The following is a 54,927-nucleotide window of genomic DNA, read 5'->3' as shown; positions in this document are numbered from 1 at the left end:
CCTGGGCTTCACCGACGCCGACTTCGCGGGCGGCGGCAGCGACCGGCTGGCCGACGCCATCGTGGCCTGGGGCGACGAAGGGCAGGTCGCCGCGCGGCTGCGGGCCCACCTCGACGCGGGGGCCGACCACGTGGCCGTCCAGCCGCTGTCGCCGGGCGCCCCCGACCTCGACGACGCCCTGAGCCGGCTCCAGCGCCTGGCCCCGGCGCTCGGCCTCTGATCCGGGCGGTCCCGGCGGGTCGGTTTGACTTAGAGCGCACTTCAATTCGTAACGTCGGTCCCATGACAACGCCTCAGCACAGGATCGGTTCGGGTTTCGGCGCGAGAAGCACCGCGGACGAGGTGCTCAAGGGCATCGACCTCACCGGCAGGGTCGCGCTCGTCACCGGCGGCTACTCCGGCCTCGGCCTGCAGACCACCCGCGCGCTCAGCGAGGCCGGAGCCCAGGTCGTCGTCCCGGCCCGGCGTCGCGGCGCGGCCGAGGAGGCCCTGGCCGGCCTCGACCGCGTCGAGGTGGGCGAGCTCGACCTGGGCGACCTCGACAGCGTGCGGCGCTTCGCCGAGGAGTTCCTGGCCTCCGGCCGCGACCTGCACCTCGTGATCAACAACGCCGGCATCATGGCCTGTCCCGAGACGCGGGTCGGGCCGGGCTGGGAGGCCCAGTTCGCCACCAACCACCTCGGCCACTACGCGCTGGTCAACCGCCTGTGGCCGGCCGTCGAGCGCGGCGGCGGCCGGGTCGTGGCCGTCTCCTCAGCCGGCCACCGGCGCTCCGGCATGCGCTGGGACGACGTGATGTTCGAACGCGGCTACGACAAGTGGCAGGCCTACGGCCAGGCGAAGACCGCCAACGTGCTGTTCGCCGTGCACCTCGACGCCCTGGCCGAGGACGCGGGCGTGCGGGCGTTCGCGGTGCACCCCGGCGGCATCCTGACCCCGCTCCAGCGCCACCTGACCAAGCAGGAGATGGTCGAGGCGGGCTGGATCGACGAGCAGGGCAACCAGCTCAACACCAGCTTCAAGACCCCTGAGCAGGGCGCCGCCACCCAGGTGTGGGCGGCCACCTCCCCGCAGCTCGACGGCATGGGCGGCGTCTACTGCGAGGACTGCGACATCGCCGAGCCCGCCGACGGCTCCGGCGGCGGCGTGCACCCCCATGCCACCGACCCCGAGCAGGCCGCCCGCCTGTGGCGGCTGTCGGCCGAGCTGACCGGCGTCGACGCCTTCGCCGGGCGGACGGCCTGACGGTCAGCGTTTCATGGCGCCGTCGGCGATGGCGTCCGCCGCCTCGCCGATGGCCATGCCCACGATCTCCAGGCGGCGCACCAGCTCGCGCTGCTTGAGCGCGTCCGACGTGACCTCGCCGGAGAAGATCCGGGAGATCTCGTACTGATACATGCGCCGGATCGCGCCGCCGGCCTTCTTGGCCTCCAGGGCGTCCTGCACCACCGCCGAGGGCCGGGCGGCCAGCCCGCGCACGGCGCTCTCCAGGGCGTCGATGCCCACGATCACCTGGTCGAGCAGCGGCGTGAAGCGGATCTGGTCGGGCACCCGGTACAGGTGCGACTCGCGCACGAAGTCCCGCAGCGAGTCCAGCACGTCGTCGATCGAGCGCGACAGGCGGAACAGGTCCTCGGGGTCGATGGGCGTGACCAGCGCGGTCTTGAGCTCCTCGACCAGGCGGGCGCGCTCCTCGTCGCCGAGGTGCTCGATCGCGCGCATCCGCTCGTGGGCGCCGGTCCTGCCGACCTCGCCGCCGATCATGGCCATCGCCAGCCACGCGCCCTGCTTGGTGGCCTTGAGCTGGCCGAGCAGGGCGCCGGTGAGCGCGCCGTCCATGCGGCCGGTCATGAGGTCTCGGATCCGGCGCCACCGCTTCACCACGTCCCCCTCAGCCCCTTCAGGACGAACGCCGCCGTCGTGGCCAGCAGGCCGCTCAGCGGGAGCGTCAGCAGCCAGGCGACGACGATCTTGACGGCGGCGTACCAGCGGACCCGGCCGCCGCCCTGCGCGACCCCGGCGCCGACCAGCCCGCCGGCCACGGCCTGCGTCATGCTCACGGGCATACCCAGCGCGGCGCAGCCGAGCACGGCGGTGCCCGCGGCCAGTTCGGCGGCGACGCCGTGCGCGGGCCGGGAGACGATGATCTCGCGGCTGAGCGTACGGCCCGCCCTGGGCAGCCCGTAGAGCGCGCCGAGCCCGAACAGCACCGCCACCAGCGAGGTGCAGGCCAGGGGCGCGCCCTGGAAGCCGAGCGCGATCATGAAGACGGCCAGCATCTTCTGCCCGTCGTTGGCCGCGTAGGCGAGCGTCTGGAGCAGGAACCCGGCCCAGTGCCAGCGGGCCAGGCCGGGCGCGTCGGTCACCCGGACGAGCAGCCGGATGAGCAGCCACGACAGCAGCGCCCCCACGAACGGCGCGGCCAGCCCGAAGACCAGCACGAGCGCCACCGAGCCGCCCGACACCGGCAGCCCCCAGCCCAGCCCGGCCCCGGTGAGCCCGCCCACCACGGCCAGCGTGAGGCTGGTCGGCCGGCCCTTCGCGCTGAGCGTGAACACCACCGCCAGCGCGCAGAGCACGGCCACCGTCATCGCGGCCTGGCCGCCGGGGGCGTGGAAGCCCGCCAGCCGGTTCACGAACGTCAGCGCCACCTGGTGGGTGACCAGCGGGACCACCGTGACGAGCAGCACCAGCGCGAGGATGCCGACGGCCGGCCTGATCACCGGCAGCTTGAGCCCGGTCGCCAGCAGCGCCCCGCCGTCGTTGATCCCGGACACGACGGCGAACAGCCCCGCGACCCCGATCAGTACGACGGTCCCCAACGGCACGTGTCCCATCCCAGTCGGCGCTGCTCGGCACGGACAAGCGCGATTCCCTTATGGCCCTCATAGGGGAAAGGCGGCTGCCCCTGCGGCGCCACCCCGGATAGCGTCCGTAATGCCGGATAACTACCCAAGATCGAGTGGATTGATGGACGAAGAACTCATTCTGTTGAATCCCGGGCCCGCATGTACGTCGAAGCGGGTCAAGGACGCCCTGCTTCGCGGCGACCTCTGCCACCGCGAGCCCGAGTTCACGGAGTTGCTGTTCAGGATCCGCGAGGCCCTGCCCCGGTGCCTGAACCTCGGCGGCACGCACGAGGCTCTGCTGGTCACCGGGTCGGGAACCGCGGCCATGGAGATGGCGGTCATCAGCTCCGTCCGCGCGGGACGCGGCGTGCTCGTGGTGAACAACGGCGTCTACGGCGACCGGATGATCAAGATTGCCAAGGCGCACGGCATCCCGTTCCACGAGGTCAGGAGCGACTGGACGGTCCCGGCCGACCCCGAGGCCGTCCGGGCGGCCCTCGCCGGGCGCGACGACGTGGACGCCGTGGTCTGCGTGCACCACGAGACCACGACCGGCCTGATCAACCCGATCAAGGAGATCGGCGAGGTGGTGGCCGAGCACGGCGCGCTGTTCGTGATCGACGCGATCAGCGGCACCGCGATCGAGGACCAGGACCTGGCGCAGGTCAGGGCGGACGTCGTCTGCGGCACCGCCAACAAGGGCCTGCACGGGCTGCCCGGCATGTCGTTCATCCTGTGCAGCGAGGCCGCGATCGAGCGGATCCAGCAGGCGCCCGCGCGCAGCCTCTACCTCAACGCCGCCAGCTACCTGGCCGGTCAGCGCAAGGGCGACGTGCCGTTCACCCCGGCCGTGCAGGTCTGCTACTCCCTGGACGAGGCGATCAAGGAGTACGAGGAGGCGGGCGGCTTCGCGGCGCGGACCCGGCTGTACCGCGAGCGGGCGGCCCTCGTCCGCGGGCAGTTCGCCCGGCTCGGCCTCAAAATCCTCGTTGATGAACAATTCAGGTCAAACACCGTAACAATGCTTCATCTGCCCGAAAACGTAACTTATGCGGCGCTTCACGATGAGCTCAAAAAGCGCGGTTACGTTATCTACGCCGGTCAGGGGCAACTTTCTGCGGACTTCTTCAGGATCTGCACGATGGGCGAGATCCCCTGGCACCGGCTGGAACAGCTCGAGGACGCGCTCCGAGAGTCGATCGAGGCAGCTAGGGGTTAACGGCGACATGCAGCTCAACCTGCACCGGCTCTGGATCTTCATGACGGTCGTGGAGTGCGGCGGCTTCTCGGCCGCCGCGCAGAAGCTCTACCTCAGCCAGCCGTCCGTGTCACACCAGGTCAGGCAGCTTGAGCAGGCGCTGCGCGCCACGCTGATCGACCGCAGCGGCGCCCGCATCAGGCTCACCCCCGAGGGCGAGGTGATGCTGGAGTACGCCAGGCGGGTCTTCCTGCTGGCCGACGAGGCCGTGGCCGCCATCCGGCAGGTCTCCGGGCTGCAGACCGGCAAGCTGGTCGCGGGAGGCACCACCACCGTCGGCACGTACCTCCTGCCGCCGTTGCTGGCCGCCTTCCGCGACCGTCATCCGGGCATCGAGCTCGGCATCCAGGTCGGCAACGGCCAGCGGGTCGAGCGCGGCCTGGTGGACGGCGAGATCGGCGTCGCGGTGCTGGCCGGCGAGCCCGGCGCGGCGCAGCTCGTCAGCGAGCCGATCCTGGAGGACCGGCTCGTCGTCATCACCCAGCCGGGCCACCGGCTGTCCAGCAAGGGCCGCGCCGAGCCGGCCGACCTGACGGGCGAGTTCTTCCTCATCCGCGAGCCCGGCTCCTCCACCCGCGAGCTGCAGGAGCAGGCGCTGGAGACGTGGGGGCTCGAAGAGGCCGGCCGCAGCGAGATCTGGGGCCCGGAGACGATCAAACAGGCGGTCGCCGCGGGGCTCGGCGTCTCGCTGGTGTCCGAGCACTGCGTCGAGCAGGAGCTCGCCGACGGGCGGCTGGCGGCCCTGGAGGTGCTGCCCGCGCCCAAGCCGCGCCCCATCGTGCTGGCCCACCGCCGCGACCGGCTGCTGGGGCCCGCCGAGCAGGCGTTCATCGCCATGCTGCGCAACGTCCGCAGCTGGCCGGGGATCAATCGCTTGAGGAGCATCTCGTGACATCCCTGCCCTCCCGGGCACAGGTCGTGATCATCGGCGGCGGCATCGCGGGCTGCAGCGTGGCCTACCACCTGGCCCAGCTGGGCTGGACCGACGTCGTGCTGCTCGAACAGGGGCAGCTCTCCTGCGGCACCACCTGGCACGCCGCCGGGCTCGTCGGCCAGCTCCGCAGCACCGAGAGCATGACCAGGCTGATCAAGTACAGCACCGACCTGTACGCCCGCCTGGAGGCCGAGACCGGCTTCGGCACCGGCTGGAAGCAGTGCGGCAGCCTCAGCGTGGCCCGCACCCCCGAACGCATGATCCAGCTGCGGCGCACCGCGGCCGCCGCCCGGAACTACGGCGTCCAGGCCGAGGTGGTCAGCGCGCGCGAGGCGGGCGAGCTGTGGCCGGTCATGCGCACCGACGACCTGGTGGGCGGCGTCTGGCTGCCCGGCGACGGCAAGGCCAACCCGTCGGACCTCACGCAGGCGCTGGCCCGGGGCGCGCAGCGGCACGGCGTCCAGGTGATCGAGCGGGTCCGCGTCACCGGCGTCACCGTGCGCGACGGCGCCGTGCGCGGCGTGCACACCTCCGAGGGCCACATCGAGACCGAGGTGCTGGTCAACTGCGCCGGGCAGTGGGCCAAGGAGGTCGGCAGGATGGCCGGCGCGACCGTCCCGCTGCACTCGGCCGAGCACTACTACGTGGTCACCGAACGTATCCCCGGCGTGCGCCCCGACCTGCCCGTGCTGCGCGACCCCGACGGCTACGCCTACCTCAAGGAGGAGGTCGGCGGCCTGGTCGTGGGCGGCTTCGAGCCGGACGCCAAACCCTGGGGCATGGACGGCATCCCCCACCCCTTCGAGTTCCAGCTCCTGGAGGAGGACTGGGACCAGTTCGCGATCATCATGGAGAACGCGATCCGGCGCGTCCCGGCGTTGGAGAGCGCCGGGGTCAGGATGTTCTACAACGGGCCGGAGAGCTTCACGCCCGACAACATGTTCCTGCTGGGGGAGACCCCCGAGGTGCGCGGCCTGTTCGTCGCCGCCGGGTTCAACTCGGCCGGCATCGCCTCGGCGGGCGGCGCCGGCCGCGCGCTGGCCGAGTGGATCGTGAACGGCGAGCCGACCGGCGACCTGTGGCCCGCCGACATCCGGCGCTTCGCCCGCTGGGCCGGCAACGACACCTGGCTGCGCGACCGGGTCACCGAGACGCTGGGGCTGCACTACGCGATGTCCTGGCCGGACCGGGAACTGGAGACCGCCCGGCCGCTGCGCCGCTCGCCGGTGCACCACCTGCTGGCGCAGGCCGGTGCGCGCTTCGGGTCGAAGATGGGCTGGGAGCGGGTCAACTACTTCGGGCCCGCCACGCCGTCCACGTTCGGGCGGCCGGGATGGCAGCCGTACGTGGACGCCGAGGTGGCGGCCTGCCGGAACGCGGCGGCGCTGTTCGACCAGACGGCCTTCTCCACGTTCGTCCTCAAGGGCCCCGAGGCCATGGAGGCGTTGCAGTGGCTGTGCACCGCCGACGTGGACGTCGAGCCCGGCCGGGTCGTCTACACCGGCCTGCTCAACGACCGGGGCGGCTACGAGTCGGACCTGACGGTGACACGCGTGGCCCGCGACGAGTACCTGATCGTGACCGGCTCGGCCCAGACCACCAGGGACTTCGACCACATCTCCAAGGGCCTCGGCGACCGGCGGGCGGCCCTGGTGGACGTCACCGGCGCGTACGCGGTCTTCGGCGTGATGGGCCCCTCGTCCAGGACGATCCTGCAGTCGGTGTCCAAGTCCGACTTCTCCGCCTTCGACTTCGGCACGTCCCGCCTGGTCGACCTCGGCCACGCCACCGTGCGTGCCACCCGCGTCACGTACGTGGGCGAGCTGGGCTGGGAGTTGTACGTGCCCGCCGAGTTCGCCGTCACCGTGCACGAGACGCTCATGGGCGCCGGCGGGCTGACCCAGGCCGGTCACTACGCCATCGAGGCCATGCGCATCGAGAAGGGCTACCGCGCCTGGGGCCGCGAGCTGGGCCCCGAGGTCACCCCCGCCGCCGCCGGGCTGCGTTTCACCTGCAAGAAGGGCGGCGGCTACCGGGGAGCGCGGCACGCTCTGGAGACGCCGTCGCGCAGGGTAGTCTCGATCGTGCTGGACGACCCCGCCGCACACCTGTGGGGCGGCGAGTCCCTGCTGTCCGACGGCGTCCCGGTGGGCTACGTCACCTCGGCGGCCCACAGCCCCACCCTCGGCAGGTCCGTGGCGCTGGGCTTCGTCACCGAGGTCTCGCAGGAAGGCGGCGTCACGCTGGAGAAGGTGGAGGTCGACGTGGCCGGCGACCTGTACTCTGCCCAGGTCAGCCTGAAGGCGCCCTACGATCCCACGTCCGCGAGAGTGAAGGCATGAGCAGCCACGCCGAGTACATCCTGACCCTGTCCTGCCCCGACCGCCCCGGCGTGGTGGCCGCCGTCTCCGGCCTGCTGGCGGCGCACGGGTGCAACATCATCGAGAGCCAGCAGTTCGGCGACCGGGTCGCCCAGCGGTTCTTCATGCGCGTGCAGTTCTCCGGCCCGCTCGGCGAGGACGAGCTGGGCGCCGCCTTCGCCGCCCTGGCCCCCGACTTCGCCATGGAGTTCAGGCTGCGCGACGTGGCCAGGAAGCCGCGCGTGCTGATCATGGTCAGCCGGTTCGACCACTGCCTCAACGACCTGCTCTACCGGGTCAGGTCGAAGACGCTCGGCATCGAGGTCGTCGCGGTCGCCTCCAACCACCCCGATCTGCGTCCGCTCACGCAGTCGTACGGCATCGACTACCACCACCTGCCGATCACGCCCGAGACCAAGCCGAGGCAGGAGGCCGAGGTGCTGGCGCTGGTCGAGCACTACCAGGTCGACCTGGTGGTGCTGGCCCGCTACATGCAGGTGCTGTCGGAGGACCTGTGCGAGAAGCTGGCCGGGCGGGCGATCAACATCCACCACTCGTTCCTGCCGTCGTTCAAGGGCGCCAAGCCCTACCACCAGGCCCACAACCGGGGCGTCAAGCTCATCGGCGCCACCGCCCACTACGTGACCTCCGACCTCGACGAGGGGCCGATCATCGAGCAGGAGGTCGCCCGGGTCAACCACAGCCACTCGCCGGACGACCTCGTGCGCATCGGGCGCGACGTGGAGTGCGTGGCGCTGGCCCGCGCGGTCCAGTGGCACGCCGAGCAGCGCGTCCTGCTCGACGGCCACAAGACCGTCGTCTTCCCCCGCTGACCCCTTTCCGAGGGGTTACGGGCGGTAGGTCCCGAAGAACCAGGAGTTGCCTTCGGGGTCCTTGCAGGCGTACTCGCGCGAGCCGTACGGCTGGTCGGTGAGCTGCATGGTGATCACGGCCCCCGCGGCTCTGGCGCGATCGTGATGGGCGTCGACGTCGTCGACCGCGATGTAGACGCCGGGCCCGCCCGGCTTCCCCCGGCCGATCATGATCAGATCGTCCTCGACGAACAGCTCGGCGTGCTCGACGACCCCGGACTCGTCCTTCGACGACTCGTGCACCCGGAACCCGAACGCCGCGGTCAGGAAGTCGAGGGCCGCCTGCGGGTGCTCGTAGCGGGCCAGTGCGTAGACAGTGCGTTTCATGGCTCCAGCATGCGCGGCGGCCCGCCCGCCGGTCTTGGACGAATCTGACCGGGCGTGGTGCCGCCGAGCGTCCGGAACTCGCGGTTGAGATGGGCCTGGTCGTAGAAGCCGCACTCGGCCGCGACCGCGGCGATCGGGTGGCCGGAGCGCAGCAGCCGCGCCGCCCGGCCGAACCTGATCACCCGGGCCGCCGTCTTGGGGGCCAGCCCGACCTGGTCGTGGAAGCGGGCGACCAGATGCCGGTGGCTCCAGCCCAGCGACGCGGCCAGCGACGACACGCCGAGCCGCCCGCCCGACTCCAGCAGCCGCGCCCACGCCCACGGCAGCTCGGGACCCACCCGCGGCCCGGCCAGGATGCGCTCGGTCAGCAGCCGGTCGGTCAGGGCCAGCCGCTCCCGCCACGACGGCGTCGCGGCCAGCCGGTCGAGCAGCTCCCCGGCCCAGGGCCCGAGCACCGTCTCCACCGGGACCACCCGGCTCGTCAGGTGGCGCATCGGCAGCCCGTACAGCCGCCGCGCCCCGAACGGCGTGAGCACCACCTGCACGCCCTCGCACGGCCCGGTGACGCGGGTGACCGCGAACCGGTCGGCGAGCCCGCCCGCGAACGCCCTGACCCGCTGCCCGTACGCCTCCATCGGCGCGCCGACGCCCAGGATGAGCACCGCCCCGGGAAGGGCGGCCTCGGCGCGCGTGACGGGCGCCGGATAGTGCTCGCTGTAGGCGCAGAGCCGGGTGACGTACGGCCGCAGCCCAGCGCTGGGGACGGCCTCGACGATGGCCGGCCCCAGGCTGCTCATGCCTGCGACACTACAGACCGGTGTGCCGGGCGAGGAAGGTCAGCGTGTCGGCCGACAGGTCGACCGTCCGGCTCACCGAGCGGGCGCCGTGGCCCACCTCGGCCTCGTTGCGCAGCAGCACCGGCCGCCCGGCCGTGGAGGCGTGCTGCAACGCCGCGCACATCTTCCAGGCGTGCAGCGGGTGCACCCGCGTGTCGGACTGGAAGACGGTGAACAACGTCGCCGGGTAGGCCACCGACTCCTCGACCCGGTGGTAGGGCGAATACCCCCACAACCAGCCGAACTGCTCGGGGTCGTCGGCGCTGCCGTACTCGACGTTCCAGGTCGCGCCGAGGCCGAACTTCTCGTACCTGATCATGTCGAGCAGCGGCGCCGAGCAGACCACGGCCGCGTACAGGTCGGGGCGCTGCGTCAGCGCGGCGCCGACCAGCAGGCCGCCGTTGGAGCCGCCGGAGATGCCGAGCTGCTCGCGGGTGGTGACGCCGGTCTCGATGAGGTGTTCGGCCGCGGCGTGGAAGTCGTCGAACACGTTCTGCTTGTTGGCCAGCATGCCCGCGCGGTGCCAGTCCTCGCCCTCCTCGCCGCCGCCGCGCAGGTTGGCGATGGCGTAGACGCCGCCCGCCTCGACCCAGGCCAGGATCGAGGCCGAGTAGCCGGGGGTCATCGACAGGCCGAAGCCGCCGTAGCCGTACAGGATGGTGGGCCGGGGGCTGGGCCGCTCGTCGGCGGGGGAGATGATCAGCATCCGGACGTCGGTGCCGTCCTTGGACCGGTACACCACCTGCGACGTGCGCACCGGCGGCACCTCGACCGCGCCCGGCGAGGCGGCCCACAGCGTGGTCTCGCCGGTGCGGGCGTCGTAGCGCTGGATCGTCGGCGGCGTGGTGTTGTCGGTGTAGCCGAACCACGCCTCGAAGCCGCCCTCGGGACGCTCGGAGATGCCGCCGATCGTGCCCAGCCCCGGCGTCGGCACCGAGCCGACCCGCTCGCCGGTCGCCAGGTCGTGGACGGTGATCTCGCTGATCGCGTGGCGGGTCCAGCCCACCAGCATGACCGGGCGCTCCAGGTCGTCGAGGATCGCGAAGTCGGACAGCACCGCCTCGGGGTCCTCGGGGATCAGGTCGCGCCAGGTCTCGTAGCCGGGGTCGGCCGGGTCGGTCACGCACACCCGGCCGCGAGGGGCGTCCCTGTCGGTGTGGACGTAGAGCCGGCCGTCGCGGCCGAACACCAGGGCGGTCTGCGCGTCGACGCCCTCCTGCACGACCTTCAGGTCGGGGGCGTCGGCGGGCGAGGCGGTCAGGTCGGCCACCCACAGGTCGTTGCGCGGCGCGGTGCCCTCGTGCGCCGAGACCTGGAGCCAGTGGCCGTCGCGCGAGACGGAGACGCCGTAGTAGTTGGTCATCTTCAGCCCCTGGCCGAAGATCATCACGTCGTCCTCGGTCGAGGTGCCGACGCGGTGGAGGTAGACGCGGCGGTGGAACTGCGCCTCGTTCTCCGGCACCTCGGTGCGCGGCAGCCTGCGCACGTAGTAGAACGCCTCACCGCCGGGCAGCCAGGCGATGGGGGAGTAGCGGCAGCGGTCGATCGGGCCCTCGACGCGCATCCCGGTGGCGACGTCGAGGACGTAGAGGACCGACTCCTCGTCACCGCCCACCGAGATCTGGTACGCCAGCAGCCGCCCTTCCTTGTCGGGCTGCACGGCGTCGAGCGTGGTGAGACCGGACGGGTCGATCTCCATCGGGTCGATCAGCGCCCGCTCGGTGCCGTCGGCCTCGACCACGTAGTAGACCGCGTGCTCCTGGTCGGGCGTGCGGCGGGAGAAGAACCGGCGCTCCCCGCGCCAGGCCGGAGCCCCCACCGAGCCGGACCGCAGCAGCTCGGCGATGCGGTCCTTGAACCGCTGCTCGCCACGACTGGCGTTGAACAGCTCGGCCTGCGCGAGCAGCCACTCCTTGGTGTCCGGGCTGTCAGGGTCCTCCAGCCACCGGTACGGGTCGGGGACGGGCGTTTCGTGCAGGATGTCGACGACGTCTTCGCGGCGTGCCGTCGGATAAGGCTCTCGCGTCATGCCAGGAACCCTACTGCCAAGGTGGGGGCGTAAAGCGCTGGTGAAGCGGGCATAAAACGTAACGTGTGTCCCTCTGGTCATTCCGGCTTGAAGATTATGGGGTGGCGGGGACGCTACGGCTAACGCCAGACTTGGTGACAGGACGGTGCCGTGGTGACCATCCGCTGGACCGTCCGGCGGAGGTCCATGTGACGGAAGCAACAGTGCCCCAGGAGGGGCCGACAGGCGGGACATGCCACGGCATGTCCCCTTTGATACCCGCGCGGCAGGGAGAGGCCCGATGACGCGCCAGGTCCTGCTGCTCAACGCCACCTACGAGCCGCTCACCACGCTCTCGCTCCACCGGGCCATCGTGCTGGTGCTGCGGGAGAAGGCCGACGTCGTGCACCGCGACGGGCGGGGCGCCCAGCTCCGCTCGGCGAGTTGCACCCTCGACGTGCCTTCGGTGATCAGGCTCCGCAGATACGTCCGCATCCCCTACCGGTCCCGGATCCCGTTGACCAGGGCCGCCCTCATGCGGCGCGACGACTACCGCTGCGCCTACTGCGGGCAGCGGGCCGAGACCATCGACCACGTCATCCCGAGATCGCGCGGCGGCACCCACACGTGGGAGAACTGCGTCGCCTCGTGCACGACCTGCAACCACCGCAAGGCCGACAAATACCTGGAGGAGCTGGGATGGACGCTGCGCGTGCTCCCGGCGGTGCCGAGGGGCGCCCACTGGCGGCTCATCGGCGCCTCGCTCGTCGGCGATCCTCAATGGGCGCCCTACCTGGAGGCGGCGGCCTGACAATCCCTTTTGAAGCCGGAGGCCGCCGCCTGCCACCATGACGGGTATGTGGACCTTCACCTCCGATCCGGAGGAATTCGCCGCGGTCGCCGAGCCGTACCTGCTCGGCGACCCGGTCGGCAACACGGTTCCGCTGACCGTCCTCGCCAACCTGCGCGCCGGCCATCCCGCCCACGGCGCCTTCTTCGCCTGGTGGACCGCCGGGGGCCAGGTGCGCGCCGCCGCCTTCCGCACGCCGCCCGCCCCCCTGAGCCTCACGCGCATGCCCGCCGAGGCCGTCGCCCCGCTGGTCGAGGCGCTCGGCGGCGACGTGCCCATGGTCGTGGGGCCGGTCGAGGTGACGTCCGAGGTCGTCCGGCTGCTCGGCGAGCCCGACCGGACGGTGTCCGAACGGCTCTACCGTCTCGGCGCACTCGCCGTCCCGTCCGTGCCCGGCCGCGGCCGGCTCGCCGGGCCCGGCGACTTCCCGCTGATGGTGAGCTGGTACCAGGCGTTCGGCGCCGAGGTCGGCCTCGGCGAGGCGCACGACGTCGCCGAGCGCGTCGCCCAGCGGGTGGCCGGGCGCGAGCTGTTCGTGTGGGAGGCCGAGGGCGTGCCGGTCTCGGTGGCCGGGCTCGGCCGGGCGGCCGGCGGCGTGTGCCGCGTCGGACCGGTCTACACGCCGCCGTCGTGCCGCAGGAAGGGCTACGGCGCCGCGGTCACCGCCCACGCCAGCGAAGTGGCGCTGGCCGAGCGGTGCGAGCAGGTCGTGCTCTTCACCGACCTGGACAACCCGACCAGCAACGCCATCTACCGGTCGATCGGCTACGAGCCCGTCTCCGACCATGCGCACCTGACCTACGCCGGCTCCCGCTCACCGGCCACAGCGGGTTAGGCTTACCGCATGCCGCGTTACGACTTCCGCTGCCGCGCCTGCGGCTCCACGTTCGAGGTCTCCCGCCCCATGTCGGCCTCAGACGAGCCGGCGACCTGCCCGCAGGGCCACGGCGACACGGTCAAGCTGCTGTCCACCGTCTCCATGACCGGTGGCGCCGCCGCTCCCCGTCCGGCCGGTGGCGGCGGTGGCGGCTGCTGCGGCGGAGGTTGCTGCTCCTCGTGACCGGCGGGCCCGGGTGAACGCCTCCACGGCGAGCCGGGCCGCCCGTTCCACGGTCGCCACGCCCGTCGCCATGTCCGGGCTGCGCTCCGACAACACGGCGATGAGCAGTTCGTGCCCGTTCAGTACGATCCGGCCCACGCTGTTGACCGTCCACCGGCCGTCGTGCGCGTCCACCGGCAGCCAGCCGTTCTTGAGCGCCACCTCGCCGCCGGCGGCGCTGACGCCCCACGCCTGCGACCGGTCCACCGACGACATGAGCCCCAGCGCCCAGCGGCGGCTCGCGGCCGGCACCGGCCCGGCGGGGTCGGTGAGCCGCTCCAGCACCCGCACCTGGTCCGACGGGTGGCTGAGGGTCATGCCCCACGACAGGCCCGCGCCCGGCCTGGTGTCGCGCACCTCCAGCGCGCCCAGGACCCGGGTGAGCCCCTCCTGGCCGCCGACCGTCATGTACAGCTCGTGCGCGCTCTCGTTGTGGCTCTGGCGGATCATCCGGGAGGCGAGCCTGCGTTCGTACGCGCCGAGCCGCCGGTGCTCGCTCTGCCTGAGCAGCAGCAGGGCGAGCAGGATGTCCACCTTGGCCACGCTGGCCAGCACGAACGGCCTGCCCTCGGCGTAGGAGTACCGCACGCCCGTCGCGCGGTCGTACACCGACAGCGCCACCCGCCCCGGACGGGCCCGCAGCTGACGTTCCAGCGCCCGGTCGAGCGCCCGCCGCGTGGCCGGCGGCAACAGGCGTTCCACGGCCACCGCCTGGCGGTGCGCCACGATCGGGAGCGGAGCCGGACGCGGGCCCGCCGCGCAGGCGGACACGACGGGCACGACGACGGGCAGCAGGGCGGCGATGAGCGAGATCCCCCGGACGCGCATGTGCGCGAGCCTGTCACGCCCCGCACCAACGCCCGGGGGCCCGGGGGTCAAGCTTGCGGCAGGTTACGCCGCAGTGCTCTGCCCGCGGCTCACGCCGCGGTGGTTTCTTCGCGGCTCACGCCGCGGTGGTTTCTTCGCGGCTCACGCCGCGGTGGTCCGCCGGCGGCGGCGCTGGAAGGGCAGGAACCGGTCGGCCAGGTGCGGCCGCGACGGGGTCAGGGTGGGTTCGACCGCGATGATGCGGTCGAACCGGAACGCCCTGATGGCCCGCCGCATCCGGCACACGCCGACCAGGTACCAGTATTCGCGGTGGACCAGGCAGGTCACCGGCTCGACGTCGCGGGAGGTGACGGCCCCCGAGGCGTCGCGGTAGTGGAGGCGGATCATGAGGCGGCTGGTGATGGCGTCGGCGATGAGCCTGGCCCTGGAGGCGGTCTCCACGGGCAGCGGCTCGGTCAGGGTCGCGAGCGTGGTCGCGATGACGTCGTCGTCGAGCTCCAGGTGCTCGAGCGCGTGTTGCAGGCCGCGCCGTGCGGCGACGGCCTGCGGGCCCGCTCCGAGGTGAGCGAGGGAGAGGGCGATGGCGGCGATCTCGGCGGTCGTCAGCGGGCGAGTCTCGTCCTTCACGACTGTCGTCATACCCCAAGAATAGGGACGACCACCGACAATTTTCGAAAATCTGTGCGGTGGACCGGGGGTCCACCGCACCCTAACTATCGGGACAGCTGCGACAGATCACGCGAGGCGCCGGTCGAGGCCGACGTGGTCATCGCCGCGTACGCCTGCAGCGCCACGCTCACCGGACGGTTGCGGTCGCGCGGCCGGTAGCCGCCCAGGTCGGCCAGCAGCCGCTCGCGCCGCGCGGCCAGCTCGGCCTCGGGCACCCGCAGTTCCATCGACCGGCCGGGGATGTCGATGTCGATGACGTCGCCGTCCTCGACCAGCGCGATCGTGCCGCCCTCGGCCGCCTCCGGCGAGGCGTGCCCGATCGACAGCCCGGACGTGCCGCCGGAGAAGCGGCCGTCGGTGACCAGCGCGCATGCCTTGCCCAGGCCCTTGCCCTTGAGGAAGGAGGTCGGGTAGAGCATCTCCTGCATGCCGGGGCCGCCCTTGGGGCCCTCGTAGCGGATGACCACCACGTCGCCCTCCTTGACCCGCCCGCCGAGGATGCCCTCGACGGCCTGCTCCTGCGACTCGAACACCACCGCGGGCCCGCTGAACATCCAGATCGACTCGTCGACCCCCGCGGTCTTCACCACCGCGCCGTCGCGCGAGATGTTGCCGTAGAGCACTGCCAGGCCGCCGTCGGCGCTGTAGGCGTGCTCCAGGTCGCGGATGCAGCCCTGCGCCCGGTCGAGGTCGAGGGAGTCCCAGCGGTTGTCCTGCGAGTACGCCTTCACCGTGCGCACGTTGCCCGGCGCCGCGTGCCACAGCTCGACCGCCTCGGGCAGCACGGTGGGCGACTTGACGTCCCAGGCGGCCAGCGTGTCGGCCAGCGTGCCCCCGTTGACCGTGGGCACGTCGCGGTGCAGCAGCCCCGCCCGGTCGAGCTCGCCCAGGATGGCCGGGATGCCGCCGGCGCGGTGGACGTCCTCGACGTGGTACTTGCTGGTGGCCGGGGCGACCTTGCACAGGCAGGGCACCCGCAGCGAGATCTCGTTGATCTCCTTGAGGCCGAAGTCGACCTCGGCCTCGCGGGCCGCGGCCAGGATGTGCAGGATCGTGTTGGTCGAGCCGCCCATCGCCACGTCGAGCGCCATCGCGTTCTCGAACGCCGCGCGACTGGCGACCGAGCGCGGCAGCACCGACTCGTCGCCGTCCTCGTAGTAGCGGCGGGTGATCTCGACGAGCTGGCGGCCGGCGTCCTCGAAGAGCTGCTTGCGCCGCTTGTGGGTGGCCAGGATCGTGCCGTTGCCGGGCAGGGCCAGGCCCATGGCCTCGGTCAGGCAGTTCATGGAGTTGGCGGTGAACATGCCCGAGCAGGAACCGCAGGTCGGGCAGGCGTTCTCCTCCATCTCCAGCAGCTCGGCGTCGGACACCGAGGCGTCGGCGGAGGCGATCATCGGGTCGATGAGGTCGAGCTTGCGGCCCGGCGTCTTGCCGGCCTCCATGGGGCCGCCGGAGACGAAGATCGTGGGGATGTTCAGCCGGAACGCGGCCAGCAGCATGCCCGGCGTGATCTTGTCGCAGTTGGAGACGCAGATCAGCGCGTCGGCGCAGTGGGCGTTGACCATGTACTCCACGGCGTCGGCGATCAGCTCGCGGGACGGCAGCGAGTAGAGCATGCCGCCGTGGCCCATCGCGATGCCGTCGTCGACGGCGATCGTGTTGAACTCGCGCGGGATCGCCCCCGCCTCGCGGATCGCGGCCGAGACGACGTCGCCGACCTCGCGCAGGTGCACGTGGCCCGGGACGAACTGGGTGAAGCTGTTGGCCACCGCGATGATGGGTTTGCCGAAGTCGCTCCCGGCTACGCCGGTCGCCCGGAGCAGGGCCCGGGCGCCGACCATGTTCCTGCCGTGGGTGACCGTACGTGACCTGAGGGCCGGCATTGTGCTTCTCCCATCATGAGGCGAGTCTTCACATGTTACGGCCACCCGCCCGGCACCTGAGACGCGTGTCCACTACCCGGACGGCTCAGTCCGGCAACCGTACGGCCGCGAGCTGGGTCGCCTGGGCCACCAGCCGGCCCTTGGAGTCCCACACGTGGGCCACCTCGTCCATCCGGTCGCCGCCGACGTCCGTGGCCGACAGGCGGACCCTGATCGGGCCGGGGGCGGGCAGCCGGCGGATGTAGGCCGAGAGCTGAATCGTCGGCACCCAGCCGGACAGCCCGAGGTCGAACGAGACCGGCGGCACCGGGTCGAGCGCCACCAGCAGGCTCAGCGGGTCCCAGTCGGAGCCGTCGGCCAGGCGCTGCCAGCTCGCGATCTCGCCCTTCCTGGTCGGCGCCCCGAACGCGAACGCCAGATGCGCCGGATCGACGCGCTCCTCGACCACGGCCATCAGCGGCACGGCGAAGTCCGCGCCGGGCGGGTCGGTGGGCGCGAGGAAGCAGTCCTCCTCGGCCGGCAGCTCGACCGGCGGGAGCGAGGTCCACCACGGGTCGCCGTCGTCCAGGACGCCGAGCGTGACGTGCGACTCGACGCGTACCCTGCCCTCCTGGGCCAGCGAGACCCGCACCTGGGCCAGGCTCCGGCCGATCCGCAGCGGCTCCACGCGCACGTCCGCCGGGCCGGGCGCGGGCGGCTCGACGAAGGCGCCGCTCACGGCGGTCACGTGCGGGTGCCGCTCGCCGGCGCCGCTCTGGCAGGCGGCACGGGCCAGCACCGCCAGCAGGTAGCCGCCGTGCAGCTTGGTGCCCACGCTCCACTGGGCGTCCAGTGTGGCGCCGAACTCGTCCGCGCCGCGGGCGACCAGCGCGGTCGCCTCCCCGAAAGTCCCCATTTTTCGCGATATCCCTTCAGATATCCGTTCAGCAGAAGGTCAGATTGACACCGTCAACCTGACGGCGTCAATCTGAGATCCATGACCGCTGCGAGACGTGTGCGCGCCCGGCGCGGAGAAGGCGGCCTGCTGCGGGAGGAGATCCTGCGCGCGGCCGAGCACCTGCTGACCGAGTCCGGCAGCGAGGACGCCCTCACCCTGCGCGCCGTCGCCCAGCGCGCCGGGGTGTCCACGCCCTCGGTCTACCTGCACTTCGCCGACAGGGAGGCGCTGCTGGAGGCCGTCTGCCTGCGCGTGTGGGACGAGTTCGGCCGCATGTTCAGCGAGAACCTGACCGGCGACCCGTTCCTCGCGCTCGGCCGCTGCGGACGGGCCTACGCCCGCTTCGCCCTCGACCATCCCGTGCAGTACCGGGTGCTGATGATGCGGCCCTCGGCCGTGCAGGGCGTGCCGCCGGCCGCCGCCGCGTGCTTCCGTCACATGGTGGACGCCGTCGCCGCCTGCGTGGCGGCCCGCGTGCTCGAAGGCGACCCCGAGGAGCTGGCGCTCGGCCTCTGGTCGGCCGTGCACGGCTGCGTCTCGCTGCTCATCGCCCAGCCGTCCTTCCCCTGGCCCGAGGACCGGGAGGCGCTGATCGACCACATCGTCCGCATCGCCGGGGTGGGCACGGCCCTGGTGTCCCGCCTGCCGGACGCGCTGCCGCCCAGCGGCGTGCTGGCCGCCGAACTGGACGCCTTCGGCGCCCGGCTGTCGGCGGGCTCTTCGGGGGGCGGTCCGGCGGGCGGTTCGGCGGGCGGTTCGGAGGGTGCTTCGGAGGGCGGTTCGGGGGGTGCTTCGGCGGGTGCTTCTGCGGGCGTGAAAAAGCCCCGCGGAGTGTGACTCCGCGGGGTCAGGTCGGTCGTCCTAGCCCTCGCCGTACCGGGCGGGCAGGACCTGGGCGGCGATGTCGTAGAGCCGGTCGATCTCGGCCGGGGTCAGCGCCCGCTCGCGCTTGGTGATCCACTTGCGCGCCCGGTCGCCCTGGTAGACGTCCACGCCGCGGATGGTCATGATCTTCCACGGCACGGGCGGCCCGTAGATGGCCAGGGAGGGCACGACGACGACCTCGCGGCCGAACGCCTTGCTGATCAGCTCGCTGGCCTGGGACGCCTCCCACTTGGCCTCGGTCAGCCGCGGCTTCATGTCGAAGGGGCCGTGGAAGAGCTTCTTGCCCGACTGGACGCGGACGGGAAGCCGTTTGTCCCACTTCTCGGAGTCCACGGCGTAGACGCCGGTCGGACCCACCACGAGGTGGTCGATCTGGGCCTCGCTGCCGGGGATCGCCCTGGCGTGCAGGGTGCGGTAGCCGCTGCGCTCCAGCCTGCGGAGCTGCCCCTCGGTACGCCGCTCGGCCACGGACGCGCGCCGCCACGCCGGCACCGTGGAGTGCGAACGGGCGCGGTAGACCGCCTCGAAGACGGCCGCGACCACCCCGGCGGTCACCCCCAGACGCCAGTCGCGCAGCAGGAAACCCACCACGATCGCCACGCCGATCGCCACGAGCGCGCGGTTGCGCATGCGGCGGAACCGCGGCTCCTGGAGCAGGTCACGCACGGACGCGCGTTCCACGGGCGCGTAAGTGGTGGTGGGCGCCGATGGTGTCGCGGCGGCGGTGCGCTCGCCCTCTGGCCGGTCGCTCACCCAAATGGGTGACGCGTTGTGACCGTCTTCTCGCTGGTTGTCGGAGTCCACGTAACTCACCGTAGCTCGGAGATCGGAACGATTCCTAGTGTTGACCTGTCCATAGTTTTATGGCCCAGCTCATCGTGTTCCACTCATGTTTTCGGGGTATGTCTTACGTTCTTCTCTAGAGATGCCTAGTGTGCCGATCGTGCGAGAAATTCACGAGCTTTCCGCGCTCGAGCAGGCCCGGGCCGTCCGCGACCGTGACGTCTCACCGGTCGAGCTCGCGCAGCACTATCTCGACCGGATCGAGCGGATCGACCCCTCGGTCGGCGCGTATGTCACCGTGACCGCAGAACAGGCGCTCGACCAGGCGCGCCGCCTGGAGAAGGAGCTGCCCGACGGGCCGCTGGCCGGGGTGCCGATCCCGGTCAAGGACCTCAATCTGGTCAAGGACGTGCCGATCACCTTCGGCTCGGCGGCCTACCGGGGGTTCGTCGCGCCGGTGGACGACACGGTCGTGACGCGGCTGCGCGAGGCGGGCACGGTCATGCTGGGCAAGACCGCCACCCCCGAGTTCGGGCTGCCCTGCTACACCGAGACCGACGTCTCGCCGCCCGCCCGCTCGCCCTGGGACCTCGGCACGTCGGCCGGCGGGTCCAGCGGGGGAGCGGCCGCCGCCGTGGCCGCCGGGCTGGCGCCGGCCGCCCAGGGCAGCGACGGCGCGGGCTCGATCCGCATCCCGGCCTCCGCGTGCGGCCTGTACGGCATCAAGCCCACCCGCGGCCGGATCAGCTTCGCACCGATCATCCCCGACCTGGCCGGCATGTCCACGAACGGCCCGATCGCCCGTACCGTGGCCGACGCCGCGGCCCTGCTCGACGTCATGGCTCACAACGAGCCCGGCGACCTCTACCTCGCACCCCGGCACGAGGGCACGTACCTCGCCTGCGCCGGCCGCGACCCCGGACGGCTGCGCATCGCCCGCTACGCCGACCCCGTCGTGCCGGGGGCCGAGGTCGATCCCGAGGTGCTGGCCGCGTACGAGGGCGCCGCCGAGACCCTCGCCGGCCTCGGGCACGAGGTCGTGGAGATCCCCAGGCCGTTCGGCGCGGACCTCGTGCCGCAGTTCGTCACCCTCTGGTACACCTTCGCCTGCATGCACCCGGTTGCCGACGACCAGCGGCACCTGCTCAGGCCGCTCACCCGCTGGCTGCGCGAGCGCGGCCTGGCCACCACCGCCCCCGCGTTCCTCCAGGCCCAGGCCGCCCTCCAGCTCGCCACCCGGGGCGCGCTCACGATCACGAACGCCTACGACGCGGTGCTCACGCCGACCCTCACCCAGCCGCCCAGGCCGGTCGGCTGGTTCGAGGACGTGGACGACGTCGAGGAGACGTTCGAACGCATGAAGCGCTTCGCCGCCTTCCCGGCGATCTACAACGTCAGCGGTCAGCCCGCGGTGAACCTGCCGCTGCACTGGAGCGCCGAGGGCCTGCCGATCGGCGTCATGCTGGCCGGGCGGATCGGCGGCGAGGGCACCCTGATCTCGCTGTCGGCCCAGGTCGAGGCGGCCGTGGGCGGGTTCTGGGGGGAGCGGCGGCCGTCCGTCTGGTAGGAGGGGACCGTACGGGTCTGGCCGGGCGCCCGCCGGAGGATTACGTTCGTCGTGTGAACAGCGCGGCGGAAAGTCTGCTCCTTCTCATCGGGGTGTCCTTGGGGCTGTTCGTCCTGATCAGCCTGGTGGTCATGGTGCCGGGGCGGGGCTCGTCCCGGGTGGTGGAGCCGGGTCCGGTGTGGCTGGGCGGGCCGTCCGGGAGCGAGCACGGCGTGAGCACGTCGGCACGGGTCCTGGCCGACGGCGCCGCCCCCTGGGCGCGGACACCCGAACCCGACTGGGCGGCCGCGGCCATGACCGTCGAGCCGGACGAACACCTCGGCGGCGCCTCGGCAGGCTGGTGAGTCAACGATGGCCCCCGCGAACCAGCCTTCTGAGCAGCCCTCCGAGCAGGCACCGACACAGGCGTCAGGGCGGCCCTTGGAAGGCACCCCGGCACAGGTTTCGGCGCAGGCGCCGATGCGGACGCTGGCCCGGCCGCCGAGGCGGGCGCTGACGACGGCTCAGGTCGACGACCTCAGGAGGGCCGTCCAGAAGGCCGAGCTGCGCAGCGGGTTGCGCTTCGGCGTGTTCCTGGGCGAGGCGGTCGGCGCGCGACGGCACTTCGCCGAGCGCCTGCACGCCGCCCTGGGCGCGGAGTCGGCCGACGCCGTGGTGGTGTTCGTCGATCCGGCGGGACACGCCCTGGAGATCGTGACCGGCGCGAACGCGAGGCGGCGGCTGAGCGACGGCGCCTGCCGGCTCACCGCCCTGTCGATGGCCACCGCCTTCAGCGCAGGCGACCTGATCGGCGGCCTCCTGTACGGCATCACCGCCCTCGGCGCCCAGGCCACCCCCCACCACTGACCCGCCCCCTCGAACCCGGGCACGCCGACCTGTGCCTCGAGGCGGTCAGGTGCGCCGTCCACCTGGACCGGAGGGGGCCAGGTGTGTTCGGGCGGTGTGGTCAGGTGCGTTGCAGCAGGGTGACGACGTGGTCGCTGACGCCGGCGAGCAGGCTGGACGGTTCGATCGGCGCTCCGGCCACGGCCGAGAACAGCGCGGGCAGCCCCGGCAGCGGGAAACCGTCGTCCTTGGCGGCGGCGGCGCCCACCGCGTTCTTGTCCAGCGCCGTCCGGCTGCGCTCCCAGGCGTCGAGCACCTCCTCCGGCGACGGCACCCCGAACCCGTGCCCCACGGGCGCGGCATGCCGCAGCCGGACGAGCGGCGTCTCGGCGAAGGTCAGCGCGGTACGGGCGCGTACCTGCAGGTCAGCGCGGGGCTCGGGGTCGATCCAGTCCATGGCCGTGCAGGGGTTGCGGCAGGTCGCGACGCAGACCGCGAGCGCGCCCGCCAGCTGGCTGTGCTGCCGGTCGAAGTAGGCCCGCCAGCCCTCGCCGGGTTCGACCGACACCCGCAGCGTGCGGTTGGTGGCCGACTGCTCGGACTTGGTGTGGTCGCACTCGCGGTCGCCGATCACGCCGAACCTGCTCCCGGGCGCGCTCAGCCCGGCGGGCCAGCGGGCCGGGTCGCCGGCGTGGCCGAGCTGCGGCTCGAACGCCAGCAGCGGCAGGTATTCGCTGGCGATGTGCACGGCCGCGATCATGGGGCTCAGCTCGCGCCGGTGCCAGCGGACGGCGATCGCCTCGAGCAGCAGGCCGTAGGCAGGCTTGAGCGACTCCAGGGCTCCGCGCGGCTGCTCCCGCGGCGTCTGCGGCATGTGGCAGGCGCGGGCGAGCCGGCGCAGGTCGGCCGGTACGGACCGAGCCTCGGCGGCGAAGTCCTCGGCGTCGAGCGAGAGCAGCCGCTGCCCGAACTCGCACACGTCGGAGATCTCGGCCGTGGGGGCGAGCGCCCCCAGATCGGCGAAGGCGTACCGGCGGGCGAGGGCGATCAGCAGCTCACGAGTCGAATCCACGCGAAGACTTTCTCACGATCTTGCAGCAGTCACGGACACGGGGCACGCAGGCACCGGACGCCCTGAAGCGGTCACGGGGTCGGGGCGCGTACGCCCTGGGCGTCCTGGAATGGTCAGGGGCTCGGGGCGTGTATGCCGCGTACGTCCTGGAAGGGGCTCGGGGCGCGCGCACATCAGACGTTCCGGGGTGGTTACGGGCACGGGGCGCGTACGCATTGGACGTCTTCGGGCGGGCTGGTGACCGTGGGCTCGTCCGTGGGCTCCTCAGGAGGCTGGGTGGGCTCCTGGGTCGGCTCCGGCTCGGAGGTGGTCACGGTCGGCGTGGGCTTCGGCGAGACGGTGGGCGTGGCGCTCGGAGTGGTGGGGGCCACGGTGGGGCCGGGGGTCGCGCTGATGGTGCCGCTCGGCTTGGCGCTCGGCACGGCCTTGGTCGGCGGCGCGGGCTCCCTGGTGGTGTGCTCGGGGCTGCTCGGGCTGTGGACCTGCGTGGTCTCGTCGGGGGGCGGCAGCACCTGGCCCGTGCTGGCGGGCTCGGCCGGACGCAGCCACACCGACCCCGCCACCGCGGCCGAGACCACGACGGCGGCCGCCATCGTGGCCAGGGCCGTCAGCGTGCGACGCCGGCGCGAGCTGCCGCCGGCGGGGGCCGAGGGCATGGTGAGCGGCGATCCGCTCTCGGCCACGGGCATGACGCCCGTCGGCTGGAGGCCCGGCTGGGAGCCCGTGGGATGACCCGCGTAGGAGGAGCCCATGGGGAGACCCGTGTGGGGGTCCGTGGAAAGACCCGTGTAGGAGCCCGTGGACAGGCCCGTGTGGGCGCCCGTCGTGGGCAGGGTGGCCGAAGAAGACGCGGTGGGCGGCGGGACGGGCAGGGCCGCGCCGCTGACCGACGCGCGGGCCGCCCGCGCCATGTCGGACGCCGACGCCCAGCGCTGCGCCGGGTCCTTCTGCAGCGCCCGCGTCACCACCTGGCGCACGGCCTGCGGCAGGTCGGCGGGCGGCTCGGGCACGGGCGCGTTGAGATGCTTGAAGATGATCTGCACCGGGGTGTCCCCCTGGTACGGCAGCCGCCCGGTCAGGCACTCGTAGGCCACCACGCCCAGCGCGTAGACGTCGACCGCCGGGGTGACCTCGTTGCCCGCGGCCATCTCCGGCGCGCAGTAGGCGGCCGAGCCGAGCATGGTGCCCGTGGCCGTGAGGTGACCGGCCGAGGCGGAGTGGGCGACCCCGAAGTCGGTCAGCGCGACCTGCCCGTCGGACCGGACCATGAGGTTGGCCGGCTTGACGTCGCGGTGGACGATGCCCTGGGCGTGGGCCGCGGCCAGCGCGTCGCCCACCTCGGCGACCAGGCGCATGGCCTCCTGCGCGCCGAGCGGGCCGCGCCGCAGGACCCGGTCGAGCGACTCGCCCCGGACGTATTCCATCACCAGGTAGCTGACCCGGCGCCCGTCGGCCTCGTGGACGCCGTAGTCGTAGACGCCGACCACGCCGCGATGCCTGAGCGTGGCCATGGCCCTGGCCTCGTTCTGGAAGCGCTGGGTGAAGGTGGGGTTCTCCGACAGGGCGGGCATCATCACCTTGACCGCGACGGCCCGGCCCAGCACCAGGTCGTCGGCACGCCAGACCTCGCCCATGCCGCCGCCGCCGAGGCGGTCGGCCAGCACGTAGCGGTCGTTGAGCGTGGTACCGGCGCCTAGCACGTACTTGAGGCTAACACCCGGTCTCCGTGCTCAGGCCGTATTCGGCGCAGCGCGAAGCCGGCTCCCCGCCGGGCTCGGCGGGGAGCCGGACGGATCAGGCCGACGCGGCGTCGGTCTCGCGGTTGCGCAGAGCGCGGCTGACGCCGTCGGCGCCCTCCAGGATCAGCCTGCGCAGGGCCTGCGGCGGCTGCTCGGCGGCCAGGAAGTCCTGGGCGGCCTTGACCGTGGCGGGCTCGATGAGCAGCACGGGGAAGCAGTTCATGGCGAACGTCGAGGCCTTCTCGAACGTCCACTCGCGGTAGACGCGCCCGACCTCGGCGAAGTACTTCTCCCGGTACGGCTCCAGCAACTCGGCGTGGTGCGCGTCCTGGAAGCCGGCGATGGTGTTGCGGGCGATGTGGTTGGCCAGGTCGCCGCCCACGATCCGGTCCCAGGCCGCCGCCTTGGCCTCGGCCGTCGGGATCGCGGCCCGGCACAGCGCGGCCGACCGCTCACCCGTCGCCGTAGGGTCGCGCTCCAGCTCGGCGGCGATGTCGGGCTCGCCCAGCCGGCCACCGGAGACCAGCGCGGCCACCAGCGTCCAGCGCAGGTCGGCATCGACGGTCAGCCCCTCGGGCACGCCGGTGCCGTCGAGGATGGCCTGCAGCAGGTCGAGGTCGGCATCGGCGACCGCCACCGGGGCGAACGCCTGGAGGAAGGCGAGCTGGTGGTCGGAGCCGGGCGCGGCCGAGCCGAGCAGCGAGCGCAGCTCGGCGGCCAGCAGCGCCTCGCCCTCGGCCCGCCAGGCCGGGGCGGCGTACTGCTGGACGGCCTGGCGCGCCTGGCGCAGCACCGCCTGCAGGACCGTGATGTCGGAGACCGTACCCGCGCCCGAGATGACCAGCTTGACGTAGTCGCGGGTGGACATCTCGCCGTCGCGGGTCATGTCCCAGGCCGCCGACCAGCACAGGGCGCGCGGCAGCGACTCGGTGAAGGCCGCGATGCCGCCCTCGACGAGCGTGCGCAGGGAACGCTCGTCCAGCCTGATCTTGGCGTACGTCAGGTCGTCGTCGTTGAGCAGCACCAGGTCGGGCTGCTCGACGCCGACCAGCTCGGCCACGCCGGTACGGGCGCCCACCACGTCGAGCTCGACCCGCTTGGTGCGGGTGAGCACGCCGTCGGCCAGCGAGTACAGGCCGATGGCGATGCGGTGCGAGCGCAGCGTCGGGTAGTCGGCCGGGGCCTCCTGCAGCACCTCGAAGGAGGTGAAGCGGCCGTCGGACACCTCGAAGGAGGGCCGCAGCGTGTTGACCCACGCGGTCTCCAGCCACTCCTTCGACCACGACGACAGGTCGCGGCCCGAGGTGCGCTCGAGGGCGGCGAGCAGGTCCTTCAGCTCGGTGTTGCCCCAGGCGTGCTCGGCGAAGTAGTCGCGCACCCCGGCCAGGAAGTTGTCCAGGCCGACGTAGGCGACGAGCTGCTTGAGCACCGAGGCGCCCTTGGCGTACGTGATGCCGTCGAAGTTGACCTCGACCGCCTGCATGTCGGGGATGTCGGCGGCGATCGGGTGGGTGGAGGGAAGCTGGTCCTGGCGGTAGGCCCAGGACTTCTCCACGTTGGCGAACGTGGTCCACGCGCCGTTGCCCCAGCGGGTGGCCTCGGCCTGGGCCAGCACGGACACGTACGTGGCGAAGGACTCGTTCAGCCACAGGTCGTCCCACCAGCGCATGGTGACCAGGTCGCCGAACCACATGTGGGCCATCTCGTGCAGGATCGTCTCGGCGCGCCGCTCGACGACCGCGTCGGTCACGCGGGAGCGGAAGACGTAGTCCTCCAGGAACGTCACGCAACCGGCGTTCTCCATCGCGCCGGCGTTGAACTCGGGCACGAAGAGCTGGTCGTACTTGGTGAAGGGGTAGCGGACGCCGAACACCCGGTGGAAGAAGTCGAAGCCCTGCCTGGTGACCTCGAAGAGGTTGTCGGCGTCGAGGTGCTCGCCGAGCGAGGCGCGGCAGTAGAGCCCGAGGGGGATGCCGTCGTGCTCGGAGGTGACCTTGTAGTACGGCCCGGCCACCAGCGCGGTGATGTACGTCGAGATCACCGGCGTCGGCTCGAACTCCCAGCGCCTGGCCGCCTGGACGCCGCCGTGGCGGCCGGACTGCCCTTCGAGGTCCTCGACCTTGGCCGCGGCGCCGTTGGAGATGACCTCCCAGTCGGCGGGGGCCAGCACGGTGAGCTGGAAGACGGCCTTGAGGTCGGGCTGGTCGAAGCAGGCGTACATGCGGTGGGCGTCGGCCGTCTCGAACTGGCTGTGCAGGTAGACCTTCTGGTCGACCGGGTCCACGAAGCGGTGGAGACCCTCGCCCGTGCGCATGTAGCTGCAGTCGGCGTCGACCAGCAGCTCGTTGGACTCCGCCAGCGAGGGGAGCGGGAAGCGGCCCTTGTCGGCGTCGTAGGAGGAGACGTCGAGGTCGGCGCCGTTGAGGGTGACCTTGCGCACGTTGGCGCCGTGCAGGTCGATGAAGGTGGAGGCGCCCGGGCTGGTGCTGGTGAAGCGCACCGTCGTGACGCTCTCGAAGCGCTCGTCCCCCTCCGTCAGGTCGAGTGCGACCTCGTACGACTCGACCTTCAACAGCCGGGCACGCTCGCGAGCCTCGTCCCGGGTCAGGTTGCCTGCCAAGTTGCGCTCCTTTTCACCACTTCGTTGTAGTTTGTCGGTATCCTGCCACGCCGGGAATAGGACCTCGACACCCTCAGGTTATGGCCCCACGTGACTGAGAAGATTCCCGTGGACCTGTGGTTCGATCCTTTCTGCCCATTTGCCTGGGCGACGTCACGATGGCTTCTCGAAGTGGAGAAGGTACGCGCCATCGAGCCGCGCTGGCACGTCATGAGCCTCAACGTCCTCAACGAGGGCAAGGACGTGCCCGAGTCCTACCGTGAGGCCATCGCCAGGGCCATCGAACCCGTCCGCGTGGTGGCCGCCGCGCGGGCCGCGCACGGCGACGCGGTCGTCGGCCCGCTCTACACCGAGCTCGGCACGCGCCTGCACAACGAGCGCGGGATGAAGGACCTCAGCCGCCTCGGCGAGCTGATCGAGGACTCCCTGGAGGCCGTCGGCCTCAGCCGCGACCTCGCCGCCGCCGCCCACTCCACCGAGTGGGACGACGCCGTGCGCGCCTCCCACCAGGAGGGCATCACGCTGGTCGGCCAGGACGTCGGCACCCCGGTCATCCGCGTCGGCGCCAACGCCTTCTTCGGCCCCGTGATCACGTCCATCCCGAAGGGCGAGGACGCGGGCAGGCTGTGGGACGGCGTGCTGCTCGTCACCGAGTTCGACGACTTCTTCGAGCTCAAGCGCACTCGAACCAGACAGCCCACCTTCGACTAGATATGTCCTCCATCGCCGGGGTAAGACTCCTACCCTGGCGGTAGGTTCTCGGGCGCGCGGAGGATGAGGAATCCCCCTCCGCCCGATCCGTGGTCTCGCCAGCCCCACGACGTGCACGCGAGGATGGCCCCATGCGCCAGCTGTATATCGGCGGTTCCTGGAACGCCTCTACGTCAGACGAGTCCATCGAGGTCGCCAACCCGGCCACGGAGGAGATCATCGACCGGGTGCCGGCGGGCACCCCCGACGACGTCGAGGCGGCGGTGTCGGCGGCGCGGGCGGCGTTCCCCGCCTGGTCCGACACCTCGGCTGCCCAGCGCGGGAAGCTCCTCGGCGACGCGGCCGAACTGCTCAAACAGCGCGCCGAGAGCGTCGCGGCGACGATCGCCACCGACATGGGCGCGCCCCTCGGCTTCGCGCTCAAGGTGCAGACGCTGATGCCCGCGGCCGTCCTGTCCTCCTACGCGCAGCTGGCCGAGAGCTACCCGCGCGAGTCCCGCATCGGCAACTCCCTGCTGGTCAAGGAGCCGATCGGGGTCGTCGCGGCGATCACGCCCTGGAACTACCCGCTGCACCAGATCATCTGCAAGGTCGGCCCCGCGCTGGCCGCCGGCTGCACGGTGGTGCTCAAGCCCAGCGAGGTGGCGCCGCTGGCGGCGTACGCGCTGGCCGAGATCTTCGACGAGGTGGGCCTGCCGCCCGGGGTGTTCAACCTGGTCAGCGGGCGCGGCCAGGTCGTCGGCGAGGCGATGGCCGCCCATCCAGAGGTGGACATGGTCTCCTTCACCGGCTCGACCGTGGCCGGCCGCCGGGTCGCCGCGCTCGCCGCCGAGACCGTCAAGCGGGTGGCGCTGGAGCTCGGCGGCAAGTCGGCCAACATCATCCTGCCCGACGCCGACCTGGCCACCGCCGTCAAGGTCGGCGTGGCCAACTGCTTCATCAACGCCGGCCAGACCTGCTCGGCCTGGACCCGCATGATCGTCCACCGCGACCAGTACGACGACGCCGTCCGCCTGGCCGTCGAGGCGACCCGCAAGTACACCGTCGGCGACCCCTTCGACGAGGCCACCAGGGTCGGGCCCCTGGTGTCGGCGGCCCAGCGCGACCGGGTGGTCCGCTACATCAACCGGGGCCAGGAGGAGGGCGCCAGGCTCGTCGCCGGCGGCACCGAGCGCCCCCGCGAGCGCGGCTTCTACGTCGAGCCCACGGTCTTCGCCGCGGTCGAGCCGGGCATGACGATCGAGCAGGAGGAGATCTTCGGGCCCGTGCTGGCGCTGATCCCGTACACGAGCGAGGGCCAGGCCGTGGAGATCGCCAACGACACCAGGTACGGCCTGGCCGGCGCGGTCTGGTCGGGCAGCCAGGAGCGCGCGGTCGCCGTCGCCCGCAGGCTGCGCACCGGCCAGGTCGTCGTCAACGGCGGCCAGTTCAACCCGCTGGCCCCCTTCGGCGGTTACAAGCAGTCGGGCGTGGGCCGCGAGCTGGGCGAGTTCGGCCTGGAGGAGTACCTGGAGATCAAGTCGCTGCAGCTGTAGGCCCCCGGCCCGCCGCGGCCTACGCGCGCAGCATGATCCTGCGGGCCTCGTCCTTGGGCAGGCGGTCGACGTACAGCTTGCCGTCGAGGTGCTCGGTCTCGTGCTGGAAGCAGCGCGCCAGCGAGCCGCGGGCCTTGATGCGCACGGGCCGCTGCAGCCGGTCGACGCCCTCGACGGTGACGCCGGCGGCCCGCGCGACGGGGGCGTAGATCGGCGTGCGGGTGCGGCGGTCGGGCACCGACAGGCAGCCCTCCTCGTCGGAGACCTCCTCGGCGTCGTCGACGGTGAGGACGGGGTTGGCGACATGGCCCTTGCGCCCGGCGATGTCGTAGACGAACAGCCGCCGCGACACGCCGATCTGCGGACCGGCCAGGCCCACGCCGTTGACCGCGTACATCGCCTGGAACATCTCCTCGATCAGGCGGCGCAGCTCGCGGTCGAAGTCGGTGACGGGCTCGGCGGGCGTGCGCAGCACCGGATCGCCGATGACGCGGATCTCACGCATGCGTCTCCACTTTCGTAAGGACTGGGGAACGGTGGGGGTCCTTACTCTAGCCAGCGAGTGGGATCGGCGGGGCTGTGGAAGACTGGGCGGGTGCGTGTCTACATCGGTGCCGACCATGCCGGCTATGAGCTCAAGAACCACCTCGTGTCCTGGCTCAAGGACCACGGCCACGAGGTGACCGACTGCGGTCCCTTCGTCTACGACGCCGAGGACGACTATCCGGCGTTCGTCCTGCGCGCCGCCGAGGGCGTCGGCGGCGACCCCGGCAGCCTGGGGGTGGTGATCGGCGGCTCGGGCAACGGCGAGCAGATCGCGGCCAACAAGGTGCGCGGCATCCGCGCGGCCCTGGCCTGGAGCGAGGAGACCGCCTCGCTGGCCCGCGAGCACAACAACGCCAACGTCGTCAGCATCGGCGCGCGCATGCACACGACCGAGGAGGCGACCAGGTTCGTCGAGGTCTTCCTGACCACCTCCTTCTCCGGCAGCGAGCGCCACAGCAGGCGCATCGCGCAGCTGACCACCTACGAGACGATCGGCCAGCTGCCCTCGCTGCCCTAGGTCTTGCGCCTGGCCTCGCGCCGGGGCATCTCGTCGCGCAGGGGCCGCCGGTCGGCGGCCTCCTGCTGCTCCTTCGACGGCCGGGACACGTCGCGGGCCCGCATGGCGATGGTCGCGGTGATCTGCAGACTTTGCAGGGCCATGCTCCGAGCCTACGTCCTGTGTCTCAGAACACCAGGCCGGCCAGCGGCTTGGGGCTCCACGCCATGGCCGCGGCCAGCGCCCGCACCGCGCCCGGCGTGTGCTCGCGCAGCAGGCCCGCGTCGAGCTGCGCGCCGAGCAGTCCGTCGCCCATGTACGCCGAGCCGAGCGCGGACACCGGCACCGTCAGGTGCGGCTCGTCGTCCACCGGCTTGCACTCCGCGCCGGTGGCGTCGGCGGTGAGCCGCCGGCGGCCGGCGTTCCACGGGCACACGTCGTCCTCGATCTCGATCACCAGGTCCACGGGGGCCGCGTAGGCGCGGGCGGTCAGGGCCCTGTCGACGTCGACCAGGCGTACCCACAGCTCGTCGGACCAGGTCGCGCGCAACTGGCGGGAGTCGGCGAGCAGCGCGATCAGGGCGTCGTCCACCGGCCGGGCGTACGCCTCCAGCCTGGTGATCAGGTCACGGTCCAGCATGTCGCGCCACAGCAGGGCGTAGGCCGCCGGATCGGTCGCCTCCAGCTCGAACACCCGCAGCTCGCCGCTGGGCACGCCGTTGGCGTCCCATGCCGACTTGGTGCGGAACAGCGCGTAACCGCGCACCTCCTGGTCGTCCTCGGCGAGCACCGCGCGCAGCGAGCCCCAGCCGCCCCTGTCGTGCTCCTCGTCGGCCAGGAAGGCGTCCCAGACGTGCCGGGTGCGCTCGTACCGGCCAGGACGCCGGGTCACGACGGCGGCGAACAGCTTCTCGAAATCGGCCCTGGCCTCGGTGGGGGAGACCACCCTGAGCCGGAGCGCCGGGTCGGTGGGGGCGTCCCGCACGAAGGCCGAGCGGTGCTTGTCGATCTTGTACGACAGTTCGCTGGCCGCCCTGCCGTAACCGAACCTGCCGTAGATCAGCGACTCGGAGGCGTAGAGGGCGGCCACCGACTCGCCGCGGTCGCGGATGTCGGACAGCTGCCGGCGCATCAGCGCGGACAGCACGCCGCGGCGGCGGTGCGAGGGAAGCACGCTGACCGCGGTCACGCCACCCACGGGGATCTGACGTCCGCCGGGGACGGTCATCGTCAGGCTGAAGACGGACGTGACGCCCGCCATGGTGCTGCCGTCGAAGGCGACCAGGGTGCGGTCGAACTCCGTGGCGGCCTTGTACCGCTCGTCCTGGGTGGGATGCGGCGTCCAGCCGAACCCCTCTGCGAGCACGCCGGCGAAGTCCGGCCACTCGGATTCGTCAATGGGACGGATCGGATAGGTCATCCGTCCACGGTAGGAGCGGGCAAAGGGGGACGGCCACCCAATATCCGTGCTTAATGATCAAGGCCTTGGTCAAGTGGGCTGCCCAAACAGGGGTCAGACCGATACAGTCACACGCATCATGAGTTCCCGTCCGGCGCCGCTGATTCCGCCACGGGTCCGTGCGGTCCTGGTTCGGGTGCCGTTCCTGGTGTCCGCCGTCCGGTTCGTCCGGAGGGGGCCGCTGGCCCGTGACCGCAACCTGCTCATCACGCTCACTGTGCTGTCGCTCGTCATCGGGCTGCTGGCGGCGAAGGTGTCCACCGAGTGGTTCTCGCCGTCGCTGCTCATCCTGGTGACCCTGATCGGCGGGCTGCAGCTGCGGCTGCGCAGCCTGGTCAAGCTGCTGGTGGCGGTGGGCGTCGCGCTGACCTACGTCGCGGCCACGCTCGGGGTGGCGCGGGTGGGGCTGGGTCTCACGGTGACGATCGTGTTCACCACCGTGCTGGCCGTGCTCATGGCCCGTACCAGGGGCAAGCTGGGCGTGCAGGGGCTGCGCGGCGACGCGATGCTGCTGGAGCTGCGCGACCGGCTCAGAAGCCAGGGCGAGCTGCCCCCGCTGCCGAAGGACTGGGGCGGCAAGGTGGTGCTCAAGCAGGCCGGGGGCTCGTCGTTCGGCGGCGACTTCCTGGTCTCCATGCGCGACGGCGACTCCGTGGAGATCGCCCTGGTCGACGTCTCCGGCAAGGGTGTCGACGCCGGCACCCGCGCGCTGCTGCTGTCGGGCACGTTCGGCGGGCTGCTCGGCTCGGTCGACGACTTCCTGCCCGCCTGCAACGCCTACCTTCACCGCCAGCGCGGCGACGAGGGCTTCGTGACGGCCGTGCACGTCCGCCTCGACCTCGCCACCGGCGACTACACGATCACCTCGGCCGGCCATCCGCCGGTGGTCAAGCTCGACTCGGGCACCGGCAACTGGCAGGTCGCCTCGGCCAAGGGCGTGGTGCTCGGCGTGGTGCCCGACCTCCACTGCGAGCCCGACAGCGGCACCCTGCGCAAGGGCGACGCGCTGCTGCTCTACACCGACGGCCTGATCGAGCAGCCGGGGCGCGACATCGACGCCGGGCTCGACCGGCTGCTCGGCGAGGCCGAACGGCTGCTGCCCTCCGGCTTCCGCGACGGCGCCAGGGCGCTGGTCAACGCGATGTCCTCGGGCCACAACGACGACTGCGCGCTGGTGTTGATCTGGCGTCCGTAGTGACGTTTCACACGGGTCAGGTCGTGATGGCGGTCACTGGCCACGGGTTCGGCGGGCTGAGATCATTCGACTGTTCGGGTCCCGGCGGAGCGGCGCGGCTCCACCGGGCCCGTCATCTCGTCCGGTTCCGCACGACCAGCCGCTGCAACCAGCCGTTACAACCAGCCGCTGTCGCTGGCGATGCGCACGGCGTCGAGCCGGTTGCGGGCGCCCGTCTTGCACATGATCCGCGACAGATGGTTGCGGACCGTGCCGACCGACAGGAACAACTGATCGGCGATCTCGGTCGATCTCGCCCCGCCCGCCGCGATGCGCAGCACGTCGAGCTCGCGCCGGGTGAGCGGGTTGGCGGCCGACTGCAGGGCCGCCACCGCGAGCTCCGCCTCCACCGCCCGTCCGCCCGCGGCGACCTGGCGCACCCCCTCGGCCAGCCGCTCGGGCGCCACCCGCAGGCTCATGAACCCCAGCACGCTGCCGTTGAACGCCCTGCGCACCTGGCCGGGGCTCGGCCGCGCGGAGAGGATCAGCACCGAGCAGCGGGGGACCTGCTCGGTCAGCTGGGTGGCGACCGGCAGGCCCGGCAGGTCGAGGTCGACGATCGCGACGTCGGGCGCGCTCGACCGCGCGGCCGGCAGCACACCGTCGGGGCAGCCCGTCTCGGCGACCACCCGCAGGTCGGGCTCGGCTTCGAGCGTGGCCTGCAGACCGCGTCGCACCAAGGGCAGGTGTTCGGCGATGAGTATGCGGATCAAGACGTCCCCCTCCATCGTCTCCCAGGGTGATCGGCTGATCGCTTACTGTCAATGCGGTCCGTTGATTCACCAAAGTGCGGGCAAGCCCGAGGGTTGTGCAGAGTTCGACTAGTCTGGGAACGTCGAGACCGTCTGTCTGCCTGGAGCGCGCGTAGATGAACTGGCTCTTTGTCGCCGGGATCCTTCTCTTCCTGGTGGGGTTGATGGTCTCCGTCGGCCTGCACGAGGTGGGCCATCTCGTGCCGGCCAAGATCTTCGGCGTCCGGGTCACCCAGTACATGGTCGGCTTCGGCTCGACGGCCTGGTCCATCCGCAGGGGCGAGACCGAATACGGCATCAAGTGGCTGCCGCTCGGCGGCTACATCCGCATGATCGGCATGCTGCCGCCGCGCCCCGGCGACGACCCCGGCAGGCTGCGGAGCGCGTCGACCGGGCCGTGGCAGGGCCTGATCGAGACCGCCCGCGAAGCCGCCATGGAGGAGGTGCGGCCCGGCGACGAGGACCGCGTCTTCTACCGCAAGAAGTGGTGGCAGAAGATCATCATCATGTCGGGCGGCCCGGCGATGAACTTCGTGCTCGCCTTCATCTTCTTCAGCATCCTGCTGGTCGGCATCGGCCTGCCCAAGACCGCCCCGATCGTGTCGCCCGACACCAACACGTGCGTGATCCCCACCACCGAGGTGCGCAAGACGTGCGCGCCCACCGACGAGCGCACCCCGGCCGCCAAGGCGGGCGTCAAGGTCGGCGACCACATCGTCTCCCTCGACGGCCAGAAGATCCAGACCTGGCAGGACGCCACCCGCCTGATCCGCGGCCACGGCGCCGGCCCCGTCAAGCTGGGCATCGTCCGCGACGGCAGGCCGATGACGCTCGACGTCACGCTCATCGCCCGCGACATGGCGAACCCGGTCGACGAGACCAAGATCGACAAGGGCGTCGGGTTCCTCGGCGTCGTGCCCTCCCAGGTCTTCGAGCAGCAGAGCATCGGCCAGGTGCCGGGCTACATGACCGACCTGACCGGCCGCGTCGTGGGCTCGATGGTCAACCTGCCGGCGAAGATGGTCGGCGTCTGGAACGCCGCCTTCTCCGGCGACAAGCGCGACCCCGAGGGCCCGGTCGGCGTGGTGGGCGCGGGCCGGCTCGGCGGCGAGATCCTGGCCTCCGACATGTCCAACAAGAGCAAGCTGTTCACCTTCGTCAGCCTGCTGGCCGGGTTCAACCTGGCGATCGGCCTGTTCAACCTGATCCCGCTGCTGCCCCTCGACGGCGGCCACATCGCGGGCGGCCTGTGGGAGGGCGTCAAGCGCGGCTACGCCAAGATCATGCGCCGCCCCGAGCCCCGCTACGTCGACATCGCCAAGGTGCTGCCGCTCACGTACGCGATGGCGTTCGTGCTGATCATCATGGCCGGTCTGCTGGTCTACGCCGACCTGGTCAACCCCCTCACGCTCGGCTGAGCCGGCCGCCGGCCACGGGCAGGGGGCTACCGGGCCTGACGCACCCCGCGACGCCAGACCTCGGCGATGTCGCCCACGGCGGTGACGTCCCGGGTGGCGTCGCCCTCGACCAGCACCAGGTCCGCGCGCAGGCCGGGGGCGATCCGGCCGCGGTCGGCCAGCCCGAAGTGCCGGGCCGGCACGCTGGTCGCGGCGGCCAGCGCCTCCTCCGCGCCGAGCCCGGCCTCGGTGAGCAACCGCAGCTCGCGGTGCAGACCGGCGCCGTGGGCGGGCACGAACGGGGTGGCGTCGGTCCCGGCGAGCAGCGGCACACCCGCGTGGCGCAGGGCCCGCAGCGCGCCGACGGCGTTGGCGGAGCTGCCGGGGCGGGCGCAGTCGGCGGTCTCGACGTGCTGAGCGGTGATCGCCTCGAAGTAGGCCAGCGTCGTCACCACGAAGACGCCCTGGTCGCGCACCCGCCCGGCCAGGCGCGGCGAGGCCGGGTCGTCCGGCGCCAGGTCGGTCCACACGTGAGCCAGGCCGTCGACGGCGGCGTCCAGCGCGATCCCCACCTCGGCGGCGGTGATCGCGTGGGCGATGACCAGCAGGCCCGCCTCGTGCGCCGCCGCGGCCAGGGCGGCGGCGACCTCCGCCGTCATGACGGGCAGGTCGGCCCCGTGCACGGCGCCGTCGTCAATGACGATCTTGAGGTAGTCGGCCCCCTCGGCCAGCCTGGCCCGGACGAACGTCGGCGCCTGCGCCGGTTCGGAGACGAAGTCGATCGCCGTGCCGTCGAGCCCGTCCAGGACGGTGCCCGCCAGGGCCGCCCGCAGCTGGGTCGGGTGCCCGCCGGGCGCGGTGGCCAGCGTGCCGGCGCTGCGCAGGTCGGCCACGTCGTCGTTCTCGGCGGCCAGCCGGCGCTGCCCGGCGAGGATCTGCGGGAGGCAGAACATGTCGAGCTCGGTGGTGACCCCGTACCGCAGGGCCTGGGCCAGGCTGCCGTCGAACACGTGGGTGTGCGCGTCGATCAGGCCGGGCAGCAGCGTCCTGCCGGTGCCGTCCACCTCGGCATCGGCCGGACGGTCCGCGCCGGAGCCGACGGCGGCGATCAGATCGTTCTCGATCACCACGTCGGCCGTCGCGATGGTGTGCTCGCCATCGAACACCCTGACGTCGCGGATCAATGTACGCATCGAAGCTCTCCCTCGTGAGCCGTGAACCCTCGGACGCCATCACAGAGGGGCAACCGGCCGGGAACTGTGACATGAGTGGCATAGATCACGCTTGATGGCTTCATGTCACAATCGCCGCTCGTCGGGACTCTTCGGTTGCGACAGATGAGGAGACCCGCCATGACACCGACCCCGCAGCACCCCGCCGACGCCGCCACCGAGCAGTTCCTCGGCTACCGGGAACTGCTGTTCTCCGTGGTCTACAACATGCTCGGCAGCGTCGCCGACACCGAGGACGTGCTGCAGGAGGCGTGGCTGGCCTGGTCCGCCCGGCACCGCAGGCCGGAGGCCGGACCGGTGGAGAACGTCCGGGCCTACCTGGTGCGGATCGCGGTGAACCAGGCGCTCGCCCGGCGGGCGGACCTGAGCCGCCGGCAGGAGACCTACGTCGGCCCGTGGCTGCCGGAACCGCTGGTCACGGCCCCGGACAACGCCGGGGGCGCCGCCGGGAGCGGGGAGTCGTTGTCGATGGCGGTGCTGGTCGTGCTGGAGACGCTGTCACCGCTGGAACGAGCGGTCTTCGTGCTGCACGAGGTGTTCGGGTTCAGTCATCTGGAGACGGCCGACATCCTCGGGCGCACGCCGGCGGCGGTCCGGCAGCTCGCGGCCCGCGCCCGTCGCCACGTTCATGCCCGCCGTCCGCGTCACCGGACCGAGCCCGGCGTGCACGCCGAGGTGACCGAGCGGTTCGCCGCGGCCGCCCTCGGCGGTGACCTGCGGGCCCTGCTGGAGGTGCTGGCGCCGGAGGTGACCCTGTGGACCGACGGTGGCGGCAAGGGGCCCGCCACCAGCCTGCACCCGGTCCACGGCCGGGACGAGGTGGCTGCGATCTTCATGTCCGTGGCCGCGACGCTGACCCCCGGCGCGGTGGACCTGCGCCACCGGCGGGTGGCCGGGGATCCGTGCGCGCTGGTCTTCTCCGGTGGCGGCCCGCTGGCCGTGGTCGTCGTCGATCTCACGCCCGAGGGCGACCGGATCGCCGCCGTTTACTCCGTCACCAACCCCGACAAGCTGACCGGCATTCGCTGAGCCGCCGGCCCCGCGGCTAGTTCATCGAGATGTGCACGTGGTCGTAGTGGTTCTCGGTGATGCTGCCGCGGTCGGACATCGAGCGCCAGCCCGAGCCCTGGTTGATGCGCTGCTTCCAGATCACGTACTTGACGCCCAGCTTGGCCTTGTTCTTCAGGGCCCAGTCGGCCAGCCGGTCGCCGAGCGCGTTGTTGACGGCGCTCGGCATGGTGCCGCCCGTGCTCATCATGAAGTCGCAGGCCCGGCCGAGCGGGTGCTCGCCGCTGGAGCCGGCCCGGAAGCAGCCCACCTCGTACGGCAGCGAGAAGTTCTTCTGCACCTGCGCGCGCATCAGCCGGGTGCGCGGCGTGATGTTGTCCGAGCCGGCCGGCAGCTCGGGCGCCCAGCTCCCGTCGGACTTCTTGCCCGGCCCGAACGGCACGAGGTCCTGGAGCTTCTTCTTGATGTCGTCGATGACGTCCTGGGCGTCGTCGCGCTGCTCGGCCACCTCCGCCGTGCCCGCCTTCAGCTGCGTCGCGAGCGCGGCGGCGGCCGTGGCGGCCTTCTTCTGGTCGTCGCGGGCCTTGGCCACGCTGTCCACGACCGCCTGCTGCTCGGCGGTGAGCTGTTCGAGCACGGCCGCGCCGCCGCCGTCCGGGGTCAGCATGAAGCCCGGCAGGGAGGCGTCGCGGCTCTGGTAGCGCAGCCGGGCGATCTCGGCGACCCGCTGCTCGGCCGTGGCGACCGCCTGCTCGGCGGCGGTGAGCCGCTGCTGGGCGGCGGTGGCGGCCTGCTGGGCCTTGGCCAGCTCGACCCGCTTGAGGTTGTACGTCTCGATCAGCTTGTCGACCTTGCGGTTGAGCTGCTTGAGCTGGGCCCGCAGCTGCGCCTCCGACGGCTTGGGCGCGGCTGACGCCGAGACTGAGGCGGCGGCCGGCTGGACGAGCAGGGCGGTGGCGGTGATGAGACCGACGGCAAGACTCGCGGGGGACGAAGCCGCCACGTGGTTGTTCCTCTCCCTCTGCCGGCCGGGTTAGCTGACGGGTTCGGGCACGGGAGCATTCCCTACCACTTACGCGGATTCACCCCGGATGCGATGGGTCCCCGGCTCCCGGGCAACACGCCCGGGATTAGGCGTACAACGACCGTTATGGCCGGTGTCTAACGGGATATTAGTGGTAGATCACGAGTCATGCGACTTTAATGAGAAACCAATTAGTGATCAATTCGTGATCGCAACATGCGTGCCGCCTCCTCCGGCAGCACGTCGTTGACGAAGGCCCCCATGGCCGACTCCGAGCCCGCCAGGTACTTCAGCTTCCCGGGCGCCCGCCTGATGCTGAACAGCTCCAGGTGCAGGTAGGCCAGCTCGCGGCCGTACCGCACCGGCGCCTGGTGCCAGGCCGAGATGTACGGCATCGCCACCCCGAACAGCGCGTCGAGCGCCCGCAGCACCGAGGTGTACAGCGGCGCGAACGCGGCCCGCTCCTCCTCCGACAGCGCCGCCAGGTCGGGCACCTGCCGGTGCGGATACACGTGCACCTCGAACGGCCAGCGCGCGGCGGCCGGGACGAACGCCGTCCAGAGCTCGTTGGCGGCCACCACCCGCGTGCCGGCGGCCCGCTCGGCGGCCAGCACGTCGGCGAACAGGTTGCCGCCCGTGTGCCGCGAGGCGGCCCCGAGCTGGAGCTTGGTGCGCGGGGTCACGTAGGGGTAGGCGTAGATCTGCCCGTGCGGGTGGGGGAGCGTGATGCCGATCTCCTCGCCCCTGTTCTCGAAGCAGAACACCTGCTCGACGCCCTCGATGCCGGACAGCTCGGCCGTGCGGTCGGCCCACGCCTCCATCACCAGCCTGACCTGGGCGTTGGAGAGCCTGGAGAAGGAGGAGGAGTGGTCGGAGGTGAAGCAGACCACCTCACACCGCCCGACACCCGGCCGCACCTCACTCAGGCCACCGACATCCCCGTAAGTCCCAAAATTTCCGGAGAAAGAGGGAAAGCGGTTCTCGAACACCACCACGTCATAGTCGTGGGCCGGGATCTCCGACGCCCGCGTGTCGGACGACGGGCACAACGGGCACTCGTCGGCCGGCGGCAGGAACGTGCGCGTCTGCCGGTGGCCGGCGATCGCGATCCACTCCTCGGTCAGCGGGTCGTAGCGCAGCTCGGAGGCCACCGGCCGCGGGTCGAGCGGCCGCCGGTCGATCGCGCTCCGGTCAGCGTCGTCGCGCCGGTCGAAGTAGATCAGCTCTCGGCCGTCTGCCAGGTGGGTGATGGTGCGCTTCAAGGCGTGCCCTCCGCGATGATCAGTTCTCCGGCCCGTTCGGCCAGTTCGGTGCGTGCTTCCTCGGGCAGCCCCGCGTCGCTGATGACCACGTCGGCCTCGGTCAGCTCGGCGATCGTGCTGATGCCGACCGTGTTCCACTTGGTGTGGTCGGCGGGGACCACCAGCCGGTGCGCCGCGGCCACCAGCTCCCTGTCGGTCTCGGACTCCAGCAGGTTGGGCGTGGTGAACCCGGCGCGCAGGCTCATGCCGTGCACCCCGAGGAAGAGCGTGTCCACGTGCAGGCGGCGGATGGCCGCCACCGCCACGGGGCCGACGAGCGCGTCGGAGGGGGTGCGCACGCCGCCGGTCAGCACGACCGTGCGGTCGGCGCGCGGGTTGCGGTGGAAGACCTCGGCGACGGGGATCGAGTTGGTGATCACGGTCAGCTCGGGCACCGCGACCAGATGGTGGGCCAGCGCCCATATGGTGGTGCCGGCGGAGAGCGCCACGGCGGTGCCCGGCCGGACGAGAGTGGCCGCGTGCCGCGCGATGGCCTCCTTCTCCTGCTGCTGGCGGGCGGACTTGGCGGTGAAGCCCGGCTCCTCGGTCGAGCCGGGGCCGAGGGCCGTCGCGCCGCCGTGGACCTTCTCCAGCAGCCCGCGCTCGGCCAGCACCTCGAGGTCGCGGCGTATCGTCATGTCGGAGACGCCGAGCTCGCGCACGAGGTCGGCCACCCGGACGCCGCCGCTGCTGCGTACGCGTTCCAGGATCGTCTGCTGACGCTGCTGTGCGAGCACGCCCACCCCTTCCAACAGATTCCACCAAATTATGACACGAGTTTGTTGAGGAATGTTAGGTCACGGCGTATCGCTTGTGCGAGCCGCGGGCAGGGGAGACCTTGAGGGTCACGATCCCGACCGCTGGAGGTGAGCCCATGGCGAAACGTGCACGCAAGGGCAGGGCGCGCAAGAAGAAGAAGGCGAACCACAGGAAGCGCCCGAACGCGAACTGAACACGGGTGGCCGCGCTCTCGCGGCCACCCGTGTCGTCTTCAGCCGGGCAGTTCGGTGAGCGCCTGGTCGAGGCGCTCCTGCGGAAGCGAGTAGTCCTCCAGTTCGCCGGCCAGGTGGCGGTCGTAGGCGGCCAGGTCGAAATGGCCGTGCCCGCACAGTGCGGTGAGGATCACCTTCTCCTCGCCGCTCTCCTTGCAGCGCAGCGCTTCGGCGATGGTCTCGGCGAGCGCGTGCGTGGGCTCGGGGGCCGGGACGATGCCCTCGGTCCGTGCGAAGCGCACACCCGCCTCGAAACACTCGCTCTGGGTACGGGTCACCGCCTCGAACAGGCCCAGCTCGTACATGTGGGACAGCAGCGGCGCCATGCCGTGATAGCGCAGCCCGCCGGCGTGGATCGGGTCGGGGACGAAGGAGTGCCCGAGGGTGTGCATCTTCAGCAGCGGCGTCAGCCCGGCGGTGTCGCCGAAGTCGTAGGCGTACACGCCGCGGGTGAACGACGGGCAGGCGGCCGGCTCGACGGCCCTGAACCGGGTGCCGATCCGTCCGGCCAGCTTCTCCCGCAGGAAGGGGAAGGCCAGGCCGGCGAAGTTGGAGCCGCCGCCCGTGCAGCCGATGACCAGGTCCGGCAGCTCGGGCAGCTGCGCCAGGGCCTCCTCGCCGATCACCGTCTGGTGCATCAGGACGTGGTTGAGCACCGAGCCGAGCGCGTACCGGGCCTCGGGGGTCGCGGCGGCCACCTCGACCGCCTCGCTGATCGCCAGGCCCAGGCTGCCGGGGGAGGCGGGGTCGTCGGCCAGCGCCTTGCTGCCCGCGCCGGTGAGGGGTGAGGGGCTGGGGTTGACGGTGGCGCCGTACACGCGCATGAGCGAGCGCCGGTACGGCTTCTGGTCGTAGGACGCCCGAACCATCCAGATCCGGCATTCGACGTCGAACTGGGCGCAGGCGAACGCCAGGGCCGAGCCCCACTGTCCCGCGCCGGTCTCCGTGGTCAGCAGCCGCACGCCTTCCTTGGCGTTGTAGTACGCCTGCGGCACGGCGGTGTTCGCCTTGTGCGACCCGGCCGGTGAGACGCCCTCGTACTTGTAGTAGATGCGGGCCGGCGTGTCGAGGGCCTTCTCCAGCCGGTGCGCCCTGATCAGCGGCGTGGGCCGCCACAGCCGGTAGACGTCGATGACCTCCTTGGGGATGGGCACGTAGTGGTCGCCGCTGACCTCCTGCGCGATGAGCTCCATGGGGAACAGCGGCGCGAGGTCGTCGGGCCCGACAGGACGGCGGGTGCCGGGGTGCAGGGGCGGCGGAGGCGGCACGGGAAGATCGGGAACGATGTTGTACCAGTTGCCAGGGATCACCGTTTCAGTTTGAGCCGCCTCTGTGAGCCGTCAAGGGTATGGACACGGACACGTTCCTTCTTTACCTTGGTTGAAACAGTTCACAGGAGGAGCGTATGAAAATCGATGCTGTCGTGTTCGACATCGGCGGAGTGCTGGAGCTGACGCCGTCCCTGGGCGTGACGGCCAGATGGGAGGAGCGGCTCGGCCTGCCCGCCGGTCACATCGACGCGCAGCTGGAGCCGACCTGGCTGGCCGGGATGGTCGGCGAGATCACGGAGGAGCAGGCCGACGCCGAGGTGGCCAAGGTGCTCGGCGCGCACGCGGAGGCGTTCATGGCCGACGTCTGGACGGAGTACCTCGGCACCCCCAACACCGAGCTCATGGCGTACCTGGGCGCCCTGCGTCCGCGCTACCGCACGGGCCTGGTGAGCAACAGCTACGTCGGCGCCAGGGAACGCGAGCAGGCCGCGTACGGCTACGCCGGCCTGGTGGACCACATCGTCTACTCGCACGAGGCGGGCGTGCGCAAACCGGACCCGCGCATCTACCGGACGGCCTGCGACGCCCTCGGCGCCGACCCCGCCGCCACGGTGTTCCTCGACGACCACGAGCCGTACGTCGAGGGCGCCCGCGCGGCCGGCCTGCACGCCGTGCGCTTCACGTCGAACGCCCAGGCCGTCGCCGAGCTGGACGCGCTGCTCGGGCTCAGCCGTCCGTCAGCACCGCCGGCCGGTCCGGATGGTCGGCCCTGACCACCACGTCGGCGGCCCGCTGCGGGCGGGCCTCGCGTTCGTACCGCTCGTAGGCCGGCAGTCGCCACCGCTCGTCCGGCGGCGTGCGCCGCGCCAGCGCCCCCGCCGACAGCCACACGTGCACGCTCACCTCGAACGGCAGCCCCCGCCCCAGCAGCAGCGTCCCGTCCACGAGCACCACCCCGCCCGGCGCCAGCTCCCGGTACGGCAGCCGGTACGCGCGATCGATCCCGCTGTCCCACAACGCCGGCAGCACCCGCCCCGAGCCGCCCGGCTCCAAGGGTTCGAGCACCTCGCGCAGCAGGCCCTTGACGTCGAGCCAGTCCTCGTAGAAGACGTCGGGATCGGTCCGGCCGTGTTCCAGCCGCAGCGAGGCCGGCCGCAGGAAGTCGCCCGCCGACACCCGCAACACGGGCCGGCCGCTCAACCGCAGCGGCGCCACCAGCTCGTCGGCCAGCGCGCCAGGCCCCGCCGCGGGCGCCCCGTCGACCGCCACCCGCACCCAGGCGTCCCTGGGCCGCGCGGCGACGAGCTCGGCCAGCTCCTCGACGAGCGCCTCCCGCGAGATCGGACGTGCACGCATCGACGCCAGCCTACGCCCCCGAAGATCACAAGCGGCCGGGCTCCCGGCCCCTTGAGGACCGCATCGACCACAACGGGTCTGTGCCGGACGAAGGCCGACGCGGTGATCCAGGGGAAGCGCGAGTCTCGTCAGCTCGGACGGACAAGATCGGATAACAGTAAGGCCCAGGCTCGGGATCATCTCCCGGACCTGGGCCTTCGTGCCTGGAGCGGACGACGGGAATCGAACCCGCGTAGCTAGTTTGGAAGACTAGGGCTCTACCATTGAGCTACGTCCGCGCGAACCGGTCGAACTCTGGTCTAGACTTCATCCGGTCGTCAGGGCGTAAGCGTACCGGAGTCACGGACCGCATGCGCACCCGGCGAGGCGGGGCGTGGCGCAGCTTGGCAGCGCGCTTGCTTTGGGAGCAAGAAGTCGCAGGTTCAAATCCTGTCGCCCCGACCAGCCAGAAGGCCCCATTCGATCCGGGTGGGGCCTTCTGAGTGACTGAGCCGGAGATCATGTCTCCTCGCCTCTCGCGAAGATGCGGTCCATGGCAACGGCACCGGCCTTGAAAATCGGGCGGATCTGCCTGCGGTAGCGGGCCTCGGCCGAGGCGGAACTGCAAGGCCGCTACGAACCCGGCGAACGACTCCCCGCGGAGGCGGCTCCGGCAGGGCGCTTCAAGGTCAGCCTGCCGACCGTCCGCCAGGCAGCGGGAGTGCTCCGGTCGCAGGGCATCGTGGAGCCCAAGCCATCATCAGGGGCGTGCTGCGGCTCATTGCAGGGATTGGTGAGAGGACTGGCTGGCCAAAGTCATGGTGCTGAGGGTGGACGCGTTCTCGGAGGCGATGGCGTTCTCCACGCGCTCGACGAGCACCTTGAAGGCGGCTTCGTCCTCGAGGCCCTCGAACACACCCGTCCGGGTCTTGTAGTGAAACAGTTCCTGGCCGAGCGCCTGCTCGGTGGACCGATAGTTCTTCCACTGCTCTCTGTAGTGGTACACGCTCTCCAGCGACACCAAGATCACGACCATCAGGCTGATGAGCGTCGTAGCGATCTCGACATAGGGCAGCTTGATGTTCACGAGCACAGGGACAACCGCTGCTCCCACCACAGCCAAGGTTCTGAGGCGGAGGTGGAGAGCCTTGGTCTTGACCGCCTTGCCGTCGTACCAGCCTCTGTACTGCTCCAGGCGCTGCTCGATGTACTCGGCAGGCCCGAGCGTCGTGTCTGCCTGAGACGGCCTTGCAGCGGAAGCGGGTAGGTCTTCTGCCATGCTCGAAGCTCCTGCCTGCTCAACGATTCGGAGTGGCACGCACTGCACGCGGAGCCCCAGCCGGGACGACCGGTGCGGGTGATTTTATGGGTCGCCGAGATCGCCCTGCCACCAGTGAGCTGACCTGCTGTTCGCATCCTGTCGCCCCGACCAGGTCATCGGCCCCTCCGGCGCGGAGGGGGCTTCTTGGTTCGCGGCCCCGGACGAAGCGCCCATTAAGGTCGAGGCGTGACAGACAACCGTGTGCCCCCACCCCTCACCGGCGACGAACGCACCGTGCTCGGCAACTGGCTCGAATGGCATCGCGGCACGTTGGCCGTCAAATGCGCCGGCCTCACCGACGAGCAGCTGAGGCTCCGCTCCGCAGAGCCGTCCAGCATGTCGCTGCTCGGCCTGGTCCGGCACATGGCGCACGTGGAGCGCGTCTGGTTCCGCCGCGTGCTGAACGGCGAGGGCATCCCCCGCCTGTGGAACAAGGACGTCGACAACGACGCCGACTTCAACGACGTGGACGACGCCTCGGTGGAGGAGGCGTTCACCACCTGGCAGGACGAGATCGAGCGCGCCCGCACCATCTCGGCCGCCAAACCCCTCGACGCCGTGGCCGACCGGAACGGCCAGGACTGCACCCACCGCTGGATCCTCGTCCACATGATCGAGGAGTACGCGCGCCACAACGGCCACGCCGACCTGCTGCGCGAGCGCATCGACGGCGCCACAGGCGAGTAGCGGCCAGGCCGAAGGGTCAGAGTGGCGGCCAGGCCGAAGGGTCAGAGTGGCGGCCAGGCCGAGGGGGCCGAGAGGTCAGCCCTCTTCGGCGCTCTCCTCGGCGCGGAACAACGCCCACACGGCCTTGCCGCCGCGGTCGAGCGGGTCCCAGCCCCAGCACTGGCTGTAGGTCTCGACGATGTAGAGGCCGCGCCCGTTCTCGGAGATGAAGTCCGGCTCCTTGCGGCGCGGCACCTCGTCGCTCGGGTCCGCCACCGCCAGCAGCACGTGCGGCGACACGCGCATCAGCAAGAGCTCGATCTCCCGGCGGCCGGCCGCGTACATCGCGTACCTGACGGCGTTGGTCACCAGCTCGGACACCACGAGCGCGGCGTCGTCGCTCAGCTCGTGCAGGCCCCATCCCCGCAGCGTGGAGCGGGTCACGTCCCTGGCGGTCTTCACCGAGTCGGCCTGGAAGGGCAGGGGGCACGCGGTCGTGTTCGGCTTCCCGCCCTTGAGCAGGTGGTCGAACCCCACCTCACGGGTGATCTGCAGGCAATCGGCAGTGGCCAGAGGATCCTCCACCATGCCGCCGATACCTCCCCGTAGCCCTCGGTTTAGTGCATGTTTGGCCCACAATGCACTAAGCCATCATGGGTCACGAACGCTGCGGCTGCAAGACCCAAATGCACGTGCAGCTGCAATGTGCAACAGCATGCGCCTTTTGGGGCAAATCTCTCCTAATCGGACACGAGGTTGAGACCTTGTCATACCCGGCAATGTGGTGTCACTGTGTGTGCGGACCTTGATAGGAGGCAAAGTGACGCAGAACCAGCCGGGTTCCGGGCCGACGGCGCTGCGCATCCTCCTGGGCTCCCAGCTGCGAAAGCTCAGGGAGGCGAAGAACGTCACCCGCGAGGAGGCGGGGCACCTCATCAGGGGCTCCGAATCCAAGATCAGCCGCATGGAGCTGGGCCGGGTGGGGTTCAAGGAACGTGACGTCGCCGACCTGCTCACCCTGTACGGCGTCGTGGACCCGCAGGCGCGAGCCGCCGTCCTCGACCTGGTGGCCACCGCGAACGAACCCGGCTGGTGGCACCGCTTCAACGACGTCCTGCCCACGTGGTTCCAGGCGTACGTCGGCCTTGAGGAGGCCGCCGCCCGGATCAGGACCTACGAGGTCCAGTTCGTCCCGGGACTGCTCCAGACCAAGGAGTACGCCCGGGCGGTCGTCACCGCCGGAGCGGCGGGCATCGCGGCGGAGGAGATCGCCAGGAGGGTCGACCTCAGGCTCGAACGCCAGCGCATCTTCGACCGGCCGGACGGCCCCGTCTTCTGGGCCGTGATCGACGAGGCGGCGCTGCGCCGGCCCATCGGCGGCGTCGAGGTGATGCGCGCCCAGCTCGAACACCTCATCGACCTCATGCGGCAGCCCAGCATCACCATCCAGATCATGCCGTTCAGCTTCGGCGGCCACAGCGCCGAGGGCGGCGCCTTCAGCATCCTGCGCTTCCCCGACCGCGACCTTCCCGACGTCGTCTACGTCGAGCAGCTGGCCAGCGCCCTGTACCTGGACAAGCGTGAGGACGTGGACCGATACACGGAAGTCATGGAGCGGCTGTGCGCCGTGAGCACCACTCCTGATGAGACGATCGATCTGCTGCGGACGATCGCCGAGGAGTTCTGACGGCGACGGCGTCGTTGTTCGGTACGCATCTGCCCTAGACTGGCCATCGGCGTTGGATCCCGCCGTGGCGGAGCATGCCCAACGCCGCTCATGTGGGCGCGGCGCGTGAGCCGTACCGAATGGACGCGCCCGCGATCACTCGTAGCTTGATCAAGGAGACCATTCCGTGAAGACCGCTGTCGAGGAGCTCAGCCCGACCCGGGTCAAGCTCACCGTCGAGGTGCCGTTCGAAGAGCTGCGCCCGAGCATGGATGCGGCGTACAAGAAGGTCGCGCAGCAGGTGCGCGTCCCCGGGTTCCGGCCTGGCAAGGTTCCGGCCCGCATCATCGAGCAGCGCTTCGGCCGGGCGGTAGTGCTGGAGGAGACCCTCAACGACGCGGTGCCCAAGCTCTACGGCCAGGCCGTCGACGAGGTCGACGTGTTCCCGGTGAGCCAGCCCGACATCGAGGTCACGAAGATCGACGACGGTGAGCAGATCGAGTTCACCGCCGAGGTCGACATCCGGCCCAGCTTCGAGGTGCCCGACTACCAGGGCGCCGAGGTCACCGTCGACTCCGCCGAGGTCTCCGACGAAGACGTCGACGCCCAGCTCGACTCGCTGCGCCAGCGCTTCGCGACGCTGACCGGCGTCGAGCGCGCGGCCGCCAACGGCGACTTCGTGGTGATGGACCTGCGCGCCGAGATCAACGGCGAGAACATCGAGGAGCAGCAGGCCAGCGAGGTCTCCTACGAGGTCGGCGCCGGCTCGGTGCTCCAGGGCCTCGACGACGCCCTCGCGGGCATGTCCGCGGGCGAGGAGAAGAGCTTCAAGACCGAGCTCGTCGGCGGCGAGAACGCCGGCGAGGAGGCCGACGTGATCATCAACGTCAAGTCGGTCAAGGAGAAGGTCCTGCCCGAGCTCGACGACGAGTTCGCCCAGCTCGCCAGCGAGTTCGACACGCTCGACGAGCTCAAGGCCAGCATCCGCGAGCAGGCCCGCCGCAACAAGCTCATCGACCAGGTCGTCCAGGCCCGCGAGAAGGCCCTCGACGCGCTGCTCGAGAAGATCGACATCCCGCTGCCCGAGAGCGCGCTCAAGGCCGAGGTCGACGCCCGCAAGCACAACCTCGACCACCAGATCGCCGAGAGCGGCCTCAGCCGTGACGCCTTCTTCCGTCTCTACCAGACGACGGAGGAGGAGCGTTTCGCCGAGTTCGACAGCAACGCCGCCAAGGCGCTCAAGGTCGGCTTCGTGCTTGACAAGATCGTCAAGCAGGAGGAGCTGGGCGTCAACGAGCAGGAGCTGACCAACTTTGTGGTGCGCCGCGCCATGGAGATGGGCGTCCAGCCCAACGAGCTGGCCAAGCACCTGGCCGACAACGACCAGCTCACGCTGGCCATGGTCGAGATCGTCCGTGACAAGGCCAAGTCCGTGCTGGGCGACGCCGCCAAGGTCGTCGACAGCGAGGGCAACGAGGTCGACCTCAAGGCCATCTACGCCGAGATCAACGGCGCCCCGGTCGAGGACGAGGCCGCCGAGTCCGAGGAGAAGGCCGAAGCCTGATCTTTCCCGAAGCCCCCGGACCCGATGGGTCCGGGGGCTTCGTTGTTTTCCGGGCCGCGTCGGCGCGCCGTGCGCGTCCGCGAGCGCGGCCGAGCGCGTGTAAGCGCCCAGAAGGCACCTGACGATCCCGCGAGGCGCGAACGGCCCCTCAGGCGCGGGGGCCGCCCTCCGGCCGCTCGACAGCCCCTCACCGCCACCGTCCGCGCGACCGCTTCCCCGGCCACGGGCGGCATCCACCGGTACGCAATCCCACAAGCTCCACAAGCCCCACCAGCACGGAACCGACCCCGCCGAAACGCCCACAGAGCCGGACCATGAGCTGGACGTGGAGGAACGGCGTAGGCTGACAGAAGACCGGCCACCCAGACCTGCGCCGTCAGCGAACAGTACGGGGGACCGGGCATGACCTGTGGGCGTCGCGCGTTAAGGTCACAAGCAAAGCCAATCACTTACGACGCATCGGAAGGTGACGCTGTGACCAGCCCGCCGACCTTCTATCAGCCTGAGTCGCGAGGCCGTGAGAACGGCTCGTCCTTCCGGCTTGAGGACCAGCTTTACCAGCGCCTGCTGCGTGAGCGCATCATCGTGCTCGGTCAGGAGGTCAACGACGAGATCGCCAACCGGATCTGCGCCGAGCTGTTGCTGCTCGCGGCCGACGACCCCGAGCGCGACATCACGCTGTACATCAACTCGCCGGGGGGCTCGGTGAGTGCCGGTATGGCGATTTACGACATGATGGAATATGTGCCTAACGACGTGTCCACGGTGGTGATGGGCATGGCCGCCTCCATGGGGCAGTTCCTGCTCACCGCCGGCGCCCGCGGCAAGCGCTACGGCCTGCCGCACGCCCGCGTCATGATGCACCAGCCGTCCGGCGGCATCGGCGGCACCGCGGCCGACATCGCCATCCAGGCGGAGCAGATGCTCTACGTGAAGAAGACGCTCGCCGAGCGGATCGCCTTCCACACCGGGCAGCCGCTGGACCAGATCGAGTCCGACTCCGACCGCGACCGCTGGTTCACGGCCGAGGAGGCGAAGGACTACGGCTTCATCGATCACGTGGTCCGCAGCGCGCGGCAGGTGCCCTCCGTGGGCCCGGTCTCCTAGGGGGAGCTGACATGAACATCCAGAGCCGTTACGTTCTCCCCTCCTTCGTCGAGCGCACGTCCTACGGCGTGAAGGAGATGAACCCGTACAACAAGCTCTTCGAGGACCGCATCATCTTCCTCGGAGTGCAGATCGACGACGCGTCGGCCAACGACGTGATGGCCCAGCTGCTGACGCTGGAGTCGCTCGACCCCGACCGTGACATCAGCATCTACATCAACTCGCCCGGCGGCTCGTTCACGGCCATGACGGCGATCTACGACACGATGCAGTTCGTCCGGCCGGAGATCCAGACCGTCTGCCTCGGCCAGGCCGCGTCCGCCGCGGCCGTGCTGCTGGCCGGCGGCACCCCGGGCAAGCGCTTCGCGCTGCCCAACGCCCGGGTGCTGATCCACCAGCCCTCCACCGAGGGCGGTGGCCAGGGAAGCGACATCGAGATCCAGGCCCGCGAGATCCTTCGCATGCGATCCCTCCTTGAGGACATCGTGGCGAAGCACACGGGCAAGGCCTCCGCCGACATCCGCAAGGACATCGAACGCGACAAAATTCTCAACGCGGACGAGGCAAAGGCGTATGGTCTGATCGACGACATCATCCCGACCAGGAAGAAACGAGCTCAGGCCGTCGCTTCCTAGTTGAGATGTGACGCACCGGAGCGCTGCCCAATAGGGCACGTTCCGGTGCGACTCGCCGCTAGGGGGCTCACTGAGGGCCCAGAAGACGGTAACGTCGAAACCTGAGCGGTTCGGCCTAGTCCGGAGGATGTCCGGAGACACTGCTCGCGTGAGCAGGGCGGTCCCACGCAAAGGAGTATCTGGGGTGGCACGCATCGGCGACGGGGGAGACCTGCTGAAGTGCTCTTTCTGCGGGAAGAGTCAGAAGCAAGTCAAAAAGCTCATTGCCGGTCCAGGCGTCTACATCTGCGATGAGTGCATCGATCTCTGCAACGAGATCATCGAGGAGGAGCTCTCCGAGTCCTCCGAGCTCAAGTGGGACAACCTGCCCAAGCCGAGGGAAATCTACGAGTTCCTCGACGCCTACGTCATCGGACAGGACAAGGCGAAGAAGGCGCTCTCGGTGGCGGTCTACAACCACTACAAGCGGGTGCAGTCCGGCGACCGGGGTAGAGACGACGGCCTTGAGTTGGCCAAGAGCAACATCTTGTTGCTCGGGCCGACCGGGTCGGGAAAGACTCTCCTCGCACAGACTCTGGCGAAGATGCTCAACGTGCCCTTCGCCATCGCCGACGCGACGGCCCTCACCGAGGCCGGTTACGTCGGCGAGGATGTCGAGAACATCCTGCTCAAGCTCATCCAGGCCGCCGACTACGACGTCAAGAAGGCCGAGACGGGCATCATCTACATCGACGAGGTCGACAAGATCGCCCGCAAGAGCGAGAACCCGTCGATCACCCGCGACGTCTCCGGCGAGGGCGTGCAGCAGGCGCTGCTGAAGATCCTCGAAGGCACGACGGCCTCGGTGCCGCCGCAGGGCGGGCGCAAGCACCCGCACCAGGAGTTCATCCAGATCGACACCACCAACGTGCTGTTCATCTGCGGTGGAGCCTTCGCTGGCCTCGAGAAGATCATCGAGTCGCGCATCGGCAAGAAGGGCATCGGCTTCAACGCCATCATCCGCTCGAAGGAAGAGGTCGACACGGCCGACATCTTCGGCGACGTGATGCCCGAAGACCTGCTGAAGTTCGGCATGATCCCCGAGTTCGTCGGCCGCCTGCCGGTCATCACCTCGGTCCACAACCTCGACCGCGAGGCTCTCATCCAGATCCTCACCGAGCCCCGCAACGCGCTGGTCAAGCAGTACCGCAAGCTGCTGGAGCTCGACGGCGTGGAGCTGGAGTTCACCGACGGCGCCCTGGAGGCCATCGCCGACCAGGCCATCCTGCGCGGCACCGGCGCCCGCGGGCTGCGCGCGATCCTGGAGGAGGTGCTCCAGTCCGTCATGTACGAGGTGCCCTCCCGCCAGGACGTCGCCCGCGTGGTCATCACCCGCGAGTCGGTGCTGGAACACGCGATCCCGACGCTCGTCCCGCGCGACCAGCTCGCCGCCAAGCAGCAGCGCACGCCGCGCGAGAAGTCGGCCTGACCGTCCGCGAAAAACGCCCCCGGGTTCGTCCTGGGGGCGTTTCGCTTGTCCGGCTCCCTAGAATTGGTCCTTGTGACCACGCAAGAGCTGCCCACCCAATACACGCCGGCCGACGTCGAGACCCGTAGCTACGAGCGCTGGGTGTCCGAAGGCTACTTCCACGCCGACCCGGGCAGCTCGCGCGTGCCGTACAGCATCGTCCTCCCGCCGCCCAACGTGACGGGCGTCCTGCACATCGGTCACGCGCTCGACCACTCCATCCAGGATGCGCTGACCCGCCGCGCCCGCATGCAGGGCCGCGAGACGTTGTGGCTGCCCGGCATGGACCACGCCGGCATCGCCACCCAGAACGTCGTTGAGCGCGAGCTGGCCAAGCAGGGCCTGTCCCGCCACGACCTGGGCCGCGAGGCGTTCGTCGAGCGCGTCTGGGAGTGGAAGGAAGAGTCCGGCGGCCGGATCCTCGGCCAGATGCGCAAGCTCGGCGACGGCGTCGACTGGGAGCGCGAGCGCTTCACCATGGACCCGGGGCTGTCGCGGGCCGTCCAGACCATCTTCAAGAAGCTCTTCGACGACGGGCTCATCTATCGCGCCGAGCGCATCATCAACTGGTGCCCGCGCTGCCTCACCGCGCTGTCCGACATCGAGGTCGAGCACAGCGAGGACGAAGGCGAGCTGGTCTCGATCCGCTACTCCGACGAGATCGTCGTGGCCACCACCCGCGCCGAGACCATGCTCGGTGACACGGCCGTGGCCGTCCATCCCTCCGACGAGCGCTACGCCCACCTGGTCGGCACGATGGTCGAGGTGCCGCTGACCGGCCGCATGATCCCCGTGGTCGCCGACGAGCACGTCGACCCGGCCTTCGGCACCGGCGCGGTCAAGGTCACCCCGGCCCACGACCCCAACGACTTCGAGATCGGCCGCCGCCATTCGCTGCCGTCCCTCACCGTCATGGACGAACGCGGCGTCATCACCGCCCACGGTCCCTTCCAGGGGCTCGACCGCTTCGAGGCGCGCCCGGCCGTGGTCGCCGCGCTGCGCGCCGAGGGCCGCATCGTCGCCGAGAAGCGCCCCTACCTGCACTCGGTCGGCCACTGCTCGCGCTGCAAGACCGTGGTGGAGCCGCGGCTGTCGCTGCAGTGGTTCGTCAACGTCTCGCCGCTGGCCAAGGCCGCCGGCGACGCCGTGCGCGACGGCCGCACCCGCATCCACCCGCCGGAGCTGGCCAAGCGCTACTTCGACTGGGTCGACGACATGCACGACTGGTGCATCTCCCGTCAGCTGTGGTGGGGCCACCGCATCCCGGTCTGGTACGGCCCGGGCGGCGAGGTCGTCTGCGTCGGCCCCGACGAGGAGCCGCCGGCCGGCTACACCCAGGACTCCGACGTCCTCGACACCTGGTTCTCCTCCGGACTGTGGCCGTTCTCCACGCTCGGCTGGCCCGACTCCACCCCGGAGCTGGAGAAGTTCTATCCGACCTCCGTGCTCGTCACCGGCTACGACATCCTGTTCTTCTGGGTGGCCAGGATGATGATGTTCGGTCTCTACGCCATGGACGGCCGTCCGCCGTTCCAGACCGTGGCCCTGCACGGCATGGTCCGCGACCAGTACGGCAAGAAGATGTCGAAGTCGTTCGGGAACGTGGTCGACCCGCTCGACTGGGTCGAGCGCTTCGGCGCCGACGCCACCCGCTTCACGCTGCTGCGCGGCGCCAACCCCGGCGCCGACGTGGCGGTGAGCGAGGAATGGGCGGCCGGCTCGCGCAACTTCTGCAACAAGATCTGGAACGCCACCAGGTTCGCGCTGATGAACGGCGCGGCGGTGGGCTCGCTCGACGGGCTCGACCTCACCGCCGCCGACCGCTGGATCCTGTCCCGCCTGCAGACCGTGGTCAGCGCCGCCGACGCCGCCTTCGACGAGTACGAGTTCGCCAAGGCCTCCGACCTGCTCTACCACTTCGCCTGGGACGAGGTCTGCGACTGGTACCTGGAGCTGGCCAAGATCCAGCTCGGGGAGGGGCTCGAACACACCAGGCTCGTGCTCGGGCATGTGCTCGACGCGCTGCTGCGGCTGATGCATCCGCTGGTGCCGTTCGTCACCGAGGAGTTGTGGCGAGCGGTGACGGGTGGCGAGTCGATCGTCGTGGCCCCCTGGCCCCAGACCGACGCGCGCTACGCGGATCCGGCGGCCGAGGCAGAGATCGACGCCCTGCAGGAGCTCGTCACCGAGGTCCGCAGGTTCCGTTCCGACCAGGGGCTCAAGCCCGGCCAGAAGGTGGCCGCCCGTCTGGGGTTGTCCGGCACGCCGCTGGAGGCCCAGGAGAGGGCGATCCGCGCGTTGCTGCGGCTGACCGAGCCGGCGGAGACGTTCAATGCCACAGCGCGCCTCAGCGTGGGCGCGGTGACCGTGGAGATCGACACCGCGGGCGCCATCGACGTCGTCGCCGAGCGCAAGCGCCTGGAGAAGGATCTGGCCGCCGCCCGGAAGGAAGCCGCGCAGGCGGCCGGAAAGCTGGGCAACGAGCAGTTCATGTCCAAAGCGCCCGACGACGTGGTCGCCAAGGTCCGGGGCCGGGCCGAGCAGGCCGCCGCGGACATCGCGCGGCTTGAGGCACAGCTGTCCGGGCTCGGGGTTTAGAGCATACGAACGCGGGGAAGGTCCATTCGTTACCGAAGATGGACCTTCGACGTCCTCAGGGCTGCTAGAGTTTTCAACGCGGGGCCGATCGGCCCCGACACCCCTTCTGATCAACCCCGACTTTCGGGCGTCTGACCTGGCGGTTGGACAAAGGCCGGAAGTTAGAGTAAGTTAGCAGGGTTGCTCCGAAACGGAGCAGGTCCGGAAGCTCCCGGATCGGGCGGTTTGACAAGAATCGTCCGGATCTGGTAGACTGAAGGAAATGAAATGTGAGCGCCTCTGAGCGGGGATCCGGGAACGGGTTCTGGTGAGGAAGTACGCGTCCGTTTCTTGAGAACTCAACAGTGTGTTAAAAGCCAGTGCATGAAA

51 protein-coding genes, 2 tRNA genes, 2 pseudogenes and 1 riboswitch (1 of these 56 only partly in view) are annotated in these 54,927 nt (G+C 70.8%); of the genes and pseudogenes, 30 read left to right on the top strand and 25 right to left on the bottom strand.

The window, feature by feature from the left end; genetic code table 11:
- Positions 1-220: the 3' portion of a TIGR03620 family F420-dependent LLM class oxidoreductase gene (locus ACFYYW_RS29480; protein WP_352322838.1), read on the top strand. Its footprint begins 662 nt before the window's first position; the window shows 220 of its 882 coding nt (coding positions 663-882); its start codon lies beyond the left edge, outside the window; the stop codon is at positions 218-220.
- A 62-nt stretch (positions 221-282) separates the two neighbouring features.
- Positions 283-1,245, top strand: coding sequence for an SDR family NAD(P)-dependent oxidoreductase (locus ACFYYW_RS29475; protein WP_387653200.1), 963 nt, complete (start codon positions 283-285; stop codon positions 1,243-1,245).
- Between the two features lie 3 nt (positions 1,246-1,248).
- On the opposite strand, the gene ACFYYW_RS29470 is transcribed toward ACFYYW_RS29475, so the two are convergent.
- The gene (locus tag ACFYYW_RS29470; RefSeq protein ID WP_387653198.1) at positions 1,249-1,851 is read right to left on the bottom strand and encodes a DUF47 domain-containing protein; all 603 of its coding nucleotides are present in this window, start codon (positions 1,849-1,851) and stop codon (positions 1,249-1,251) included.
- 26 nt (positions 1,852-1,877) lie between these two features.
- Positions 1,878-2,828, bottom strand: coding sequence for an inorganic phosphate transporter (locus ACFYYW_RS29465; RefSeq protein WP_387653196.1), 951 nt, complete (start codon positions 2,826-2,828; stop codon positions 1,878-1,880).
- Positions 2,829-2,970: 142 nt separating this feature from the next.
- Between ACFYYW_RS29465 and ACFYYW_RS29460 the strand changes: the two genes are divergently transcribed.
- From ACFYYW_RS29460 to purU, 4 genes are read left to right on the top strand one after another with little or no spacing between them, the layout of a single operon-like run.
- Positions 2,971-4,068, top strand: coding sequence for a pyridoxal-phosphate-dependent aminotransferase family protein (locus tag ACFYYW_RS29460; RefSeq protein WP_387653194.1), 1,098 nt, complete (start codon positions 2,971-2,973; stop codon positions 4,066-4,068).
- A 7-nt stretch (positions 4,069-4,075) separates the two neighbouring features.
- Complete coding sequence (locus tag ACFYYW_RS29455; RefSeq protein ID WP_352360491.1) at positions 4,076-4,999, top strand: LysR family transcriptional regulator; 924 nt, start codon at positions 4,076-4,078, stop codon at positions 4,997-4,999.
- On the top strand, positions 4,996-7,383 hold the full coding sequence (locus ACFYYW_RS29450; RefSeq protein ID WP_387653192.1) for an FAD-dependent oxidoreductase: 2,388 nt from the start codon (positions 4,996-4,998) through the stop codon (positions 7,381-7,383). The genes ACFYYW_RS29455 and ACFYYW_RS29450 overlap by 4 nt, the downstream gene beginning before the upstream one ends.
- On the top strand, positions 7,380-8,234 hold the full coding sequence (gene purU, locus ACFYYW_RS29445; RefSeq protein ID WP_352322831.1) for a formyltetrahydrofolate deformylase: 855 nt from the start codon (positions 7,380-7,382) through the stop codon (positions 8,232-8,234). Before ACFYYW_RS29450 ends, purU begins: the two co-directional genes overlap by 4 nt.
- A 15-nt stretch (positions 8,235-8,249) precedes the next feature.
- Here purU and ACFYYW_RS29440 read toward each other — a convergent pair whose 3' ends face one another.
- Genes ACFYYW_RS29440 through ACFYYW_RS29430 form a run of 3 tightly spaced genes read right to left on the bottom strand, consistent with a single transcriptional unit; the run spans position 8,250 to position 11,465 of the window.
- Complete coding sequence (locus ACFYYW_RS29440; protein WP_387653190.1) at positions 8,250-8,600, bottom strand: VOC family protein; 351 nt, start codon at positions 8,598-8,600, stop codon at positions 8,250-8,252.
- A complete protein-coding gene (locus tag ACFYYW_RS29435) occupies positions 8,597-9,397 on the bottom strand; it encodes a helix-turn-helix domain-containing protein (RefSeq protein WP_387653188.1) in 801 nt (266 codons plus the stop codon). The genes ACFYYW_RS29440 and ACFYYW_RS29435 overlap by 4 nt, the downstream gene beginning before the upstream one ends.
- Positions 9,398-9,407: 10 nt before the next feature.
- The gene (locus tag ACFYYW_RS29430; protein WP_387653186.1) at positions 9,408-11,465 is read right to left on the bottom strand and encodes a prolyl oligopeptidase family protein; all 2,058 of its coding nucleotides are present in this window, start codon (positions 11,463-11,465) and stop codon (positions 9,408-9,410) included.
- A gap of 280 nt (positions 11,466-11,745) precedes the next feature.
- Here ACFYYW_RS29430 and ACFYYW_RS29425 point away from each other — a divergent pair, with 280 nt between their 5' ends.
- The 3 genes from ACFYYW_RS29425 to ACFYYW_RS29415 are packed head-to-tail and all read left to right on the top strand — an operon-like array spanning position 11,746 to position 13,354.
- A complete protein-coding gene (locus ACFYYW_RS29425) occupies positions 11,746-12,255 on the top strand; it encodes an HNH endonuclease (RefSeq protein WP_352322827.1) in 510 nt (169 codons plus the stop codon).
- Between the two features lie 46 nt (positions 12,256-12,301).
- The gene (locus ACFYYW_RS29420) at positions 12,302-13,129 is read left to right on the top strand and encodes a GNAT family N-acetyltransferase (RefSeq protein ID WP_387653183.1); all 828 of its coding nucleotides are present in this window, start codon (positions 12,302-12,304) and stop codon (positions 13,127-13,129) included.
- Positions 13,130-13,138: 9 nt separating this feature from the next.
- Complete coding sequence (locus ACFYYW_RS29415) at positions 13,139-13,354, top strand: zinc ribbon domain-containing protein (protein WP_364414263.1); 216 nt, start codon at positions 13,139-13,141, stop codon at positions 13,352-13,354.
- A 1,008-nt stretch (positions 13,355-14,362) separates the two neighbouring features.
- Here ACFYYW_RS29415 and ACFYYW_RS29410 read toward each other — a convergent pair.
- From ACFYYW_RS29410 to ACFYYW_RS29400, 3 genes are all read right to left on the bottom strand, one after another.
- Positions 14,363-14,860, bottom strand: coding sequence for a WYL domain-containing protein (locus tag ACFYYW_RS29410; RefSeq protein WP_357980526.1), 498 nt, complete (start codon positions 14,858-14,860; stop codon positions 14,363-14,365).
- Between the two features lie 74 nt (positions 14,861-14,934).
- Positions 14,935-16,773: a dihydroxy-acid dehydratase gene (gene ilvD, locus ACFYYW_RS29405; RefSeq protein ID WP_387653180.1), complete on the bottom strand. Its 1,839-nt coding sequence runs from the start codon at positions 16,771-16,773 to the stop codon at positions 14,935-14,937.
- Positions 16,774-16,858: 85 nt separating this feature from the next.
- Positions 16,859-17,668 carry a thioesterase family protein gene (locus tag ACFYYW_RS29400; RefSeq protein ID WP_387653178.1) on the bottom strand — a complete coding sequence of 270 codons (810 nt, stop codon included), beginning with the start codon at positions 17,666-17,668 and terminating at the stop codon, positions 16,859-16,861.
- Between the two features lie 81 nt (positions 17,669-17,749).
- On the opposite strand from ACFYYW_RS29400, the gene ACFYYW_RS29395 reads away from it, so the two are divergent.
- Positions 17,750-18,547, top strand: a complete 798-nt coding sequence (locus ACFYYW_RS29395; protein WP_387653176.1) for a TetR/AcrR family transcriptional regulator — start codon at positions 17,750-17,752, stop codon at positions 18,545-18,547.
- Between the two features lie 24 nt (positions 18,548-18,571).
- Here the strand turns inward: ACFYYW_RS29395 and ACFYYW_RS29390 are convergent, their stop codons facing one another.
- Positions 18,572-19,348, bottom strand: a complete 777-nt coding sequence (locus ACFYYW_RS29390) for a nuclease-related domain-containing protein (RefSeq protein ID WP_387653174.1) — start codon at positions 19,346-19,348, stop codon at positions 18,572-18,574.
- A 190-nt stretch (positions 19,349-19,538) separates the two neighbouring features.
- Here ACFYYW_RS29390 and ACFYYW_RS29385 point away from each other — a divergent pair, with 190 nt between their 5' ends.
- The 3 genes from ACFYYW_RS29385 to ACFYYW_RS29375 all read left to right on the top strand — a co-directional run bounded on the left by ACFYYW_RS29385 (position 19,539) and on the right by ACFYYW_RS29375 (position 21,791).
- Entirely contained in the window at positions 19,539-20,945 is a 1,407-nt protein-coding gene (locus ACFYYW_RS29385; RefSeq protein ID WP_387653172.1) for an amidase, read from the top strand.
- Positions 20,946-20,998: 53 nt separating this feature from the next.
- Entirely contained in the window at positions 20,999-21,289 is a 291-nt protein-coding gene (locus ACFYYW_RS29380) for a hypothetical protein (RefSeq protein WP_387653170.1), read from the top strand.
- 115 nt (positions 21,290-21,404) lie between these two features.
- Complete coding sequence (locus ACFYYW_RS29375) at positions 21,405-21,791, top strand: DUF5130 family protein (RefSeq protein WP_387653168.1); 387 nt, start codon at positions 21,405-21,407, stop codon at positions 21,789-21,791.
- Between the two features lie 100 nt (positions 21,792-21,891).
- Here the strand turns inward: ACFYYW_RS29375 and ACFYYW_RS29370 are convergent, their stop codons facing one another.
- The 3 genes from ACFYYW_RS29370 to pepN all read right to left on the bottom strand — a co-directional run bounded on the left by ACFYYW_RS29370 (position 21,892) and on the right by pepN (position 27,201).
- On the bottom strand, positions 21,892-22,842 hold the full coding sequence (locus ACFYYW_RS29370) for a hypothetical protein (RefSeq protein WP_352328585.1): 951 nt from the start codon (positions 22,840-22,842) through the stop codon (positions 21,892-21,894).
- A 191-nt stretch (positions 22,843-23,033) separates the two neighbouring features.
- Positions 23,034-24,542 (bottom strand): protein kinase, encoded by a 1,509-nt coding sequence (locus tag ACFYYW_RS29365; protein WP_387653166.1) that lies wholly within the window; start codon positions 24,540-24,542, stop codon positions 23,034-23,036.
- A 94-nt stretch (positions 24,543-24,636) separates the two neighbouring features.
- A complete protein-coding gene (gene pepN, locus ACFYYW_RS29360; RefSeq protein ID WP_387653164.1) occupies positions 24,637-27,201 on the bottom strand; it encodes an aminopeptidase N in 2,565 nt (854 codons plus the stop codon).
- A 90-nt stretch (positions 27,202-27,291) separates the two neighbouring features.
- Here pepN and ACFYYW_RS29355 point away from each other — a divergent pair, with 90 nt between their 5' ends.
- Both ACFYYW_RS29355 and ACFYYW_RS29350 read left to right on the top strand, forming a co-directional pair.
- Positions 27,292-27,912 (top strand): disulfide bond formation protein DsbA, encoded by a 621-nt coding sequence (locus ACFYYW_RS29355; RefSeq protein ID WP_364414249.1) that lies wholly within the window; start codon positions 27,292-27,294, stop codon positions 27,910-27,912.
- Between the two features lie 131 nt (positions 27,913-28,043).
- On the top strand, positions 28,044-29,447 hold the full coding sequence (locus ACFYYW_RS29350; protein WP_352323626.1) for an aldehyde dehydrogenase family protein: 1,404 nt from the start codon (positions 28,044-28,046) through the stop codon (positions 29,445-29,447).
- Positions 29,448-29,466: 19 nt separating this feature from the next.
- On the opposite strand, the gene def is transcribed toward ACFYYW_RS29350, so the two are convergent.
- On the bottom strand, positions 29,467-29,952 hold the full coding sequence (gene def, locus ACFYYW_RS29345; protein ID WP_387653161.1) for a peptide deformylase: 486 nt from the start codon (positions 29,950-29,952) through the stop codon (positions 29,467-29,469).
- A gap of 90 nt (positions 29,953-30,042) precedes the next feature.
- Between def and ACFYYW_RS29340 the strand changes: the two genes are divergently transcribed.
- A complete protein-coding gene (locus tag ACFYYW_RS29340) occupies positions 30,043-30,510 on the top strand; it encodes a ribose-5-phosphate isomerase (protein WP_352323623.1) in 468 nt (155 codons plus the stop codon).
- On the opposite strand, the gene ACFYYW_RS29335 is transcribed toward ACFYYW_RS29340, so the two are convergent.
- Together ACFYYW_RS29335 and ACFYYW_RS29330 are read right to left on the bottom strand one after the other, a co-directional pair.
- A complete protein-coding gene (locus tag ACFYYW_RS29335) occupies positions 30,507-30,653 on the bottom strand; it encodes a hypothetical protein (RefSeq protein ID WP_352323622.1) in 147 nt (48 codons plus the stop codon). The two genes, ACFYYW_RS29340 and ACFYYW_RS29335, sit on opposite strands and share 4 nt — an antisense overlap.
- Positions 30,654-30,676: 23 nt before the next feature.
- Complete coding sequence (locus ACFYYW_RS29330) at positions 30,677-31,909, bottom strand: GNAT family N-acetyltransferase (protein ID WP_387653158.1); 1,233 nt, start codon at positions 31,907-31,909, stop codon at positions 30,677-30,679.
- Positions 31,910-32,027: 118 nt separating this feature from the next.
- Between ACFYYW_RS29330 and ACFYYW_RS29325 the strand changes: the two genes are divergently transcribed.
- Positions 32,028-33,143, top strand: coding sequence for a PP2C family protein-serine/threonine phosphatase (locus ACFYYW_RS29325; protein ID WP_352323620.1), 1,116 nt, complete (start codon positions 32,028-32,030; stop codon positions 33,141-33,143).
- Between the two features lie 155 nt (positions 33,144-33,298).
- On the opposite strand, the gene ACFYYW_RS29320 is transcribed toward ACFYYW_RS29325, so the two are convergent.
- The gene (locus ACFYYW_RS29320; protein ID WP_352323619.1) at positions 33,299-33,895 is read right to left on the bottom strand and encodes a response regulator transcription factor; all 597 of its coding nucleotides are present in this window, start codon (positions 33,893-33,895) and stop codon (positions 33,299-33,301) included.
- A 155-nt stretch (positions 33,896-34,050) separates the two neighbouring features.
- Here ACFYYW_RS29320 and ACFYYW_RS29315 point away from each other — a divergent pair, with 155 nt between their 5' ends.
- Positions 34,051-35,352: a M50 family metallopeptidase gene (locus tag ACFYYW_RS29315; RefSeq protein ID WP_387653155.1), complete on the top strand. Its 1,302-nt coding sequence runs from the start codon at positions 34,051-34,053 to the stop codon at positions 35,350-35,352.
- Between the two features lie 26 nt (positions 35,353-35,378).
- Here ACFYYW_RS29315 and ACFYYW_RS29310 read toward each other — a convergent pair whose 3' ends face one another.
- A complete protein-coding gene (locus ACFYYW_RS29310; protein WP_387653153.1) occupies positions 35,379-36,524 on the bottom strand; it encodes an amidohydrolase family protein in 1,146 nt (381 codons plus the stop codon).
- A 159-nt stretch (positions 36,525-36,683) separates the two neighbouring features.
- Here ACFYYW_RS29310 and sigJ point away from each other — a divergent pair, with 159 nt between their 5' ends.
- Positions 36,684-37,592 carry an RNA polymerase sigma factor SigJ gene (sigJ, locus tag ACFYYW_RS29305; protein ID WP_387653151.1) on the top strand — a complete coding sequence of 303 codons (909 nt, stop codon included), beginning with the start codon at positions 36,684-36,686 and terminating at the stop codon, positions 37,590-37,592.
- Between the two features lie 16 nt (positions 37,593-37,608).
- Here sigJ and ACFYYW_RS29300 read toward each other — a convergent pair whose 3' ends face one another.
- The 3 genes from ACFYYW_RS29300 to ACFYYW_RS29290 all read right to left on the bottom strand — a co-directional run bounded on the left by ACFYYW_RS29300 (position 37,609) and on the right by ACFYYW_RS29290 (position 40,633).
- Positions 37,609-38,574 (bottom strand): hypothetical protein, encoded by a 966-nt coding sequence (locus ACFYYW_RS29300; protein ID WP_352323615.1) that lies wholly within the window; start codon positions 38,572-38,574, stop codon positions 37,609-37,611.
- 5 nt (positions 38,575-38,579) lie between these two features.
- Positions 38,580-38,718: riboswitch (cyclic di-AMP (ydaO/yuaA leader) on the bottom strand.
- A gap of 68 nt (positions 38,719-38,786) precedes the next feature.
- The gene (gene galT / locus ACFYYW_RS29295; protein ID WP_352323614.1) at positions 38,787-39,857 is read right to left on the bottom strand and encodes a galactose-1-phosphate uridylyltransferase; all 1,071 of its coding nucleotides are present in this window, start codon (positions 39,855-39,857) and stop codon (positions 38,787-38,789) included.
- A complete protein-coding gene (locus ACFYYW_RS29290) occupies positions 39,854-40,633 on the bottom strand; it encodes a DeoR/GlpR family DNA-binding transcription regulator (protein ID WP_352323613.1) in 780 nt (259 codons plus the stop codon). Before ACFYYW_RS29290 ends, galT begins: the two co-directional genes overlap by 4 nt.
- A 137-nt stretch (positions 40,634-40,770) precedes the next feature.
- On the opposite strand from ACFYYW_RS29290, the gene ACFYYW_RS29285 reads away from it, so the two are divergent.
- Positions 40,771-40,848: a 50S ribosomal protein bL37 gene (locus tag ACFYYW_RS29285; RefSeq protein ID WP_125636474.1), complete on the top strand. Its 78-nt coding sequence runs from the start codon at positions 40,771-40,773 to the stop codon at positions 40,846-40,848.
- A 39-nt stretch (positions 40,849-40,887) separates the two neighbouring features.
- Here ACFYYW_RS29285 and ACFYYW_RS29280 read toward each other — a convergent pair.
- Positions 40,888-42,204: pseudogene (locus ACFYYW_RS29280) on the bottom strand (TrpB-like pyridoxal phosphate-dependent enzyme); the annotation flags it as partial.
- An 89-nt stretch (positions 42,205-42,293) separates the two neighbouring features.
- Here ACFYYW_RS29280 and ACFYYW_RS29275 point away from each other — a divergent pair.
- Positions 42,294-42,932 (top strand): HAD family hydrolase, encoded by a 639-nt coding sequence (locus tag ACFYYW_RS29275; protein ID WP_387653148.1) that lies wholly within the window; start codon positions 42,294-42,296, stop codon positions 42,930-42,932.
- Here the strand turns inward: ACFYYW_RS29275 and ACFYYW_RS29270 are convergent.
- Positions 42,886-43,515 (bottom strand): uridine kinase, encoded by a 630-nt coding sequence (locus ACFYYW_RS29270; protein WP_387653146.1) that lies wholly within the window; start codon positions 43,513-43,515, stop codon positions 42,886-42,888. The two genes, ACFYYW_RS29275 and ACFYYW_RS29270, sit on opposite strands and share 47 nt — an antisense overlap.
- A gap of 204 nt (positions 43,516-43,719) precedes the next feature.
- Positions 43,720-43,793, bottom strand: a tRNA-Gly gene (locus tag ACFYYW_RS29265).
- Between the two features lie 89 nt (positions 43,794-43,882).
- Between ACFYYW_RS29265 and ACFYYW_RS29260 the strand changes: the two genes are divergently transcribed.
- Both ACFYYW_RS29260 and ACFYYW_RS29255 read left to right on the top strand, forming a co-directional pair.
- Positions 43,883-43,959 (top strand) — tRNA-Pro (locus ACFYYW_RS29260).
- Positions 43,960-44,116: 157 nt separating this feature from the next.
- Positions 44,117-44,251 (top strand): annotated as a pseudogene (locus tag ACFYYW_RS29255) (GntR family transcriptional regulator); the annotation flags it as partial.
- A 21-nt stretch (positions 44,252-44,272) separates the two neighbouring features.
- Here the strand turns inward: ACFYYW_RS29255 and ACFYYW_RS29250 are convergent.
- Positions 44,273-44,773, bottom strand: a complete 501-nt coding sequence (locus tag ACFYYW_RS29250) for a DUF4231 domain-containing protein (RefSeq protein ID WP_387653144.1) — start codon at positions 44,771-44,773, stop codon at positions 44,273-44,275.
- Positions 44,774-45,001: 228 nt separating this feature from the next.
- On the opposite strand from ACFYYW_RS29250, the gene ACFYYW_RS29245 reads away from it, so the two are divergent.
- A complete protein-coding gene (locus ACFYYW_RS29245) occupies positions 45,002-45,502 on the top strand; it encodes a DinB family protein (protein ID WP_387653142.1) in 501 nt (166 codons plus the stop codon).
- A 75-nt stretch (positions 45,503-45,577) separates the two neighbouring features.
- Here the strand turns inward: ACFYYW_RS29245 and ACFYYW_RS29240 are convergent, their stop codons facing one another.
- The gene (locus tag ACFYYW_RS29240) at positions 45,578-46,069 is read right to left on the bottom strand and encodes an ATP-binding protein (RefSeq protein WP_387653140.1); all 492 of its coding nucleotides are present in this window, start codon (positions 46,067-46,069) and stop codon (positions 45,578-45,580) included.
- 232 nt (positions 46,070-46,301) lie between these two features.
- Between ACFYYW_RS29240 and ACFYYW_RS29235 the strand changes: the two genes are divergently transcribed.
- The 6 genes from ACFYYW_RS29235 (at position 46,302) to ACFYYW_RS29210 (ending at position 54,558) form a co-directional block, all read left to right on the top strand.
- Complete coding sequence (locus ACFYYW_RS29235) at positions 46,302-47,168, top strand: helix-turn-helix transcriptional regulator (protein WP_352323607.1); 867 nt, start codon at positions 46,302-46,304, stop codon at positions 47,166-47,168.
- A gap of 166 nt (positions 47,169-47,334) precedes the next feature.
- Positions 47,335-48,711 carry a trigger factor gene (gene tig / locus ACFYYW_RS29230; RefSeq protein WP_387653138.1) on the top strand — a complete coding sequence of 459 codons (1,377 nt, stop codon included), beginning with the start codon at positions 47,335-47,337 and terminating at the stop codon, positions 48,709-48,711.
- A 474-nt stretch (positions 48,712-49,185) separates the two neighbouring features.
- Positions 49,186-49,818, top strand: coding sequence for an ATP-dependent Clp protease proteolytic subunit (locus ACFYYW_RS29225; protein WP_352323605.1), 633 nt, complete (start codon positions 49,186-49,188; stop codon positions 49,816-49,818).
- Between the two features lie 11 nt (positions 49,819-49,829).
- On the top strand, positions 49,830-50,453 hold the full coding sequence (locus ACFYYW_RS29220) for an ATP-dependent Clp protease proteolytic subunit (RefSeq protein WP_352323604.1): 624 nt from the start codon (positions 49,830-49,832) through the stop codon (positions 50,451-50,453).
- Between the two features lie 184 nt (positions 50,454-50,637).
- Complete coding sequence (gene clpX, locus ACFYYW_RS29215; RefSeq protein WP_185067261.1) at positions 50,638-51,921, top strand: ATP-dependent Clp protease ATP-binding subunit ClpX; 1,284 nt, start codon at positions 50,638-50,640, stop codon at positions 51,919-51,921.
- A 63-nt stretch (positions 51,922-51,984) separates the two neighbouring features.
- Complete coding sequence (locus ACFYYW_RS29210) at positions 51,985-54,558, top strand: valine--tRNA ligase (protein ID WP_387653135.1); 2,574 nt, start codon at positions 51,985-51,987, stop codon at positions 54,556-54,558.
- The last annotated feature ends 369 nt before the right edge of the window (positions 54,559-54,927 follow it).

Origin of the sequence: Nonomuraea sp. NPDC001831 (genome assembly GCF_042892035.1) — a bacterium.
In the GTDB taxonomy this organism is placed as follows: domain Bacteria; phylum Actinomycetota; class Actinomycetes; order Streptosporangiales; family Streptosporangiaceae; genus Nonomuraea.
The sequence above is the reverse complement of the archived record's forward strand: the minus strand, read 5'-3'. Positions and strand labels throughout refer to the sequence as shown.

What these genes read in the sequence shown, in the direction of transcription:
- ACFYYW_RS29460 (WP_387653194.1), top strand. Translation starts at nt 2,971, where the DNA reads ATGGACGAAGAACTCATTCTGTTGAATCCCGGGCCCGCATGTACGTCG.
- ACFYYW_RS29330 (WP_387653158.1), bottom strand. Translation starts at nt 31,909, where the DNA reads ATGACCTATCCGATCCGTCCCATTGACGAATCCGAGTGGCCGGACTTC.
- sigJ (WP_387653151.1), top strand. Translation starts at nt 36,684, where the DNA reads ATGACACCGACCCCGCAGCACCCCGCCGACGCCGCCACCGAGCAGTTC.
- purU (WP_352322831.1), top strand. Translation starts at nt 7,380, where the DNA reads ATGAGCAGCCACGCCGAGTACATCCTGACCCTGTCCTGCCCCGACCGC.
- ACFYYW_RS29250 (WP_387653144.1), bottom strand. Translation starts at nt 44,773, where the DNA reads ATGGCAGAAGACCTACCCGCTTCCGCTGCAAGGCCGTCTCAGGCAGAC.
- ACFYYW_RS29285 (WP_125636474.1), top strand. Translation starts at nt 40,771, where the DNA reads ATGGCGAAACGTGCACGCAAGGGCAGGGCGCGCAAGAAGAAGAAGGCG.
- ilvD (WP_387653180.1), bottom strand. Translation starts at nt 16,773, where the DNA reads ATGCCGGCCCTCAGGTCACGTACGGTCACCCACGGCAGGAACATGGTC.
- ACFYYW_RS29415 (WP_364414263.1), top strand. Translation starts at nt 13,139, where the DNA reads ATGCCGCGTTACGACTTCCGCTGCCGCGCCTGCGGCTCCACGTTCGAG.
- ACFYYW_RS29335 (WP_352323622.1), bottom strand. Translation starts at nt 30,653, where the DNA reads ATGGCCCTGCAAAGTCTGCAGATCACCGCGACCATCGCCATGCGGGCC.
- ACFYYW_RS29470 (WP_387653198.1), bottom strand. Translation starts at nt 1,851, where the DNA reads ATGACCGGCCGCATGGACGGCGCGCTCACCGGCGCCCTGCTCGGCCAG.
- ACFYYW_RS29410 (WP_357980526.1), bottom strand. Translation starts at nt 14,860, where the DNA reads ATGACGACAGTCGTGAAGGACGAGACTCGCCCGCTGACGACCGCCGAG.
- ACFYYW_RS29325 (WP_352323620.1), top strand. Translation starts at nt 32,028, where the DNA reads ATGAGTTCCCGTCCGGCGCCGCTGATTCCGCCACGGGTCCGTGCGGTC.
- ACFYYW_RS29455 (WP_352360491.1), top strand. Translation starts at nt 4,076, where the DNA reads ATGCAGCTCAACCTGCACCGGCTCTGGATCTTCATGACGGTCGTGGAG.
- ACFYYW_RS29375 (WP_387653168.1), top strand. Translation starts at nt 21,405, where the DNA reads ATGCGGACGCTGGCCCGGCCGCCGAGGCGGGCGCTGACGACGGCTCAG.
- ACFYYW_RS29400 (WP_387653178.1), bottom strand. Translation starts at nt 17,668, where the DNA reads ATGGGGACTTTCGGGGAGGCGACCGCGCTGGTCGCCCGCGGCGCGGAC.
- ACFYYW_RS29315 (WP_387653155.1), top strand. Translation starts at nt 34,051, where the DNA reads ATGAACTGGCTCTTTGTCGCCGGGATCCTTCTCTTCCTGGTGGGGTTG.
- ACFYYW_RS29270 (WP_387653146.1), bottom strand. Translation starts at nt 43,515, where the DNA reads ATGCGTGCACGTCCGATCTCGCGGGAGGCGCTCGTCGAGGAGCTGGCC.
- ACFYYW_RS29310 (WP_387653153.1), bottom strand. Translation starts at nt 36,524, where the DNA reads ATGCGTACATTGATCCGCGACGTCAGGGTGTTCGATGGCGAGCACACC.
- ACFYYW_RS29350 (WP_352323626.1), top strand. Translation starts at nt 28,044, where the DNA reads ATGCGCCAGCTGTATATCGGCGGTTCCTGGAACGCCTCTACGTCAGAC.
- def (WP_387653161.1), bottom strand. Translation starts at nt 29,952, where the DNA reads ATGCGTGAGATCCGCGTCATCGGCGATCCGGTGCTGCGCACGCCCGCC.
- ACFYYW_RS29475 (WP_387653200.1), top strand. Translation starts at nt 283, where the DNA reads ATGACAACGCCTCAGCACAGGATCGGTTCGGGTTTCGGCGCGAGAAGC.
- ACFYYW_RS29430 (WP_387653186.1), bottom strand. Translation starts at nt 11,465, where the DNA reads ATGACGCGAGAGCCTTATCCGACGGCACGCCGCGAAGACGTCGTCGAC.
- ACFYYW_RS29440 (WP_387653190.1), bottom strand. Translation starts at nt 8,600, where the DNA reads ATGAAACGCACTGTCTACGCACTGGCCCGCTACGAGCACCCGCAGGCG.
- ACFYYW_RS29420 (WP_387653183.1), top strand. Translation starts at nt 12,302, where the DNA reads ATGTGGACCTTCACCTCCGATCCGGAGGAATTCGCCGCGGTCGCCGAG.
- ACFYYW_RS29220 (WP_352323604.1), top strand. Translation starts at nt 49,830, where the DNA reads ATGAACATCCAGAGCCGTTACGTTCTCCCCTCCTTCGTCGAGCGCACG.
- ACFYYW_RS29240 (WP_387653140.1), bottom strand. Translation starts at nt 46,069, where the DNA reads ATGGTGGAGGATCCTCTGGCCACTGCCGATTGCCTGCAGATCACCCGT.
- ACFYYW_RS29275 (WP_387653148.1), top strand. Translation starts at nt 42,294, where the DNA reads ATGAAAATCGATGCTGTCGTGTTCGACATCGGCGGAGTGCTGGAGCTG.
- ACFYYW_RS29395 (WP_387653176.1), top strand. Translation starts at nt 17,750, where the DNA reads ATGACCGCTGCGAGACGTGTGCGCGCCCGGCGCGGAGAAGGCGGCCTG.
- ACFYYW_RS29425 (WP_352322827.1), top strand. Translation starts at nt 11,746, where the DNA reads ATGACGCGCCAGGTCCTGCTGCTCAACGCCACCTACGAGCCGCTCACC.
- ACFYYW_RS29435 (WP_387653188.1), bottom strand. Translation starts at nt 9,397, where the DNA reads ATGAGCAGCCTGGGGCCGGCCATCGTCGAGGCCGTCCCCAGCGCTGGG.